This is a genomic window from Nocardioides sp. GCM10030259 (genome assembly GCF_042666375.1).
GTDB lineage: Bacteria > Actinomycetota > Actinomycetes > Propionibacteriales > Nocardioidaceae > Nocardioides.
In genome coordinates, this window is sequence record NZ_JBHTDF010000006.1 from 169,251 (window position 1) to 225,732 (window position 56,482).

Annotated in this window: 49 protein-coding genes (2 of these 49 only partly in view); 20 read left to right on the plus strand and 29 right to left on the minus strand. The window is 72.2% G+C overall.

Annotated features, from left to right (window positions below):
- The 3 genes in view from ACFQQI_RS07645 to ACFQQI_RS07655 are tightly spaced (at most 9 nt apart) and all read right to left on the minus strand, a layout consistent with a single transcriptional unit that may run on beyond the window.
- A protein-coding gene (locus ACFQQI_RS07645) for an aldehyde dehydrogenase family protein (protein ID WP_378560349.1) crosses the window boundary here: on the minus strand, nucleotides 1-42 show its start. It extends 1,323 nt beyond the left edge of the window; the window shows 42 of its 1,365 coding nt (coding positions 1-42); the start codon lies at nucleotides 40-42; the stop codon falls past the left edge of the window.
- Entirely contained in the window at nucleotides 42-1,412 is a 1,371-nt protein-coding gene (locus ACFQQI_RS07650; protein ID WP_378560352.1) for a glutamine synthetase family protein, read from the minus strand. The genes ACFQQI_RS07645 and ACFQQI_RS07650 overlap by 1 nt, the downstream gene beginning before the upstream one ends.
- 9 nt (nucleotides 1,413-1,421) lie before the next feature.
- Entirely contained in the window at nucleotides 1,422-2,156 is a 735-nt protein-coding gene (locus tag ACFQQI_RS07655) for a FadR/GntR family transcriptional regulator (protein WP_378560355.1), read from the minus strand.
- A gap of 145 nt (nucleotides 2,157-2,301) precedes the next feature.
- Between ACFQQI_RS07655 and ACFQQI_RS07660 the strand changes: the two genes are divergently transcribed.
- The 5 genes from ACFQQI_RS07660 (at nucleotide 2,302) to ACFQQI_RS07680 (ending at nucleotide 9,063) form a co-directional block, all read left to right on the plus strand.
- Nucleotides 2,302-3,927: an amino acid permease gene (locus ACFQQI_RS07660; protein ID WP_378560358.1), complete on the plus strand. Its 1,626-nt coding sequence runs from the start codon at nucleotides 2,302-2,304 to the stop codon at nucleotides 3,925-3,927.
- A gap of 3 nt (nucleotides 3,928-3,930) precedes the next feature.
- Complete coding sequence (locus tag ACFQQI_RS07665; protein WP_378560361.1) at nucleotides 3,931-4,836, plus strand: LPS biosynthesis choline kinase; 906 nt, start codon at nucleotides 3,931-3,933, stop codon at nucleotides 4,834-4,836.
- Entirely contained in the window at nucleotides 4,833-7,238 is a 2,406-nt protein-coding gene (locus ACFQQI_RS07670) for an FAD-dependent oxidoreductase (protein WP_378560364.1), read from the plus strand. Before ACFQQI_RS07665 ends, ACFQQI_RS07670 begins: the two co-directional genes overlap by 4 nt.
- Before the next feature lie 120 nt (nucleotides 7,239-7,358).
- Entirely contained in the window at nucleotides 7,359-8,453 is a 1,095-nt protein-coding gene (locus tag ACFQQI_RS07675) for a hypothetical protein (RefSeq protein ID WP_378560368.1), read from the plus strand.
- A complete protein-coding gene (locus ACFQQI_RS07680) occupies nucleotides 8,446-9,063 on the plus strand; it encodes a class F sortase (RefSeq protein ID WP_378560371.1) in 618 nt (205 codons plus the stop codon). Before ACFQQI_RS07675 ends, ACFQQI_RS07680 begins: the two co-directional genes overlap by 8 nt.
- A 4-nt stretch (nucleotides 9,064-9,067) precedes the next feature.
- Here ACFQQI_RS07680 and ACFQQI_RS07685 read toward each other — a convergent pair whose 3' ends face one another.
- The 5 genes from ACFQQI_RS07685 to ACFQQI_RS07705 form a co-directional block, all read right to left on the minus strand.
- Nucleotides 9,068-10,051 (minus strand): carbohydrate ABC transporter permease, encoded by a 984-nt coding sequence (locus ACFQQI_RS07685; protein ID WP_378560374.1) that lies wholly within the window; start codon nucleotides 10,049-10,051, stop codon nucleotides 9,068-9,070.
- The gene (locus ACFQQI_RS07690; protein WP_378560377.1) at nucleotides 10,048-10,938 is read right to left on the minus strand and encodes a carbohydrate ABC transporter permease; all 891 of its coding nucleotides are present in this window, start codon (nucleotides 10,936-10,938) and stop codon (nucleotides 10,048-10,050) included. Before ACFQQI_RS07690 ends, ACFQQI_RS07685 begins: the two co-directional genes overlap by 4 nt.
- An 83-nt stretch (nucleotides 10,939-11,021) precedes the next feature.
- On the minus strand, nucleotides 11,022-12,395 hold the full coding sequence (locus ACFQQI_RS07695) for an ABC transporter substrate-binding protein (RefSeq protein ID WP_378560380.1): 1,374 nt from the start codon (nucleotides 12,393-12,395) through the stop codon (nucleotides 11,022-11,024).
- 76 nt (nucleotides 12,396-12,471) lie between these two features.
- On the minus strand, nucleotides 12,472-14,130 hold the full coding sequence (locus ACFQQI_RS07700) for a glycoside hydrolase family 13 protein (protein ID WP_378560383.1): 1,659 nt from the start codon (nucleotides 14,128-14,130) through the stop codon (nucleotides 12,472-12,474).
- A gap of 139 nt (nucleotides 14,131-14,269) precedes the next feature.
- A complete protein-coding gene (locus ACFQQI_RS07705; protein ID WP_378560386.1) occupies nucleotides 14,270-15,307 on the minus strand; it encodes a LacI family DNA-binding transcriptional regulator in 1,038 nt (345 codons plus the stop codon).
- Between the two features lie 279 nt (nucleotides 15,308-15,586).
- On the opposite strand from ACFQQI_RS07705, the gene ACFQQI_RS07710 reads away from it, so the two are divergent.
- The 3 genes from ACFQQI_RS07710 to ACFQQI_RS07720 are packed head-to-tail and all read left to right on the plus strand — an operon-like array spanning nucleotide 15,587 to nucleotide 19,775.
- Nucleotides 15,587-15,871, plus strand: coding sequence for a DUF4242 domain-containing protein (locus ACFQQI_RS07710; protein WP_378560389.1), 285 nt, complete (start codon nucleotides 15,587-15,589; stop codon nucleotides 15,869-15,871).
- Between the two features lie 44 nt (nucleotides 15,872-15,915).
- On the plus strand, nucleotides 15,916-18,633 hold the full coding sequence (locus ACFQQI_RS07715; RefSeq protein ID WP_378560392.1) for a LuxR C-terminal-related transcriptional regulator: 2,718 nt from the start codon (nucleotides 15,916-15,918) through the stop codon (nucleotides 18,631-18,633).
- A gap of 38 nt (nucleotides 18,634-18,671) precedes the next feature.
- Entirely contained in the window at nucleotides 18,672-19,775 is a 1,104-nt protein-coding gene (locus ACFQQI_RS07720; protein WP_378560394.1) for a PP2C family protein-serine/threonine phosphatase, read from the plus strand.
- An 18-nt stretch (nucleotides 19,776-19,793) separates the two neighbouring features.
- Here the strand turns inward: ACFQQI_RS07720 and ACFQQI_RS07725 are convergent, their stop codons facing one another.
- Nucleotides 19,794-20,540 carry a hypothetical protein gene (locus tag ACFQQI_RS07725; protein ID WP_378560397.1) on the minus strand — a complete coding sequence of 249 codons (747 nt, stop codon included), beginning with the start codon at nucleotides 20,538-20,540 and terminating at the stop codon, nucleotides 19,794-19,796.
- A gap of 181 nt (nucleotides 20,541-20,721) precedes the next feature.
- Here ACFQQI_RS07725 and ACFQQI_RS07730 point away from each other — a divergent pair, with 181 nt between their 5' ends.
- Nucleotides 20,722-21,894: an LLM class flavin-dependent oxidoreductase gene (locus ACFQQI_RS07730; protein WP_378560400.1), complete on the plus strand. Its 1,173-nt coding sequence runs from the start codon at nucleotides 20,722-20,724 to the stop codon at nucleotides 21,892-21,894.
- Nucleotides 21,891-22,505: an FMN reductase gene (locus ACFQQI_RS07735; RefSeq protein WP_378560403.1), complete on the plus strand. Its 615-nt coding sequence runs from the start codon at nucleotides 21,891-21,893 to the stop codon at nucleotides 22,503-22,505. The genes ACFQQI_RS07730 and ACFQQI_RS07735 overlap by 4 nt, the downstream gene beginning before the upstream one ends.
- 127 nt (nucleotides 22,506-22,632) lie before the next feature.
- On the opposite strand, the gene ACFQQI_RS07740 is transcribed toward ACFQQI_RS07735, so the two are convergent.
- On the minus strand, nucleotides 22,633-23,160 hold the full coding sequence (locus ACFQQI_RS07740) for a YbhB/YbcL family Raf kinase inhibitor-like protein (protein ID WP_378560406.1): 528 nt from the start codon (nucleotides 23,158-23,160) through the stop codon (nucleotides 22,633-22,635).
- Nucleotides 23,161-23,255: 95 nt separating this feature from the next.
- On the opposite strand from ACFQQI_RS07740, the gene cobA reads away from it, so the two are divergent.
- Both cobA and ACFQQI_RS07750 read left to right on the plus strand, forming a co-directional pair.
- Nucleotides 23,256-24,479, plus strand: coding sequence for a uroporphyrinogen-III C-methyltransferase (cobA, locus tag ACFQQI_RS07745; protein WP_378560409.1), 1,224 nt, complete (start codon nucleotides 23,256-23,258; stop codon nucleotides 24,477-24,479).
- Entirely contained in the window at nucleotides 24,479-25,282 is an 804-nt protein-coding gene (locus ACFQQI_RS07750; protein ID WP_378560412.1) for a TrmH family RNA methyltransferase, read from the plus strand. The genes cobA and ACFQQI_RS07750 overlap by 1 nt, the downstream gene beginning before the upstream one ends.
- A 6-nt stretch (nucleotides 25,283-25,288) precedes the next feature.
- On the opposite strand, the gene ACFQQI_RS07755 is transcribed toward ACFQQI_RS07750, so the two are convergent.
- On the minus strand, nucleotides 25,289-26,428 hold the full coding sequence (locus tag ACFQQI_RS07755; RefSeq protein ID WP_378560415.1) for a magnesium and cobalt transport protein CorA: 1,140 nt from the start codon (nucleotides 26,426-26,428) through the stop codon (nucleotides 25,289-25,291).
- 108 nt (nucleotides 26,429-26,536) lie between these two features.
- A complete protein-coding gene (def, locus tag ACFQQI_RS07760; protein ID WP_378560418.1) occupies nucleotides 26,537-27,133 on the minus strand; it encodes a peptide deformylase in 597 nt (198 codons plus the stop codon).
- 81 nt (nucleotides 27,134-27,214) lie between these two features.
- Here def and ACFQQI_RS07765 point away from each other — a divergent pair, with 81 nt between their 5' ends.
- Together ACFQQI_RS07765 and ACFQQI_RS07770 are read left to right on the plus strand one after the other, a co-directional pair.
- Nucleotides 27,215-28,591: an acyl-CoA dehydrogenase family protein gene (locus tag ACFQQI_RS07765; RefSeq protein WP_378560421.1), complete on the plus strand. Its 1,377-nt coding sequence runs from the start codon at nucleotides 27,215-27,217 to the stop codon at nucleotides 28,589-28,591.
- Between the two features lie 76 nt (nucleotides 28,592-28,667).
- A complete protein-coding gene (locus ACFQQI_RS07770) occupies nucleotides 28,668-29,882 on the plus strand; it encodes an acyl-CoA dehydrogenase family protein (RefSeq protein ID WP_378560424.1) in 1,215 nt (404 codons plus the stop codon).
- Nucleotides 29,883-29,886: 4 nt separating this feature from the next.
- Here ACFQQI_RS07770 and ACFQQI_RS07775 read toward each other — a convergent pair whose 3' ends face one another.
- The 3 genes from ACFQQI_RS07775 to galK all read right to left on the minus strand — a co-directional run bounded on the left by ACFQQI_RS07775 (nucleotide 29,887) and on the right by galK (nucleotide 33,249).
- Entirely contained in the window at nucleotides 29,887-31,281 is a 1,395-nt protein-coding gene (locus ACFQQI_RS07775; RefSeq protein WP_378560426.1) for an LLM class flavin-dependent oxidoreductase, read from the minus strand.
- 35 nt (nucleotides 31,282-31,316) lie between these two features.
- Nucleotides 31,317-31,988 (minus strand): hypothetical protein, encoded by a 672-nt coding sequence (locus ACFQQI_RS07780; protein ID WP_378560429.1) that lies wholly within the window; start codon nucleotides 31,986-31,988, stop codon nucleotides 31,317-31,319.
- 79 nt (nucleotides 31,989-32,067) lie between these two features.
- Nucleotides 32,068-33,249: a galactokinase gene (gene galK, locus ACFQQI_RS07785; RefSeq protein ID WP_378560432.1), complete on the minus strand. Its 1,182-nt coding sequence runs from the start codon at nucleotides 33,247-33,249 to the stop codon at nucleotides 32,068-32,070.
- A gap of 36 nt (nucleotides 33,250-33,285) precedes the next feature.
- Between galK and ACFQQI_RS07790 the strand changes: the two genes are divergently transcribed.
- Nucleotides 33,286-34,722: a GuaB1 family IMP dehydrogenase-related protein gene (locus ACFQQI_RS07790; protein WP_378560435.1), complete on the plus strand. Its 1,437-nt coding sequence runs from the start codon at nucleotides 33,286-33,288 to the stop codon at nucleotides 34,720-34,722.
- 88 nt (nucleotides 34,723-34,810) lie between these two features.
- On the opposite strand, the gene ACFQQI_RS07795 is transcribed toward ACFQQI_RS07790, so the two are convergent.
- The 6 genes from ACFQQI_RS07795 to ACFQQI_RS07820 form a co-directional block, all read right to left on the minus strand.
- Nucleotides 34,811-36,583 carry a BCCT family transporter gene (locus ACFQQI_RS07795; RefSeq protein WP_378560437.1) on the minus strand — a complete coding sequence of 591 codons (1,773 nt, stop codon included), beginning with the start codon at nucleotides 36,581-36,583 and terminating at the stop codon, nucleotides 34,811-34,813.
- Between the two features lie 85 nt (nucleotides 36,584-36,668).
- Nucleotides 36,669-37,262: a LysR substrate-binding domain-containing protein gene (locus tag ACFQQI_RS07800; RefSeq protein WP_378560440.1), complete on the minus strand. Its 594-nt coding sequence runs from the start codon at nucleotides 37,260-37,262 to the stop codon at nucleotides 36,669-36,671.
- Between the two features lie 7 nt (nucleotides 37,263-37,269).
- Entirely contained in the window at nucleotides 37,270-37,533 is a 264-nt protein-coding gene (locus ACFQQI_RS07805; RefSeq protein ID WP_378560443.1) for a GlsB/YeaQ/YmgE family stress response membrane protein, read from the minus strand.
- A 35-nt stretch (nucleotides 37,534-37,568) separates the two neighbouring features.
- Complete coding sequence (locus tag ACFQQI_RS07810) at nucleotides 37,569-38,264, minus strand: FAD-binding oxidoreductase (RefSeq protein WP_378560445.1); 696 nt, start codon at nucleotides 38,262-38,264, stop codon at nucleotides 37,569-37,571.
- Complete coding sequence (locus tag ACFQQI_RS07815) at nucleotides 38,261-38,872, minus strand: sulfite oxidase-like oxidoreductase (protein ID WP_378560447.1); 612 nt, start codon at nucleotides 38,870-38,872, stop codon at nucleotides 38,261-38,263. Before ACFQQI_RS07815 ends, ACFQQI_RS07810 begins: the two co-directional genes overlap by 4 nt.
- Nucleotides 38,873-38,882: 10 nt before the next feature.
- Complete coding sequence (locus tag ACFQQI_RS07820) at nucleotides 38,883-40,106, minus strand: hypothetical protein (RefSeq protein ID WP_378560450.1); 1,224 nt, start codon at nucleotides 40,104-40,106, stop codon at nucleotides 38,883-38,885.
- 99 nt (nucleotides 40,107-40,205) lie between these two features.
- Here ACFQQI_RS07820 and fadD1 point away from each other — a divergent pair, with 99 nt between their 5' ends.
- Nucleotides 40,206-41,795, plus strand: a complete 1,590-nt coding sequence (gene fadD1 / locus ACFQQI_RS07825) for a fatty-acid--CoA ligase FadD1 (protein ID WP_378560453.1) — start codon at nucleotides 40,206-40,208, stop codon at nucleotides 41,793-41,795.
- Between the two features lie 96 nt (nucleotides 41,796-41,891).
- Nucleotides 41,892-43,388, plus strand: a complete 1,497-nt coding sequence (locus tag ACFQQI_RS07830) for an LCP family protein (protein WP_378560456.1) — start codon at nucleotides 41,892-41,894, stop codon at nucleotides 43,386-43,388.
- Between the two features lie 102 nt (nucleotides 43,389-43,490).
- Here ACFQQI_RS07830 and ACFQQI_RS07835 read toward each other — a convergent pair whose 3' ends face one another.
- On the minus strand, nucleotides 43,491-45,215 hold the full coding sequence (locus tag ACFQQI_RS07835; RefSeq protein WP_378560459.1) for a CHAP domain-containing protein: 1,725 nt from the start codon (nucleotides 45,213-45,215) through the stop codon (nucleotides 43,491-43,493).
- 143 nt (nucleotides 45,216-45,358) lie between these two features.
- Complete coding sequence (locus tag ACFQQI_RS07840; protein ID WP_378560462.1) at nucleotides 45,359-45,895, minus strand: hypothetical protein; 537 nt, start codon at nucleotides 45,893-45,895, stop codon at nucleotides 45,359-45,361.
- A gap of 109 nt (nucleotides 45,896-46,004) precedes the next feature.
- On the opposite strand from ACFQQI_RS07840, the gene ACFQQI_RS07845 reads away from it, so the two are divergent.
- Nucleotides 46,005-46,598 carry a hypothetical protein gene (locus tag ACFQQI_RS07845; RefSeq protein ID WP_378560465.1) on the plus strand — a complete coding sequence of 198 codons (594 nt, stop codon included), beginning with the start codon at nucleotides 46,005-46,007 and terminating at the stop codon, nucleotides 46,596-46,598.
- A 7-nt stretch (nucleotides 46,599-46,605) separates the two neighbouring features.
- Here the strand turns inward: ACFQQI_RS07845 and ACFQQI_RS07850 are convergent, their stop codons facing one another.
- On the minus strand, nucleotides 46,606-48,117 hold the full coding sequence (locus ACFQQI_RS07850) for an MFS transporter (protein WP_378560468.1): 1,512 nt from the start codon (nucleotides 48,115-48,117) through the stop codon (nucleotides 46,606-46,608).
- A 135-nt stretch (nucleotides 48,118-48,252) separates the two neighbouring features.
- Here ACFQQI_RS07850 and ACFQQI_RS07855 point away from each other — a divergent pair, with 135 nt between their 5' ends.
- The gene (locus ACFQQI_RS07855) at nucleotides 48,253-50,931 is read left to right on the plus strand and encodes a LuxR C-terminal-related transcriptional regulator (protein ID WP_378560471.1); all 2,679 of its coding nucleotides are present in this window, start codon (nucleotides 48,253-48,255) and stop codon (nucleotides 50,929-50,931) included.
- Here the strand turns inward: ACFQQI_RS07855 and ACFQQI_RS07860 are convergent.
- The 5 genes from ACFQQI_RS07860 to ACFQQI_RS07880 all read right to left on the minus strand — a co-directional run bounded on the left by ACFQQI_RS07860 (nucleotide 50,904) and on the right by ACFQQI_RS07880 (nucleotide 56,063).
- Nucleotides 50,904-51,488, minus strand: coding sequence for a hypothetical protein (locus tag ACFQQI_RS07860; protein ID WP_378560474.1), 585 nt, complete (start codon nucleotides 51,486-51,488; stop codon nucleotides 50,904-50,906). The two genes, ACFQQI_RS07855 and ACFQQI_RS07860, sit on opposite strands and share 28 nt — an antisense overlap.
- 103 nt (nucleotides 51,489-51,591) lie before the next feature.
- A complete protein-coding gene (locus tag ACFQQI_RS07865; RefSeq protein WP_378560476.1) occupies nucleotides 51,592-52,092 on the minus strand; it encodes a hypothetical protein in 501 nt (166 codons plus the stop codon).
- The gene (locus ACFQQI_RS07870; RefSeq protein WP_378560479.1) at nucleotides 52,085-52,573 is read right to left on the minus strand and encodes a DUF1269 domain-containing protein; all 489 of its coding nucleotides are present in this window, start codon (nucleotides 52,571-52,573) and stop codon (nucleotides 52,085-52,087) included. The genes ACFQQI_RS07865 and ACFQQI_RS07870 overlap by 8 nt, the downstream gene beginning before the upstream one ends.
- Before the next feature lie 2 nt (nucleotides 52,574-52,575).
- Nucleotides 52,576-53,340: a hypothetical protein gene (locus tag ACFQQI_RS07875; protein ID WP_378560482.1), complete on the minus strand. Its 765-nt coding sequence runs from the start codon at nucleotides 53,338-53,340 to the stop codon at nucleotides 52,576-52,578.
- Complete coding sequence (locus ACFQQI_RS07880; RefSeq protein ID WP_378560485.1) at nucleotides 53,337-56,063, minus strand: cation-translocating P-type ATPase; 2,727 nt, start codon at nucleotides 56,061-56,063, stop codon at nucleotides 53,337-53,339. Before ACFQQI_RS07880 ends, ACFQQI_RS07875 begins: the two co-directional genes overlap by 4 nt.
- 155 nt (nucleotides 56,064-56,218) lie before the next feature.
- Here ACFQQI_RS07880 and ACFQQI_RS07885 point away from each other — a divergent pair, with 155 nt between their 5' ends.
- Nucleotides 56,219-56,482 carry the 5' portion of a DUF6325 family protein gene (locus ACFQQI_RS07885; protein WP_378560488.1) on the plus strand. Its footprint extends 177 nt past the window's final position, so only the first 264 of its 441 coding nucleotides appear in the window; the start codon lies at nucleotides 56,219-56,221; its stop codon lies beyond the right edge, outside the window.

The following is a 56,482-nucleotide window of genomic DNA, read 5'->3' on the forward strand; positions in this document are numbered from 1 at the left end:
GGTCGCCGGGTTGATGACGGTGTAGGTGTCGGGGGTGGTCACTACAGCCTCTCGAATCCGCGGAAGAGCTCCCAGTCGGTCACGGCCGCGTTGTACGCCGCGAGCTCCACGTCGGCCATGTTGACGTAGTGGTCGACGACGTCGTCGCCCAGGGCCTTCCGGGCGACCGTCGACGACGCGAACGCCTCGCGCGCCTCGCCCATCGTGTGCGGCACCCTCGGGCGCCCGGACGTGTAGGCGTTGCCCTCGAGGGCCGGCTCGAGCTCGAGCTCGCTCTCGATGCCGTGCAGGCCGCCGGCGAGCATCGCGGCCAGCGCCAGGTAGGGGTTCACGTCGGCGCCCGGGATGCGGTTCTCCATCCGCGCGCCGGCGCCGTGACCCACCAGCCGGACCGCGCAGGTGCGGTTGTCGAGGCCCCAGGCGATCGTGGTCGGCGCGAACGACCCGTCGGCGAAGCGCTTGTAGGAGTTGATGTTCGGCGCGTACAGCAGCGTGAAGTCCGCGACGGTCGCGAGCACGCCCGCGACGAAGTGGTCGTAGAGCGCGGTCCGCTCTCCGCGCTCGGCGTCCCAGAAGACCAGCGACCCGTCCCGGCCGCGCAGCGACAGGTGGATGTGGCAGGAGCTGCCCTCACGCTCGTTGTACTTCGCCATGAACGTGATCGCCTTGCCCTGCTGGGCTGCGACCTCCTTGGCGACGGTCTTGTAGACGACGTGGTTGTCCGCGGTCGTGAGCGCGTCGGCGTACAGGAACCCGATCTCGTGCTGCCCGAGGTTGCACTCGCCCTTGGCGCCCTCGACGTCGAGCCCGGCGGCGTACATGGTGTTGCGGATCGTCCGCAGCAGCGGCTCGATGCGGCTGGTGCCCAGGATCGAGTAGTCGACGTTGTACTGGTTGGCCGGCGTGAGGTCGTGGTAGCGCGCCGCGTGGGCGGCTTCGTACGTCGTGTCGAACACGATCAGCTCGAGCTCCGTGCCGGCCAGCGCCTGCCAGCCACGCTCGGCCACGCGGTCGAGCTGGCGCCGCAGGATCCCGCGCGGCGACTGGGTCACCGTCGCGTGGTCGGGCCACACGAGGTCGCACTGCACCATCGCGGTGGACGGCAGGTGTGTGAGGAGGCGGATCGTCTGCTCGTCGAGGACGAACTCCATGTCGCCGTACCCCCGCTCCCAGGAGGAGATGGCGTAGCCGTCGACGGTGTTCATGTCGACGTCGACGGCGAGCAGGTAGTTGCAGCCCTCGGTGCCGTGCCCGGCGACGACGTCGGCGAAGTAGCGGCCGTGCAGGCGCTTGCCCTGGAGGCGTCCCTGCATGTCGGTGAAGGCCACGACGACCGTGTCGATCGAGCCCGCCTCGATCAGCGACAGCAGGTGCTCCATCGAGAGGTGCCGGTCGTTGCGAAGTTCGGTCACCGGGGTCTCCTATCCCACGAGGCCGCGCAGCAGCGCGGCCGTGTCGTCGCAGTGCTCCTCCATCACCCGGCGCGCCCGCTCCGGCTTGCCGCCGACGATCGCCCGGACCAGTGCGGCGTGCTGCACGTCGGAGTGCGCGATGTTGGCGCTGAGCACCGGGATCGCCAGCAGCATCTCGTGGAGCGTGGCCTGCACCGAGGTGACCGCCTCGATCGCCCGGTCCGAGCCGGCGAGCGCGGCGACCGTCAGGTGGAAGCGCGAGTCGGCCTGCCGGTGCGCGGCCGGCCGGCGCGCGCCGGCCACCTCGGCGTGCGCCCGCTCGAGTCGCTCCCGGCGTACGCCGTCCGGCCGGTTGCGCGCGGCCAGGTACGCCGCCCCGGGCTCGACGATGCGCCGGTACTCGAGGGCGTCGAGCCAGTCCCTGCGCCGCTCGGGCGAGATCCGTGCGGCCGCCCGGGCCGACGGCGTGCGCGGCTTGAGGGTCACGACGGTCCCGCCCCCGCGGCCGCGCCGGGTCTCCACCAGCCCCGCCTCCCGCAGCGCGGCGATCGCCTCCCGCAGGGTCGCTCGCGAGACGTGGAGCATCGCCGCGAGGTCGCGCTCCGGGGGGAGCGTCGTGCCGAGCGGGTAGACGCCGAGCCGGATCGCCGTCGCCACCTGCTCGACGCACGACTCGAAGGCGTGGTGCCCGCGCACCGGCCGCAGCACCGCACCCGGCAGGTGCGGGTCCGGGGAAGCGGTCACGTCCACATCCTTCGTGCTGTGAATCGGTCGCGTCAATGACGAGAATGGTCTGAGTTCATACCATTTTTGCGTCAACGTCTTTACACCCCGTTCCGCCCGGGTCTAGCGTCCGATTCACGTCGCACGAACTCCTGAGGGGTGCCCGATGCCCGAAGCACACGAGCCCATCCCGACTCACCACGTCCCCGAGCTCAGCGAGGACGAGAAGCACCTGGCACGTCTCGGGTACAAGCAGGACCTGAACCGGTCCTGGTCGGGCTTCTCGAACTTCGCGATCTCGTTCTCGATCATCTCGATCCTGGCCGGTTGCTTCACGAACTTCGGCGCCGGCTTCAACAACGGCGGACCGATCTCGATCTCGTGGTCGTGGCCGATCCTCGGCGTCTTCATCCTGATCATCGGGTTCACGATGTCCGAGCTGGTCTCGGCGTACCCGACGTCGGGCGGCATCTACTGGTGGGCCTCGAAGCTGGGTGGCCCGGCAGCAGGCTTCTTCACCGGGTGGCTCAACCTGATCGGCCTCGTCGCCGTGACCGCCGGTGTCTCCTACGGCTGCGCGACGTTCATCGACCTCACGATCAGCACGTACTCCGAGTCGTTCGCCGAGGACTACTCGCTCACGCGGGTCTTCATCATCTTCGCGATCGTGCTGCTACTGGTGTCGGTGCTGAACATCTTCAGCGGGCACCTGATGGCGATCATGAACAACGTCTCCGTCTGGTGGCACGTCGTCGGCGCGAGCGCGATCGTCCTGGTGCTGCTCTTCGTGCCCGACCAGCACCAGAGCTTCAGCTACGTGTTCACCGAGCGCTTCAACAACTCGGGGTACGTCGACGGCAGCACCACCAGCCTGGCGTTCTGGTTCGCGATCGTGCCCTTCGGCTTCCTGCTCACGCAGTACACGATCACCGGCTTCGACGCCTGCGCCCACCTGTCCGAGGAGACCGCCTCGGCCTCGACGGGCGCCGCGAAGGGCATCTGGCGGTCGATCTTCTACTCCGTCCTCGGCGGCTACATCCTGCTGCTCTGCGTGGTCTTCGCGATCCCGGACAACGCGGAGGGCGCCCCGGACAACGCCGGTGTCGGCGGCGGCGGCGTCGCCTACATCTTCGTGAACTCGCTCGGCACCAACTGGGCGACCCTGGTGCTCTTCATCTCGGCCTCGGCCCAGTTCTTCTGCGCCACGTCGTGCATGACGTCGGCGTCCCGGATGACCTTCGCCTTCAGCCGCGACGGCGCGATCCCGGGATCGCCCGTGCTGCAGCGGCTGACCGCCGCCCGGGTCCCCGCCAACGCCGTCTGCTTCGTCGCCGTCTTCGCCGCCATCGTCACGCTCCCCGCACTGATCGAGGTCAACATCGGCACGCCCGAGGCGCCGCTGATCATCCCGGTCGCCTTCTACGCGGTCACCTCGATCGCGGTGATCGGCCTCTACCTCTCCTTCGCGATCCCGATCTGGCTGCGCTGGAAGCTGGGCGACAAGTTCGAGGTCGGCACTTGGAACAACGGCTCGAAGTACAAGTGGATGAACCTCATCGCGGTCGCCGAGATCGTGATCGTGACGCTGTTCCTGATGATGCCGTCGCTGCCCGGCGGCAACCCGTTCAGCGACGCCGCGGACTTCGAGTGGAAGTACGTGAACTACGCCCCGATCGTCACGCTGGGCACGCTCCTCCTGCTCACGATCTGGTGGCACGCCTCGGCGAAGCACTGGTTCAAGGGCCCGAAGCACACGATCGACGAGGCTGTCATCGAGGCGTTCTCCGACTGAGCGGTGGGTGACGCTGCACCGGCGCTGGATCGCCTCGCCTGCCTGGCGGGGCGGTCCTGGCGTGTCTCGGACCTGCCCGGCGGACTGACCAACCGCAACCTGCACGTCGTCACCGACGACGGCGACCTCGACCTCGTCGTGCGCTGGTCGCTCGGCGACGCGACCCTGCTCGGCATCGACCGCGACGCGGAGGCGGCCAACACGGCGTCGGCGGCCGAGGCCGGCGCCGGGCCGCGGGTGGTCGAGTACCGGCCCGAGCTGTCGCTGCTGGTCATCGAGTTCCTGCCCGGGCATTCCCTCGAGGACCCCGACTTCGACGACCCCGAGGTGCTGCGGCGGGCTGCAGAAGCCAACCGGCGGCTGCACGCCGGGCCGAGGTTCGCGGGCGGCTTCGACATGTTCGCGCGGCAGGCGACTTACCTGCGCACCCTGCGCGAGCAGGGCTACTGGCTGCCGCCGGAGTACGACGACCACGCGCCCGCGTGGTCCGACGTACGACGCGCGCTGACGTCCACCCACCCGCCGACGGTGCCCTGCAACAACGACCTGCTCGCGGCCAACTTCATCGACGACGGCACGCAGGTGTGGCTGATCGACTACGAGTACTCCGGCAACAACGACCCGTGCTTCGAGCTCGGCAACACCGCCACCGAGTGCAACTTCTCGGCCGACCAGGTCGAGGCGTACGCCGCGGCGTACTTCGGAACCCTCACACGAGCGGACCTGGCGCGGGTCCGCCTCCAGATGCTGTGCAGCGAGTACGGCTGGGCCCTGTGGGGCTTCATCCAGGCCGCGGCCAGCCCGATCGACTTCGACTTCCGGCAGTGGGGCCTGGATCGCTTCGAGAAGGCCGCCGCCACCTTCGGGTCGCCCGCGCTCAAGCAGCTCCTGGAGGACGTCGCGACGTGACCGACCTTCCCTCCCGCGCCCGCGTCGTGGTCGTCGGCGGCGGCGTGATCGGCTGCTCCGTCGCCTATCACCTGACGAAGCACGGCTGGACCGACGTGCTGCTGCTGGAGCAGGGCACGCTGTCGTGCGGCACGACCTGGCACGCCGCCGGCCTGGTCGGGCCGCTGCGCGCATCGGAGAGCGGCACTCGGCTGGTGCAGTACTCCGCCGAGCTCTACGCCTCGCTGGAGGGCGAGACCGGGCTGGCCACGGGCTACCGCAACGTCGGTGGCGTGATCGTGGCGCGCACCGAGGACCGGATGGTGCAGCTGCGACGTACCGCCGCGAACGCCGCCGCCTACGACCTGCCCTGCGAGCTCATCACGCCCGAGCGCGCCGCGGAGCTGTGGCCCCCGATGCAGGTCGACGACCTGCTCGGCGCGATCTGGCTGCCGGGCGACGGCAAGGTCAACCCGTCCGACGTCACGCAGTCGCTGGCGAAGGGCGCGCGGCAGGGCGGCGCGCGGATCGTGGAGCGGGTGCGGGTGACCGGCTTCCCCGTGTCCGACGGACCGACGGGTCGGCGCGTGACCGGCGTACGCACCGACCTCGGCGACGTCGAGGCAGAGGTGGTCGTCAACTGCGCCGGCCAGTGGGCGAAGGCGCTCGGTGACCTGGTCGGCGTCACGGTGCCGCTGCACTCGGCCGAGCACTTCTACGTCGTGACCGAGGCCGTGCCGGGCACGCATCCCGACCTGCCGATCATGCGCGACCCCGACGGCTGGACCTACTTCAAGGAGGAGACCGGCGGGCTGGTCGTGGGCGGCTTCGAGCCCGAGGCGAAGCCGTGGCGCTCGCCCGACGACCTGCCCCACCCCTTCGAGTTCCAGCTGCTCGACGAGGACTGGGACCACTTCTCCGTGCTGATGGACGAGGCGCTGGTGCGCGTGCCGGCGCTCGAGACGACCGGGATCCGGAAGTTCTACAACGGGCCGGAGTCGTTCACGCCCGACAACCAGTTCCTGCTCGGCGAGGCGCCGGAGCTGCGCGGGTTCTTCGTCGGGGCGGGCTTCAACTCGGTCGGCATCGCGTCCGCCGGTGGTGCCGGCCGGGCGCTGGCGGAGTGGATCGTGGCGGGGGAGCCGCAGGACGACCTGGTCGCGGTCGACGTACGCCGCTTCGCGCCGTTCCAGGCAGACAACGACTGGCTGCGCTCCCGGGTCTCGGAGGTGCTCGGGCTGCACTACGCCGTGCCGTGGCCCAACCGCGAGCTCGAGTCCGGGCGCCCGCAGCGCACCTCGCCGCTGCACTCCCGGCTGGCGGCGGCAGGTGCGGCGTTCGGCACCCGGATGGGGTGGGAGCGGGCGAACGTCTTCGCGCCCGCACTCGAGTACACCTGGGGCAAGCCGACCTGGCTCGACGCCTGCGCTGCCGAGCAGCGGGCGACGCGGACCGACGTCGCCGTCTTCGACCAGACGTCGTTCTCCAAGTACGCCGTCAGCGGGCCGGACGCGCTCGCCGGCCTGCAGTGGGTGTGCGCGGCTGACGTCGACGTGCCGGTGGGGAGCTGCGTCTACACCCCGTTCCTCAACGAGCGCGGGACCTACGAGGCCGACCTGACCGTGACCCGCACCGGCCCGGACTCCTTCCTGCTCGTGTCGAGCTCCGCGACGACGGTCCGCGACCTCGACTGGCTGGCGCGCCACGGCGTAGCCGCCGAGGACGTCACCGAGGCGTACGCCGTGCTGGGCGTGATGGGTCCGCGCTCGCGCGCGTTGCTCTCGGGGCTGTCCTCGGACGACTGGTCGGAGGAGGGCTTCCCCTTCGCGTCGAGCCGTGAGGTCACCGTCGCCGGCGCGACCGTGCGGGCGACCCGGATGACCTATGTGGGCGAGCTGGGCTGGGAGCTGCTGGTGCCGGTCGGCGACGCGTGCCTCGTCTACGACGCGGTGCGGGCGGCCGGCGCGAGCGACGCCGGCTACTACGCGATCGAGTCGCTGCGGCTCGAGAAGGGCTACCGCGCCTTCGGCCGCGAGCTGACGCCCGACTTCGGCCCGGTCGAGGCAGGGCTGGTGTTCGCCACTGCGCTCAGGGGAGCGAAGGCCTTCCTGGGCCGCGCAGCTCTCGAGGCCCACCGCGCCGCGCTCGCCGCCGGCGGACCGCGCCGACGCTTCGTGTCGCTGGTCGTCGAGTCACCGGAGCCGATGCTGTGGGGCGGCGAGCTGCTGCTGCACGACGGCGCCCCCGCCGGTCAGGTCACCAGCGCCGCCTGGGGCGAGACCGTCGGTGCCTGCGTCGGCCTCGGCTACCTGCGCCACGACGGCCCCGTCACGGGCGACTGGCTCGCCTCCGGTGACTTCGAGGTCGACGTCGCGGGGGAGCGGTACGTCGTACGCCCCTCGCTGAAGGCGCCGCTCGCCTGACCTCCCGTCAGGGACGCGAAATCGCACACACAATCGGAACCGACCCGTAACCATCGGCGCCGGATCAGGTTGACGCGTTGGTTCCGGGCCGTGCGTGCGGCCCCCGACGTCGGAGGTGCGATGAACTTCTCTCGGAGCAAGCATGGCCTGGCGCTCGCCAGCGCGGCGGTCGTGGCCAGCCTGTCCTGCGGCCCGCTCGCGGGTGCCGCGGTGGCCGTCCCCACCGACCCGCCGGCCGATGCCCCGGCCGGCCCCGCCGGGACGAACCCGCAGGCGAGCACGACGGCTCAGCAGGCCCACGCCGAGAACGAGGCCAGGCAGGAGATCCGGCAGCAGGAGAAGGACGCCCGGAGCGACGCGAAGCAGGACGCCGCAGCCGTCGACGAGGACCAGGCCGACACCCAGTCCCCGGGCAAGGCGAAGGGCAGGGACCGGGACAAGGGCCAGGGGAAGGCCAACGGCCCGGCGAAGGACGCACCGGCCGCCGATGGCGCCCCCGCGAAGGCCGATCCGCCGGGCAACAACGGCACCGTGAAGATCGCCGCGCCGTCCGACGCCGTCGGGCACCCGAGCAACAACCCGCACCCCGGCTGCAGCCTGGTCGTCGAGTGGTTCGGCTACGACGCGGGCGCGGACGTGCTCTCGACGGTCACGTTCGCCCCCCAGGCTCCCACCGGGGAAGTCAGCATCGGTGGCGCGGACCCGAGCCAGGTGTTCGTCGGTGGCGACCAGGCGGGCGGAGGCACCGACCTCGACGGCCGCCAGGCCTACCAGCTCACCTTCAGCGGCGGCGCCCCCCACGCCCAGCAGGGCTACCACGTCAAGGTGACCGTGGCGACGCCGTACTCCTTGGGCAACGACACGAAGACCAAGGTCTTCTGGGTGGAGCCCTGCACCGCGACGGCCGCAGCCCCCGCGGAGGCGCCTCCGAGCAGCACGGAGACGCTGACCCCGACGCGTGACGTCGGTGGCTCCAGTCAGTCGGCGAGCCGGACCCCGGACACGAACACCCCGGACACGAACACCCCGGCCGCGGACACGCCGGGCGGGGGTGCCGGCGAGCCGGAGGAGCCCGCGATCCCCACGGTCATCGACGCCGGCGAGGTCGCGGACGCCCTGCCCGAGTGGGCGCGCTCGCCGCTCCCGCTGGCGCTGCTCGGTGCAGGAGTCGTGCTGGTCGGAGGTGCGGCGGCCGTACGACGGTCGCGTGCCTGACCGACTCCGGGCCGTCGTCGCGGTCATCGGTCTCGCGCTGGTGGCCGCCGGCGGCGTCTGGTGGACGGGAGCCGACCAGCCGGGCACCCGGGCGGCGCCCGGAGCCGGGGAGGTCGCCGGCCCCGCCCGGCCGCAGACCGGCACCACGGCCAGGCCGGTCATCGCGCGCCCGACGCCCGGCGCACCCCGGCGCCTCGTGATCCCTGTGCTGGGTGTCGACGCACCGGTGGTCCCGGTGCGCGCGCCGGGGCGCACGCTGGTCCCGCCGCAGGACCCGGGCCGCCTGGGCTGGTGGGCCGACGGCGCCCGTCCGGGCGCGGCCGAGGGCAGCGCACTCGTCGCCGGGCACTCGGTGCACGACGGTGGGGGCGCCCTGGACGATCTCGAGCACCTGGGTCGTGGCGACGCGGTCGTCGTCAGGACCGACCGTGGCCGGATCGGCTACGAGGTGCGCCGCGTCCGGGTCTACAGCAAGGGCCGCGTGGCCGAGGACGCCGCCCGGCTCTTCAGCCAGGACGTCCCGGGTCGCCTGGTGCTGGTGACCTGCGAGGACTGGGACGGCGCGCGATTCCTGAGCAACGTCGTCGTGGTCGCGACGCCCCGCCGCTGACCGTTCAGCCCTTCACGGCGCCTTCCAGCCCACCGCGCAGGAACAGCCGCTGGAACACCAGGAAGAAGGCGATCGGCAGCGCACACGAGATCAGCAGGGCGGCGAGGACGACGTCGAGCTCGGTGACGGCGGCGAGGCGGGGGAGCCGGACGGAGAGCGGCTGCTTGGCCGGGTCGGGCAGCACCACCAGCGGCCAGACGAAGTCCTTCCACGCCGCCAGGACGGCGAAGACGGACACCACGCCGAGGACCGGCCGCGACATCGGCAGGACGATGCTGAAGAACAGCCGGAAGTCACCGCACCCGTCGACCCGCGCCGCGTCGATGATCTCGCGGGGCAGGTTGTCGAAGAAGCGCTTCACCAGGGCGACGTTGAAGGCCGAGGCACCCGCCGGCAGGAACGCGCCCCAGAACGTGTTGACGAGGTTCCAGTGGGTGAAGGGCATGTCGAGCACGGTCAGGTAGAGCGGCACCAGCAGCACCACCGCCGGCACGAACATCGTCGACAGCACGAGCCCGTAGATCACCTTCGATCCCCACGGGCGCAGGACCGACAGCACGTAGCCGCCCGTCACCGCGACGACCATCTGCGTCGCCCAGGAGCCGAGCGCGATGACGACGGTGTTCCAGAAGTACAGCTTGAGGTCGATGTCGACCCAGGCGGTGCGCAGGTTCGCCCAGTCGACACCGTTCGGCCACAGCGACAGCGGGTCGCGCAGGGTGTCCTGGGTCGGCGTGATCGCCGACTTGGCGAGCCACAGGATCGGGCCGAGGCAGACGATCAGCAGGAAGACCAGCAGCCCGCCGTTGATCACGGCGCGCGTCAGTCGCGTGGCCGGCCGCCGGCGCTCGAACGCGGACGTGATCGTGCGCGTCTCGCCCTCCGGCGTCGTACGGCGACGGCGCCGGCCGGCGCGCGGGGGTTGTCCGGCCAGGTCGGGCTCAGGCTCCGGCTCGACATCGGGCGTGTGCTGGACGAGGGTGCTCACTCCGACCACCTCCGGGTCAGGCGGAAGTAGACGACCGACATGACCGCGAGGGCCCCGGCGAGCATCAGGCTCAGTGCGGTGGCCTTGCCGTAGTCGCCGCCGGTCGTGTTGGCGAACGCGTAGTCGTAGACGAGCAGCAGCACCGTCAACGTGGCGTTGTCGGGCCCGCCGTCGGTGAAGAGGTAGGGCTCGAGGAAGACCTGCGAGGTGCCGATGATCTGCAGGATCAGGGTGATCAGCATGATGCCCCGCATGTGCGGCAGGGTGACGTGCCAGACCTTGGCGACGATCCCGGCGCCGTCGACCTCGGCGGCGTCGTACAGCTCGGGCGGCACGGAGACGAGTGCGGCCAGGTAGATGATCACGGTGCCGCCGGCGGCCGCCCAGGTGGCCTCGAGGACGAGCGACGGCATCGCCCACGACGGGTCCTCGAGCCAGGGCACCGGCCCGAGCCCGAACCACCCGAGGATCGTGTTGAAGACGCCGGTCGGCTCGGCGTCGTAGAAGAACCGCCAGAGCAGCACGGCGACCGCGGGCGGGACCACCACCGGCAGGTAGGCCAGCATCGAGTAGAGGCCCCGTGCGCGCCGGATGTCGCTCATCACGACCGCGAGGAGCAGCGGCACCGGGTAGCCGATGACCAGCGCCAGGAGCGCGAACCACAGCGTGTTCTGGACGGCGGTCCCGAGCAGCGGGTCGTCGAGGACGGCGCGGAAGTTGTCCAGCCCGACGAACTCGGCGGGCGTCACGAGGTTGGTCTGCTGCAGGCTCATCACGAACGACCGGGCGATAGGCCACCACGAGAACAGGCCGAACACCAGCAGCATCGGCAGCAGGAACACGAGCGTGGCGACCGAGCCACGGGCGCGTGCCAGGAGCGAGGACATGAGCACCTTTCGCGAGTGGATGCGAATGGAGTCCGGGCCGACCGGTGTCGTCGAGGAGAGCCACCGGCCGGCCCGGAGATCGGTCAGCCGAGCAGGGCCTGCGCCTTCTCGTCGGCCTCGGCCAGCAGCGCGTCGATGTCGGCGCCCTCGTCGGTCAGCACCTTCTGCACGACCGAGTCGAGGATCGCGTAGACCTCCTGCGTGTGGGCCGCCGGCTCGGGCACGAGCGCCTGGTCGAACACGCCCTCGGTGAACGACGTCATCTGGTCGCGCGGCACGTTGACGTACTCCGCCTTGGCGTCCTCGACGGTCTGCCACGTCTCCTCGTCGAAGATCGGCAGGGTCGGGGTGCCGATCGGCTGGTCGCTCTCGGCGAGGACCTTCGCGTCGGCGACCGCGGCCTCGGGGTCGTAGTTCTTGCGCTCCCGGTAGAAGTCGTTCCACTTCACCGCGGCCTCCTGCTCCTCCGCCGTGGCCTTCGCGCTCACGGCCGCGACCGAGCCGCCGCCGAGGATGCCGGCTTCGGAGCTGTCGCCGAGCGGCAGCGCCGCGAGGCCGTACGACGCGGAGTCGACCTGGTTGGTGGTCACCAGGGCGTTGTAGACGTCCGATCCGGACATGTACATGCCGACCTTGCCGGCGGCAAACGCCTCGTTGATCGTGCCCCACTCGAAGTTGGTGTTCTTGCCCATCGAGTCGTCGTCCCACCGCATCGACTGCAGCAGCTCGAGGCCCTCGCGGGTCGCGTCGTTGTCGATCGAGGCCTCGGTGCCGTCCTCGGACTCGATCCGGCCACCGAGTGCGTAGGTGAGCGTCGTCAGCATCCAGCCGCCGGTGTTGTTGGTGGACATCTGGACGTAGCCGGCCTTGCCGGTGGCGTCAGCGATCGCGTCGGCGGCCTCGCGGACCTCGTCCCAGGTGGTCGGCGGCGAGTCGGGGTCGAGGCCTGCCTGCTCGAACAGGTCGCGGTTGTAGTGCAGGCCGACGCCGTACACGTCGGTCGGCAGGCCGTAGATCTTGCCGTCGGTGCCCTGCGCGGCCGCGAGGACGCTGGGGTTGAAGTCCTCGGCGTACGGCAGCTCGTTGACGTACTCGGTGACGTCGGCGATCTGCTGCCGCTCGGCGAGGCCCTTGGTGTCGGTGAAGGGCACCCGGAACGACGTCGGCAGCTGGTTGCCGGCGAGCTGGGTGGCGAACGTCTCGGCGTTCCACTCCCACTCCACCGGCTCCACGACGATGTCGGGGTTGTCCTTCATGAACGCCTCGGCCTGCTTCTCGACCGCGTCGATCGTGCCCTGCTCGTCGCCGGGCCGCCAGCCCTCGACGGTGATGTGCACCTTGCCGTCGCTCTCCTGTTCCTGGTCGTCGCTGCCGCAGGCGGCGGCGAGCACGGACACGGTGGCGAGGGAGGCGATGGTCGCCAGCGCGGTGAGGCCGCGCCGTCGGTGGTTCCTCATGGGTGACTCCTTGGTGGACGACCCGGGTCTCCGGGCCGAGCGGGGTGGATGTGGTGATGCGGGTGGTGCGGGCTGGTCAGCCGAGGTCCAGCCAGGCCGTGGCGTCGGCCGGGAGCCGTCCTCCTTCCAGCGGTGCGCTGCTCAGCAGGACCTGCGCATGGCGCGGCAGGTCGACCGGGCCGCCCGAGAACGCGGTGACGGAGACGAAGCGCTCGCCGCGGCCGAACGCGATCACGTCCGGGCCGAGGTCGAGCCAGGCGAACCGACCGCCGCCGTCGCCCGAGCCGAGCTCGGGCCGGTCCCGGCGCAGCCGCAGGGCGGCCCGGTAGAGCGCCAGCATCGAGCCGAGGTCGCCGGCCTGGGCTGCCGCGGTCCGGTTGCCCCAGCCGGCGGGCTGGGGCAACCAGGTGCCGACGAGCCGCGGGCTGAAGCCGTACGGCGGCTCCGTGCCCGACCACGGGAACGGCACGCGACAGCCGTCCCGGCCGGGGTCGACGCCTCCCGAGCGCGCGTGCATCGGGTCCTCGACGCGGTCGGGCGGGATGTCGGCCTCGGGGAGGCCGAGCTCCTCGCCCTGGTACAGGTAGAACGCCCCGGGCAGCGCCATCGCGAGCAGCGCGGCCGCACGGGCCCGCCGGGTGCCGAGCTCGAGGTCGGTCGGCGTGCCGAACCGCTTGGTCTCGAAGGCGAACGCGGTGTCCTCGCGGCCGTACCGCGTCACCGGCCGCGTGACGTCGTGGTTCGAGAGCACCCAGGTGGCCGGGGCGCCCACGCGGTCGTGGACGTCGAGCGTCTGCTCGATGGAGACGCGCAGCGCCTTGGCGTCCCAGGGCGAGGCCATGAAGTCGAAGTTGAACGCCGAGTGCAGGACGTCCGGGCGCAGGTAGCGGGCGAACCGCTCGGCGTCGGGCAGCCAGATCTCGCCGATCAGCACCCGGTCGGGGCCGTAGGTCTCCGCGATGCGGCGCCAGGACCGGTAGATGCCCTGGAGGTCCTCGCGGTCGACGTACGGGTGCTCGCCGTGGTGCGGGGTGCCGGGCACCTCGGGGAGCCGCTCGTCCTTGGCGACCAGGGCGGCGGAGTCGATGCGGATGCCGGCGACGCCTCGGTCGAACCAGAAGCGCAGGATCTCCTCGTGCTCGATGACGACGTCCGGGTGGCCCCAGTTGAGGTCCGGCTGACCGGGCGCGAACAGGTGGAGGTACCACTGCTCGGGTACGCCGTCGGCCCTGACGACCCGCGACCACGCGGGGCCGCCGAACTCCGAGGTCCAGCCGTTGGGCGGCAGCTCCCCGTGCTCGCCGCGTCCGTCGCGGAACCAGAACCTCTCGCGCTCCGGCGCTCCCGGCCCGGCGTCGAGCGCGGCGCGGAACCACGTGTGCTGGTCGGAGACGTGGTTGGGGACGACGTCGATGATCGTGCGGATGCCGACGGCGGCGGCGTCGCTGATCAGGGCCTCCGCCTCGGCGAGGTCGCCGAAGAGCGGGTCGATGGCGCGGTAGTCGGCGACGTCGTACCCGCCGTCGGCCATCGGGGACGGGTACCACGGGGTGAACCAGAGGGCGTCGACGCCGAGACCGGCCAGGTAGGAGAGCCGGGTCCGGACGCCCGCGAGGTCACCGGTCCCGTCGCCGTTCGCGTCGGCGAAGCTGCGGGGATAGACCTGGTAGATGGCGGCTCCGCGCCACCAGTCGCGGCCGGCGGCGTCGGGGTCGGTCAGGTCGGGGGTGGTCACGCGCAGCGGCCTCGGCTTTCCCGGTCGGTGCACCACGGCACCGGCGGGTCCGGCCGGCTGTGGCGGTCGTCACGGACGGGACGACGGCCGGAACGCTAGGAGGGCTTGCAGGTCGCTGCAAGAACTCGACAGGACGTAATTACCTTCCAGATCCTGCAAGCGACGACGCCGCGCTTGCGGGCCGGGTGGACCTCCGCACCACCAGCTCCGGCTCGAACAGCAGCTCGTCGCCGGTGGGCTCCTCGCCGCGGAGCTGCGCCAGCAGCGCGGTCACGGCCGCGCGGCCCATCGCCTCGATCGGCTGCCGGACGGTGGTCAGCGGCGGCTCGACGGCCGACATGAAGGCCGAGTCGTCGTACCCGATGACGGACACGTCCTCGGGGACCCGGAGGCCGGCCCGCCGCACGGCCTTGATCGCGCCGAGGGCGAGCGGGTCGCTGGCGCAGACGAGCGCGGTAGCGCCGCGGCCGATCAGCCTCGTGGCCGCGGCCTGACCGCTCTGGAGCGCGAACTGGGTGTGGGCGACCAGGTCGTCGGCGAGCGGTGCGCCGTCGGCCGCGAGGGCTGCGCGGGCCGCCTCGAGCTTGCGGACCGAGGGCTGGTGGTCGCGCGGACCGAGGACGAACCCGATGCGCTCATGACCGAGCGAGCGCAGGTGCTCGAGGGCCTGCTCCACCGCGCTCGCGTCGTCGCACACGATGCGCGGGAAGGGGATGTCGTCGATGCCGGCGTTGAGCAGGACGACCGGCAGCTTGCGCCGCGCCAGGCGGCGGTAGTGCTCGTGGTCGGCCTCGGCCTGGCTGTAGAGCCCGCCCGCGAAGATGATGCCGGCGACCTGCTGCTGGTCGAGCAGCATGTCGACGTACGCCGCCTCCGCGCCCGCCTCGTTGATCTGGGTGCAGAGCACCGGCGTCAGGCCGTGCTGGGCGAGCAGCGACCCGACCACCTCCGCCAGCGCGGGGAAGATCGGGTTTTGCAGCTCGGGCAGCACCAGGCCGACGAGCCGGGCGCGCTCGCCGCGGAGCTTGGTCGGGCGCTCGTAGCCGAGCACGTCGAGCGCCGTGAGGACCGTCTCCCGGGTCGCGTCGGAGACCCCGGGCTTGCTGTTGAGGACCCGGCTCACGGTCGCCTCGCTGACGCCGGCGCGCGCCGCCACCTCGGCCAGTCGTCTCGTCATGCCGCCGACGGTAGCCGCTTTCGGCTGCAAGTGCGGGCTGGACGCTGCAAGAACTGGACAGCCATCTGCTGGAAGCGTCGCAAGATCCCGCACGACCTCGCGGCGCCCGTTATCGAAATGTGTCCTCCCGCCGGGCACCGGGCCAGACCGGCCACCGTGACCGGGGGAGCGAATGGGGGAGCGAATGGGGCAGATGCCCGCTGTGGGTGGCCCCGCCCGTACCGAACCCTGAACGGGCCGTCGGCACGAGGCCGGCGGCTCACACCAGGAGGAAGTGCCATGCAGAGGTTCCTGATCGAGCGGGAGATCCCGGGCGCCGGCGCGCTCAGCCCCGCCGAGCTGGCCGACATCGCCCAGGCGTCGAACGAGGTCGTCGAGTCGCTCGGGGTGCCCTACACGTGGGTCACCAGCTACGTCGCGGGGGACAAGATCTACTGCCTCCACGAGGCGGACGACGCCGAGGCCGTCCTCGAGCACGCCCGACGCGGAGGCTTCCCGGCCAACACGGTGTCGGTGGTCGCCAACGAGTTCGGCCCACACTCAGCCGCTCGCGAAGGGGTCTGATCGGGCCAGAGCCAGCGCGTCCGCGCCGTGTCACAATCCACGCCATGGGCGCGGACGCGCTGGAGCTGGCCGCCCTGCCGAGCGCTCTCACACCGTTCATCGGCAGGTCCTCCGAGCGCGCCGCACTCGCCGAGGTGGTCCGTGCGCACCGTCTCGTGACCGCTACCGGGCCCGGCGGCGTCGGCAAGACCCGCCTGTGCCTGGCGGTCGCCGAGGACCTGGCGGTCGAGCTCAGTGAGGGCGTCGCCTTCGTGGACCTGGTGACGGTGACCGACGGCGACATGGTGGTCGCCGCGATCGCCGACGCCGTCGGGGTGCCCGAGCGCGCCCGCGCCACGCGTCTGGAGGTGCTGACGGCGACGCTCCGGCACCGACGGGTGCTCATCGTCCTCGACAACTGCGAGCACCTGCTCGGCGGCGTGCGGACCGCGGTCACCGACCTGCTCGGCGCGTGTCCGGAGCTGCGGATCCTCGCCACGAGCAGGATCCGGCTGCTCCTGGCCGGCGAGACGGTGTTCGCCGTACCCGGGATGTCCGTCGACGACGGCGACGCCGTGGCCCTCTTCGAGGCGCGGATGGCGGCCAGCGGGGGCACCGGGTCGCTGACCGGCGAGGACGTCGAGACCGTGCGCACCATCTGCCGGCTGCTCGACGGGATGGCGCTCGCGATCGAGCTCGCCGCGGCGCGCGCGCCCAGCTTCGGGCTCGACGGTCTCGGTCTTGCCCTGCGCCGGGGCCACGACGTCCTCAGCTACGGGCACCCGACCGACGACCGGCACGGATCCCTGCGGGCCGCGGTCGACTGGAGCTACCACCTGCTCGACGAGGACGAGCAGGCGGTCCTCCGTGCGACGGCGGTGTTCGCGGCGCCGTTCGACCTGGCCGCCGCGGAGCGCGTGGCCGGCCGATCCGCGGCCGGACTGCTCGACGTGCTCGCCCTGCTCGTCGACTGGAACCTGCTGAGCCTGCGGCCGAGGTACCCGACGAGGTACCGGATGCTCGAGACCATCCGCCAGTACGCCGTCGAGCGGTCGGCCGAGCTCGGCGAGGTCGACGCGATCCGTGCCCGGCACCTCGACTGGTGCCGGGCGCGGCTGCGCGACCTGGTGGGCCGCATCCCCGGCGACGCCACGTGGTGCGCGGAGCTGGACCTCGTCGTCGACGACGCCCGCGCGGCCCTGGGATGGGCGGCGTCGCCGGAGATCGCCGACCTGCTGGCGACCGCGGTCTTCGAACGCGGTCGCCCCGGAGAGGCCCAGCAGCGCTTCGTCCAGGTCGCCGAGCTCACCGACTCGCCCGCCCAGCGGCACGAGGCACTCTTCCGGGCGGCGCGGGCCGCGCTCGCCAGGTACGTGGGCAGTGAGGCCGTCGAGCTGTGCGAGCGCGCGGCAACTGCGGCCGTGGAGGGCGGTGACGACGTCGCCGCCGGGCTGTACCTCTGTCACGTCGCGACGTGGTGGCACCGACACGAAGGCACGATGAACCGGCCGGCGGACGGTCTCGAGACCGACGCCCTGCTCGCCCGGGCGCGGGAGCTCGGCGCCGGCGCCCCGGACGTGGAGGCGGCGATCGTCGTGGCCGAGGCCGCGCGCGGCGACCGGCCCCGCGTCGTTGCCGACTCCCTGCACGCCGTCGACGTGGCGCGCTCCGTGGACGACCCGTTGCTGCTGGACAACGCCCTCGACCAGCTCTGCGCGGCGCACCTCGAGGCCGGTGACCTCGAACCGGCGTACGACGCGGTCGTCACCCGCTTCGCCGGGCTCGCGAGCGTGCCGGTCGACGCGGTCAGCGGCATGGACCATGCGGACGCCAGCCTCATGGGGGCGCACGTCTGCCTGGCGTCCGGGCTGCTCCGCGAGGGGCTCGCGCACGCCGACAACCTCGCCGCCCTGCCGTTCCTCCGCGAGGAGCCGCAGATCGGCCTGGCCCGGAAGCTCGAGCTCAAGGCGCTGGCGGGCCGGTTCGAGGACGTGCTGGTCGACGCCGTGGCGTTCCGCACCACCTGGGAGCGTGCGGGCCGACCGGTCGTGAACAACTTCGCGCCGTCGGCGTACGCCATCGCGATGGTGCTCGGCGTGCTCGGCGACGACGCCGGGCGCGAGGAGTGGGTGGCGCTGACGCGCGAGCTGTCGCGGGACCCGCGCGCCTGCGACGACCCCGACCTCGTCTGGCCGGCGGTCCTCGATGCCGTCCACCTGCTGCACCGCGGCCGGCCCGATCACGCCCTGGCCCGCCTGACCTTCCCACCCGACGTCCTGCCGCCCGGGCAGTGCTGGCACCAGCACCTCTGGCTGGCGTGGTACGCCGCCCTGTGGGCCGAGGCCGGCGTCCTGACGGACGCACCCGACCTCGAGGACCGGCTGGCTCGGGCCACTCGCGCCGCCCGCGGCAACGGGATCGCGGAGCTGATGATCGGCCGGGCCGCCGCGCTGGCGCGTGGTGTGACGGACGGCTTCGCGTCGATCGCCGAACGGTTCGAGGCGCTCGGCTGCCCCTTCCAGGCCGATCGCACGCGTGCCCTCGCCGGACCATCGGCCGCCGAGGCGGACGTGCCCGCGGTTCTCGCCGCCCTCAGCGCCCGGGAGCGCGAGGTGCTGGCCCTGGTCGCCGCCGGTCGCAGCAACCCCGAGATCGCCGCGGCGCTCTTCATCAGCCGCAAGACCGCCGAGCACCACGTGTCGAGCATCCTCACCAAGCTCGATGTGACCAACCGGGCGGAGGCGGCGGCGCTGGCCGGGCGGGTCGGAATCGGCGGCGCGTGAGCGTCCCGCAGGCAGCTCGCTGCGGATAGGTTCACCTCGTGGCCACGACCCCGACGACTGATCGGTCGAAGGGACGCGCCGGGTTCGTGACCGGCCGGGTCGCCGCGTGGCGCGCCGGGAGCTCCGGCGGCCAGGCGTGGGCGCTCGGCGCGCTGCTCGTCGGGGTCGGCCTCTCCCTCGTGGTCTCGCTGAGCCGCTACGAGCTGATGCCGCTCACGGCCTACTTCGTGTGGCTGCTGCTCGGCGCGATCCTGCTGCGCTTCCGGCAGCTGCTGGTGCTCTGCGTCGTGACCCTCGCCGCCGCACTCGTCGCCGTGGTCGAGGCGGGGCCCGTCACCGGGGTGCGAACCAGCGCCGCGATCTCGTTGGTGCTGGGCGTGCTGCTGCTCCTCTACCAGTCGAGCAGGAAGCGCAGCGGGCTGCCCGGCGGGCTCGGCGAGGCGATGCTGGCCGACCTCCGGGACCGGCTCCAGGCACAGGGCAAGGTGCCGCCCCTGCCGCCCGGCTGGGAGTCGCAGTCGGCGATGCTCGCCGCTCACGGCGCGGGGTACGCCGGGGACTTCCTCGTCGCCGACCTCGACGACCACGGTCGGCACCTCGAGATGATCCTCGTCGACGTCTGCGGCAAGGGCGTGGATGCCGCCACCCAGGCACTGCAGTTCGCCGGCGCACTCGGCGGCCTGATCGGGGCGCTGCCGCCGCAGGCGCTCCTCGAGGCGGCCAACGGGTTCCTGCTGCGGCAGCTCTCGGACGAGTCGATCGCCACCGCGGTGCACGTGATCGTCGACCTCGAGACCGGCGCCTACTCGATCACCAGCGCGGGACACCCGCCCGCCCTTCGGTGGTCGCACGGGACGCGGGAGTGGGAGGTGGACAACTCCCGGGGCACCGCGCTCGGCGTCACCCGCCGCCCGGAGATGCACAGCTCCACGGGCGTGCTGGACCCCGGCGACGCGCTGCTGTTCTACACGGACGGCGTCGTCGAGTCGCGGACCACCGCGCTCGACGACGGCATCGAGTGGCTGCGCGCCGCCGCGCGGGACGCCGTCGCCGCGGGCTTCGGGGGAGCGGCCCGGCGGATCGTGCGGCAGGTCCCGCGCGGCGACGACGACCGGGCGGTGCTGATCCTCACGCGCCAGTGACGGTCAACCACTGGAAGCTCAGGGGAGGGCGTGGCGCTGCTCGTCGGTGAGCTCGATCCAGACGGCGCGGGCGCTCGCCACGATCCGGCCGCGGTCGTCGAGCAGCGCGCTCGCCGTGTGGTGGGAGCGGCGCCCCGTGCGCCGGGTCCACCCGACCGCGACGTACCTCGCGTCGATCCGCACGTCGTCGATCCGGTGCACCGACAGCCAGCCGAGCAGCGCCATCCGGGAGGTCCCCTGCAGCGCCGACGGGTAGGACACGCAGTCGAGGGCGCCCCAGACCTGCGGGGCGGTCGCCAGCCCGTGCTCGGCGCCGTGCTCGGCGACCGGGAGGTACGGCGCCGCGAACACCGCCGGGTGGTTGTCGAGGGGACCGGGCGTCACGCCGAGGCCGTCGCGACGCTCGGGTCCGCAGACCACGCAGTCGGACAGCGCGTGCCGCACGTGCCGCCACGGGTGCCGCTCGCGGGCGCGGACGGCCTCGCCGTACGACGGGCGCAGCGGCGGCTCCTCGACGAACCTCTCGCCCGGCGCCACCGTCGCTACCACGGCGTCGCCGTGCCGCACGACGACCGAGCCGTCCGCATCGGGGAGGGCTTCGAGCGGCGTGTCGAGGGGGACCAGGCTGCGCAGGGAGACGACCGCGGGGCCGGACAGCAGGCCGGCGAGGACGCCGGCCGAGAAGCCGCCGTTGCCGAAGCCCACGGGTCCGTTCCAGCGGCCGTCGACGGTGACGTGGACGGGGACTGCAGGTGCGGATGTCATGGCACGAGTCCACCGCTCCGAGTGAGGTGTCCACATCGCCGCTCCCGGCCAGATACTGATGGCCCGATGCGGCCACGGTCCCGACCCCGGAGCCGGCCGGCGAGGCGGAATAGTCGGACCCGATCATCAGTTAGGGCGGGTGATTCGGATTTCAACAACCAGATCAGGGAGATGAGTGGCCATGCAGTTCGGCATCTTCACCGTCGGAGACGTGACGGCGGACCCCACGACGGGGCGGACGCCGACGGAGCACGAGCGGATCAAGGCCACGATCGAGATCGCGAAGAAGGCCGAGGACATCGGCCTCGACGTGTTCGCGACCGGTGAGCACCACAACCCGCCGTTCATCGCGTCCAACCCGACCGCGACGCTCGCCTACATCGGCGCCAAGACCGAGAACATCATCCTCTCGACCGCGACTACGCTGATCACCACCACCGACCCGGTGCTGATCGCGGAGGACTACGCGAAGATCCAGCACCTGACGGACGGCCGCGTCGACCTGATGATGGGCCGCGGCAACACCGGCCCGGTCTACCCGTGGTTCGGCAAGGACATCCGGCAGGGCATCAACCTCGCGATCGAGAACTACGCGCTGCTGCGCCGGCTCTGGAGCGAGGACGTCGTCAACTGGGAGGGCCGCTTCCGCACGCCGCTCCAGGGCTACACCTCGACTCCGCGGCCGCTCGACGGCGTCGCGCCGTTCGTGTGGCACGGCTCGATCCGCAGCCCCGAGATCGCCGAGCAGGCGGCGTACTACGGCGACGGCTTCTTCCACAACCACATCTTCTGGCCGGCCGGCCACACCCAGCAGATGGTCGACCTCTACCGCCGCCGGTTCGAGCACTACGGCCACGGCGCGTACGACGAGGCGATCGTCGGCCTGGGTGGGCAGTTCTTCATGCGGAAGGACAGCCAGGACGCGGTGAACGAGTTCCGCCCGTACTTCGACAACGCCCCGGTCTACGGGCACGGCCCGTCGCTGGAGGACTTCACGGAGGCCACGCCGCTGACCGTCGGCTCGCCCCAGCAGGTGCTGGAGCGCACGCTCGGCTTCCGCGACTACGTCGGCCACTACCAGCGCCAGCTCTTCCTGGTCGACCACGCCGGCCTGCCGCTCAAGACGGTCCTCGAGCAGCTCGACCTGCTCGGCGAGATCCTCCCCGAGCTGCGCAAGGGCATGGCGGAGGGCCGCCCGGCCAACGTGCCGGACGCCCCGACCCACGCCTCGCTCGTCGCCGCCGCTGGCGGTGCCAAGGACTCGACGGTGTACGCCGAGGCGGACAGCGCGACCGGCCACCGGGCCGAGGACGCCCCGGACATCACGGAGCAGGCTGAGGAGGTGACGGCATGACGTCGCTCGTCGTCGTCTCTGCGGGGCTCTCGAACCCGTCGTCGACCAAGCTGCTCGCCGACCGGCTCACCGCCGCGACGGTGGACGCGCTCGAGGACGTCGAGGTCACCCACGTCGAGCTGCGCGACCTGGCCCACCAGCTGACCGACCAGCTCCTGACGGGCTTCCCTGCCCCGGAGCTGGCGGCGGCCGAGGCGGCGGTCGCCGCGGCCGACGGGATCATCGTCGTGACGCCCGTCTTCTCCGCGTCGTACTCCGGCCTCTTCAAGACGTTCTTCGACGTCCTGGAGGCCGGGTCGCTCGACGGCACGCCGGTCCTGGTCGCGGCCACGGCCGGAACCGCCCGGCACTCGCTGGTGCTCGAGCACGCGCTGCGCCCGCTCTTCGCCTACCTGCACGCGATCGTCGTGCCGACCGGCGTCTTCGCAGCGACCGACGACTTCGCCGGCACCGACCTCGACGCGCGCATCAACCGGGCCGCCGGTGAGCTCGCCACGCTGATGGGCAAGGTCAAGCGGGTCGACGCCGCGACGAAGCGGCGCACGGTCGATGACGAGCTCGCCGAGCCCACGCCGTTCGAGGAGCTGCTGCGGAGGGCGTCGCAGGGCTGACGTGGTCGAGGACCCCACCGGGTCTCGACACGCGGGTCGCGACTTCGCAAGCTCAGTCGCGCCGCTTGCTCCTGCGTTGAGCCTGTCGAAACGACCACCAACAGCGAGTCCGCTGGCGCGTCCTCGCTCAATGCCGGTACGTCCCGTGGACGATCGCGCGGGCGGCGGTCTTGAACGCCAGGTTGAAGGAGACGACCGCGGGCGAGGCGTCGGAGTCGACGCCGAGCGAGTCCTCCTTCACGGCGTGCACCACGAAGAAGTACCGGTGCACCTGGTCGCCCTGCGGCGGCGCCGCGCCCATGAAGCCCTTCGCGCCGCCGTCGTTGCGGCACATGAACGCGTTGCCCGGCAGGTCGGCGCCCTCGGCGCCCGCGCCGACGTCCAGCGACGTGACGTCGGCGGGGAGGTCGACGAGCACCCAGTGCCAGAAGCCGCTCGGGGTCGGGGCGTCGGGATCGAAGCAGGTGACGGTGTAGCTCTTCGTGTCCGCCGGAGCGCCCTCCCACGACAGCTGCGGGGAGGTGTTGCCCTCGGCGGCCACCTGGTCGTCCTTCAGCGGCTGGCCGTCGGTGACGTCGGCGCTGGTCACCGTGAAGGACGGTACGGCGGGGAGCAGGTCGTACGGGTTCGGGCTCACCGGGCGGTCGAGGCTCATGGTGCTCCTATCGCATCGAGGCTGTCGGACCGAACCTAGTCCGGTCGGCGAACCCGTGCCCAGTGCCGGCCGGGCCCACACGGGATGATGTGCGGGTGGACGACTTCGCGACGTACCCCTCCGGCCTGCGCCTCGCCGACCGACGCGTCGTCGTGGCGGGCGGCGGCCACGTGGCCCAGCGGCGGGTGCCGGCGCTGATCGCTGCCGGGGCCGACGTGCACGTGGTGTCGCCGGAGGTCACCCCGGCGATCGAGGGCCTCGCCGGCGGCGGCGAGGTGACCTGGCACGCACGCGGGTTCGAGGCCACGGACCTCGACGACACGTGGTACTGCATCGCGGCCACCGACGACCACGACGTGAACGAGGCCGTCTCGGCGGCGGCGGAGGAGCGACGGGTGTTCTGCGTGCGCTCCGACGACGGCACCCGCGCGACGGCGTGGACCCCGGCCACCGGACGGCACGACGGCGTCACGGTCGCCGTGCTCTCCAACCGCGAGCCGCAGCGCTCGGCGCGGATCCGCGACGAGGTCGTCGAGCAGATGCGGGAGGGGACGATCGCGGCCCGCAAGCAGCGGGAGCGTACGCCGGGCGTCGTGCTCGTCGGAGGCGGCCCGGGTGACCCGGAGCTGATCAGCATCGCCGGCCGCAAGGCGCTGATGGACGCCGACGTCGTCGTCGCGGACCGGCTCGCGCCCCGCGAGCTGCTCGGTGACCTGTCCGCCGATGTCGAGCTGATCGACGTGGCGAAACTGCCGCGCGGCCGCAGCGCGCAGCAGGAGGAGATCAACCGGGTCATCGTCGAGCACGCTCTCGCCGGCAAGCGCGTCGTGCGCTTCAAGGGTGGCGACAACTTCGTCTTCGGCCGCGGCTACGAGGAGGTCATCGCCTGCCGCGAGGCGGGCGTGCCGGTCACCGTGATCCCCGGGCTGACCAGCCCGGTCGCCGTACCTGCCGTCGCGGGCATCCCGGTGACGCACCGGGGCGTCGCCCACGAGTTCACGGTGATCTCGGGCCACCTGCCGCCCGGCCACCCCGAGTCGCTCACGGACTGGCCCTCCGTCGCGTCCATGAGCGGCACCGTCGTGCTGATGATGGCGGTCGAGAACGCGCCCGCGATCGCCGCCGCCCTGGTGTCCGGTGGTCGCCCCTCGGAGACCCCGGTCGGGGTCGTCTGTGACGGCACGATGCCGGGGGAGCGGACCGTGCTCGCGACGCTCGGCACCCTGGCGTCCGTGCTCGAGGCCGAAGGCGTGCGGCCCCCGGCGATCATCGTCGTCGGCGCCGTCGTGGCACTGGCCCACCCGGAGGCCTTCGCCTGATGGCGACCCTGGTCGAGATCGCCGACCCGGCCGACCCCCGGCTCGCCGACTACCGCGACCTGCGCGACGTGTCGCTGCGCAAGCACGTCGAGGCCGAGCACGGGCTCTTCCTGGCCGAGGGGGAGAAGGTCGTACGCCGCGCGGTCCAGGCCGGCTTCCGGCCCCGGTCGTTCCTGATGGCGCCGCGGTGGGTCGACGGCCTCGCGCCCGAGCTGTCGTCCTCGGACGCACCCTGCTACGTCATGTCCGAGGCACTGATCGAGTCCGTGACGGGCTTCCACGTCCACCGCGGCGCCCTGGCGTCGCTCGAGCGGCTGCCGCTGCCGCCGGTCGCATCGGTGCTGGACGGCGCGCGGTCCGTGCTGGTGCTCGAGGACATCGTCGACCACACCAACGTGGGTGCGATCTTCCGCTCCGGCGCCGCGCTCGGCTTCGACGCGGTGCTGCTCGCGCCGCGCTGCGCCGACCCGCTCTACCGCCGCTCGATCAAGGTGGGGATGGGCGCGGTCTTCTCGACCCCGTGGACCCGCCTGCCCGACTGGCACGACGCGCTGCCGTCGCTGTCTGCCCTCGGCTTCACCACGGTCGCACTGACGCTCGCGCCCGACGTCGTACCCATCGAGGACGCCGTCGCCGGCCTCGACAAGGTCGCCCTGGTCCTCGGCTCGGAGGGGCACGGCCTCTCGCCCCGCTGGGAGCAGTCCGCCGACCGGCGGGCGATCATCCCCATGGCGGCCGGCATCGACTCGCTCAACGTCGCCGCCGCCACGGCCGTCGCCTGCTACGTGACAGCGCGGCGATGAGACCGGTCAGATCCACCGACGGAGCTTGAACACGGCCCACAGCGTCACGCTGACGACCACCATCAGCACCAGCGCGAAGGGGTAGCCCAGGCCCCAGTGCAGCTCCGGCATGTCGTCGAAGTTCATGCCGTAGACCGTGCCGACCAGGGTCGGGGCGAAGAGGATCGCGGCCCAGGCGGAGATCCGCTTCACGTCGTCGTTCTGCTCGATGCTCGCCTCCGACAGCGCGCGCATCTCCTCGTTCTGCCGCTGCGCGACCAGCGTCGCGTTCACGGTGAGGATGTCGCGGAGCAGCTGCCGGAAGCCGTCGACCTGCTCGGTGACCCGCGTGAGGTGGTCCTCGACGTCGCGCAGGTAGCGCTGGAGCTCCTCGTCGGTCTCGTACTTGTCGAAGCCGGCGGCGAGGCTCTCCAGCACGACCTCGAGGGGTCGGGTCGCGCGCTGGAACTCGATGACCTCGCGCGACAGCTCGTAGATGCGCCGCGACACCTGCGGGTCGCTGCCGAACACCTCGGTCTCGATCTCGTCGATGTCGTTCTCGAGGCCCGCCACCACCGGCAGGTAGCCGTCGACGACCCGGTCGACGATCGCATACAGGATCGCCTCCGGGCCGAGCGCGAGCAGGTCGGGGTTGCTCTCCAGCCGGCGGCGTACGGCGGCGAGGTCCGGCGACTCGCTGTGCCGGACGCTGATCACGAAGTCGGGTCCGACGAAGAGGTGCACCTCGCCGAAGTGCACCTCCTCGCGCGCGTCGTCGTAGTGCGCCGGGCGGAGCACGACGAAGAGCGTGTCGTCGTAGCGCTCCAGCTTCGGCCGCTGGTGGGCCTTGATCGCGTCCTCGACCGCGAGCTCGTGCAGGTCGAACTCGGCCGCCAGCGAGCCGAGCTCGTGCTGGTCGGGCCGGTAGAGGCCGATCCAGGCGACGGCGCCGTCGTGGTCGCGCAGGGACCGGTAGGTGTCGGCCAGCGACGTCGGGGAGTCGACCCGGTCGCCGCCGACGTAGATCGCGCTGTCGACGACGCTGACGCGGTTGCCGATGCGCTCGATGGCGAGCGAGGCACCCGGCGGCGCGGACGGCCGGCGGGCGCCGGGGCGGCGGACCCGGCCGGTCAGCGAGCGGATCGGCTTGAAGCTGCGATCGGACATGGGACGACCTCGGGGAGTGCGTGAACGGGACGGAGCGCGTGGTGACTGTCGCCTTGCACGGCTCTCACCTCCGTCCGGTCCGGGCCTCGTCCGACGACGAGAAGGCTACTACTGCGCCGGCCACTCGGGCGGGTAGTCGTCGGCGGTCTTGTCGTGCGCCTTCTGGAGCTTCTTGCGCAGCTTGGTCGGCAGCCGGTCGCCGAAGACGGTGCCCAGCGTGTGGTCGGTCTCGTGCTGGAGGCAACGGGCGAGCAGGCCGTCGCCGGAGAAGGTGACGGGCTCGCCGTCGAGATCGGTGCCGGTCACGGTCGCGAAGTCCGGCCGCGCGCACTCGACGAACGCTCCCGGGAGGGACAGGCAGCCCTCCTCGGCCTCGTCGAGGTGGCGGTCCCTGCCCTCGGGCAGCGTCAGCACCGGGTTGCACACCACGCCGATCGTGCGGCGACCGCTCTCGTCGGGGCAGTCGAAGACGAACATCGCCACGTCCTCGCCGATCTGGCACGCCGCGAGACCGACGCCGTCCGCGGCGTACATCGTGGCGACCATGTCGGCCGCGAGGCTGCGCAGCGTGTCGTCGTACGCCGTGACCGGCTGCTGGGGCCGGTGCATCACCGGCGTTCCCCACCGGGTCATGGGTCGGACGCTGCCGCCCTCGGGCAGGGGACCGTGGGGGGCGAGCGGCTCGTCGGACGCGGCGGTGGACATGGGGAGGAGCGTAGCCAGCGTGTGACCGGCTCCACGGTGCGGACCGTAGCGCCGCGTGTAACTCAGAGTTACATTTGCGTCATGTCCGCAATCACCTCCCTGGGCAAGAGCCTCAGGCCCGGCGGCAAGCACGGCCTCCCGACCACCGAGTCGCGGGACCCGATCGGGTACGCCGTCGCCGCCCTCACCCGGCTCGCCCAGAGCGACGTCCTCGACCGGCTCGGCATGCGCAAGCAGGCCGAGCACGCGGTGTTCACCGCGACGCGCGGTGGGTTCCGGACCCTGACCCGAGCCAGCCGCTCCTTCGACCGGAGCGGCAACAAGGACGCCCCCGGTGCGCGGCCGGCCGACGCCCCGCGCACCGGGGTCTTCGACCTCACCCCGTCCGAGGACGAGCAGATGCTCGTCGACGTCGTCACCGAGCTCGCCGCCGACGTGCTGCGGCCCGCCGCCGCGGACGCCGACGAGGCGTGTGCCGCCCCCGACGACGTGCTCAAGGCGGGCCTCGAGGTCGGGCTCCCGATCCTCGGCCTCCCCGAGTCGCTCGGCGGCATCGCGGAGGAGCGCTCCGCGGTCGCGGGCACCCTCGTCGCCGAGGCGCTCGCCCAGGGCGACCTCGGGCTCGCCGTCGCGTCCCTCGCCCCCGGAGCGGTGGCCACCGCGATCGGACTCTGGGGGACCGACGCCCAGCAGCAGACCTACCTGCCGGCGTTCACCGCTGACGGCGTGCCCGCGGCGGCCCTCGCGCTGACCGAGCCGACCGTGCTCTTCGACGCGCTGCGCCCGGCGACCACGGCCACCCGCACCGCCGACGGCTTCGTGCTCGACGGCGTGAAGTCGGCGGTCCCTCGTGGCGCCGACGCCGAGCTCTTCGTGGTCGGCGCGTCCCTCGACGGCCGGCCGGTCCTCTTCCTCGTCGAGGGCGGCGCCGCCGGCCTCGAGGTCGAGGCCGACCCCTCCATGGGCGTCCGGGCCGCCGGCCTGTGCAGGCTGCACCTGCGTGGCGTGACCGTGCCCGCGGACGCCGTGCTCGGCACGGCCGACGGCACGACGTACGCCGAGTGCGTGCGGCTCTCCCGCCTCGCCTGGTGCGCGCTCTCCGTGGGCGTCGGGCAGGCCGTGCTCGACTACGTCACGCCGTACGTCAAGGAGCGCGAGGCCTTCGGGGAGCCCGTAGCCCACCGCCAGTCGGTGGCCTTCATGGTCGCGAACATCGCGATCGAGCTCCAGGCGATGCGGCTGCTCACCTGGAAGGCGGCCTCCCGGGCCGCGGCCGGCAAGGACGTCGCCCGCGAGGTGGCCCTGGCCCGCAAGCTCTGCGCCGACAAGGGCATGCAGATCGGCCTCGACGGCGTGCAGCTGCTGGGCGGGCACGGGTTCGTGAAGGAGCACCCGGTCGAGCGGTGGTACCGCGACCTCCGGGCCATCGGCGTCATGGAAGGCGGTGTCCTGGTATGAGCGAGCGAAGCGAGCTCATCATCCAACACAGCGCGCGATGTGCCTCATGCGCGCACGGAGCGAAGCGAGTACGCGCATGAGCATCAACCTGGACAGTCCGAGGAAGTTCAAGCCGCTCGTCGGCCAGGCCCACCAGGTCGCGATGAACATGCTGCGGCCGATCTCGCGCAAGTACGACAAGGCGGAGCACGAGTACCCCAAGGAGCTCGACATGCTCGCCGCCATGATCGACGGGCTCTCCGAGTCCGGGGCGGGCGAAGGGGCGGGCGCGGCGGGCGTGAAGCGCTCGTCGGACGCCGACGACGGCTCGGTCAGGAACGGCGCCAACCTGGCCTCGGTGATGTCGATCGCCGAGATGTGCTGGGGCGACGTCGGCCTGCTGCTGTCGATGCCCCGCCAGGGCCTCGGCAACTCCGCGATCGCGTCGGTCGCCGACGAGGAGCAGCACGAGCGCTTCGACGGACTCTGGGCCTCGATGGCAATCACCGAGCCCGGGACCGGCTCGGACTCGGCCAACATCCGTACGACGGCCGTGCTCGACGGCGACGAGTACGTCATCAACGGCGAGAAGATCTTCGTCACCTCCGGCGAGCGCTCCGACGCCGTCGTGGTGTGGGCGACCCTCGACAAGGAGCTCGGCCGCGCGGCGATCAAGTCGTTCGTGGTGCCGAAGGGCACGCCGGGGATGGAGGTCGAGCGCCTCGAGCACAAGCTCGGCATCAAGGCCTCCGACACCGCGACGATCCGCTTCGAGAACTGCCGGGTGCCGGCCGCGAACCTCCTCGGCTCGCCCGAGATCGACGTCAAGCAGGGCTTCGCGGGCGCGATGGCGACCTTCGACAACACCCGCCCCCTGGTCGCGGCGATGGCGGTCGGGTGCGCCCGGGCGGCCCTCGACCTGACCCGGGAGCTGCTCGGCCAGGCGGGTGTCGAGGTCGACTACGACCGGCCGGCGATCACGCAGTCCGCGGCCGCGGCGAAGCTGCTCCAGATGGAGGCGGACTGGGAGGCGTCGTACCTCCTCATGCTCCAGGCCGCCTGGATGGCCGACAACCGGCAGCCGAACTCCCTCGAGGCGTCGATGGCCAAGGCGAAGGCCGGCCGCGTCGGCTCCGACATCACGCTGTCCTGCGTGGAGCTCGCCGGCTCGGTCGGCTACAGCGAGGCCGAGCTGCTCGAGAAGTGGTCGCGCGACAGCAAGATCCTGGACATCTTCGAGGGGACCCAGCAGATCCAGCAGCTCATCGTCGCCCGGCGGGTGCTGGGCCTGACGAGCGCGGAGCTGAAGTAGCCGCTCAGACCACCAGGGGAGCGATCCGCTCCAGGTCGTCGGGCCCGTCGAGGTCACCGACGGCCAGGAAGACGGTGTCGACGCCCCGGTCGGCCAGCGCACCGTAGCGCTCGCGCTGCTCGGCCGGGGTGCCGGCGTGCGTGCGCTGGGCGTACGCCGATGCCTTCGTGTTGCCGCGGAGGCGTTCGACGCGCGCCCAGGTGTCGTCGCGATCGCGCCCGACGACGGGCAGGTCGAGAACGCTGACCGTGGTGTCGGTGCCCTCGACGGCGGCGAGCGCCCGGTCGACGAGGTCGGTGCGCACGTTGACGGCGTCGGCCATCCGGGCCCCGATCCTCAACGTGCGCGCACCCGAGCCGCCGACGACGATCGGGATGTCGTGGACGGGCCTCGGGTACGACGTGGTCTCCGGGAGGCTGACCCGGTCGCCGGCGTACTCCTTGGTGCCGCTCGACCAGAGCGCGCGCATCGTCTCGATCGCCCGTTCCAGGCCGTCGAGGCGCTCGGCGGGCCCGGGGAACGGGACGTCGTACGCCGCGTGCTCGCGTGCCCACCAGCCCGCGCCGAGCCCGACGAACGCGCGGCCGCCCGACAGCGCGTCCAGCGTCGCGGCCGCCTTGGCGATGATCCCGGCGGGGCGGAACGTCACGGGCGTGACGAGGGTGCCGAGCTCGAGCCTCGTGTCGAGGCCGGCCAGCAGGCCGAGCGTCACCCACGGCTCGGGGATCGGGTCCCAGGCGCGGCCGACCTGCGGGACCTGGATGAGGTGGTCCATCAGCGCCAGCCCGGCGAACCCGGCGTCGTCGGCCGCGCGCGCGACGTCGCTCAGCCAGTGCGCCGGGTCCTCGCCCCACGGGAACCGGCTCACCTGCAGGACGAACCGCAGGCCCTGGGAGCTGCGGCGGTCGTCGGAGGAGGGGGTCGTGTGCCCCGGCACGCGCTGGGGCGCGTCGTCGGGCACACGACCCGTCTCGCGGTGCACGACGTCCCAGCCCTCGAGGTCGAGCGCCGTGCCGATCGCGGCGGCCTTGCGCAGCTGCCCGGTGATGACCTGCGCGGGCACGGGTCGGTCCCGGCCGCGGTTGCGGGCCCGACAGGTGTCGGCCGCGGTGTCGAGCAGCACCGCGACGGCCGGCATCCCGGCGGCCCGGGCGGCCGCGAGCCACGCCGTACGACGTGCGTCGTCGAGGCCCAGCGTGTCGACGACCGTGGTCAGGCCGCGGCCGAGGCGGGCGGCGACGATCCGCTCGAGCAGGTCGAACGCGTCGGCCGACGCATCGAGGTCGTGCTGCCCGCTGCCGACGACGCCGCGCAGGTCGTCGGAGGAGACGATCTCGGCGCGCCGGAAGCGGGCGGCCGCCCAGGTGGACTTCCCGGACCCCGACGCGCCGACCAGCACGACCAGCGCCGGGTCCGGCAGCCGCGGGCCCGTCGTCAGCCCTTCTCGGGATCGGCCGCCCGAGCGCCGGTCCGTGCCTCGCTGGCGACGGCCTTGGTCGTGGCCGGGTCCATCAGCGGTGCGGTGCCGGGCTGCTGGAGGTCGGTGTCGGTCGTGTTCGGGTTGGTCGCGACGTCGGCACCGGTGGTGCCGACCGGCGTGGTCACCGAGGTGTCCTCGACGACCTCGGCGGCGGTCTTCGTGGCAGGAGCCTCCTTCGCCGGGGCCTTCTTGGCGGGCGCCTTCTTGGCCGCTGTCTTCTTGACCGGTGGCGCCTTCTTCTCGGCGGCCTTCTCGGCGGCCTTCTTGGCGGGCAGCTTGGCGCTGGGGGTTGCCTTCTTGGCGGGCGCCTTCTTGGGGGGCGCCTTCTTGGCCGGCGGCTTCGGCTTCATCTCGACGACCTTGGCCACGTCGGCCGGCGTCGGTGCCTCCGGGCGCCCCGACGGGGCGACCGGTCGGCTCGGCGCCGACGGCGGAGGCGCCGCGTCGTGGCTCAGTCGCTCGGCGACGGTCTGGGCCACCTGGCCGACGACGGTCAACCCGAGCGACACCAGGCCGCGGACCTGCCCGGCGGCCTTGCCGGCGGCGCTCGCCGGATCGGCGGCCACGCCGCGGACGACCCCGGCGACGGTCTCCTGGAGCTTCTCGAACGGCGACTTCTCTGGCACGCGGACCTCCTGATGTCGGGCGGTCATGTCCTGCTGGCGATTCAAGCATGCCGCCGGTACTCGCAGCGGCGTCGTCCGCTCAGCCGACGACGGCCGCAGCCCCGGACGGCTCGGCGCGGAGGTGCTGGGGCGCGCGGAACCCGGCGGCGGCGAAGGCGGTGTCGATCGCGTCGACGACCTCGTCGACCCGGTCGACCGGCACCAGTGCGACGGACGAGCCGCCGAACCCGCCGCCCGTCATCCGCGCGCCGACCGCGCCGGCCCGGACCGCCGCCGCGACGGCGAGGTCGAGCTCGGGGCAGGAGATCTCGAAGTCGTCGCGCATCGAGACGTGCGAGACCGCGAAGAGCCGGCCGACCTCGTGCCAGTTGCCCTCCGCGACCGCGGCGACGGTCGCCGACACCCGCTCGATCTCCGTGACGACGTGGCTGGCGCGCCGCCGGACCCGGTCGTCGGCCAGGCCCGACACCGCGGCCGGGTCGGCCTGCCGCAGCGACGCCACTCCGAGCGCGGCCGCCGCGGCCTCGCAGTCGGCCCGGCGCTCGGCGTACCCGCCGTCGACCAGCGCGTGCTGCACCCGCGTGTCGGTGACCAGCAGGGAGAGCCCGGCCGACGCGAGCGGCAGGGGTACGTCGCGGGTCGCGTCCGTCGCCGCGTCGAAGTCGATGAGCAGCGCGCTCCCGGGAGTCGCCAGCAGCGACACGGTCTGGTCCATCCCACCCGTCGGCGCGCCCGCGACGTCGATCTCCGCGCGCATGCACGCCGCGATCAGCCGCTGGCGCAGGTCCGGCGTGTCGGCCACCCCCGCGACCGCGCAGGCCGCCAGTGCCACCGAGCACTCCAGTGCCGCCGAGCTCGAGAGGCCGGCTCCCAGCGGCACGGTCCCGTGCACCAGGACATCGACGCCCGGAACGTCGATCCCGTCCTCGCGCAGCGCCCACAGCACGCCCCCGACGTACGCCGCCCAGCCGTCCACGGCGCCGGGTCCGAGGTCGTCGACCCGGCCCGCGAACGGCTCGCCCGAGTCGCCGGTCGCGATGTGGACGACCCCGTCGGTGCGCGGCGCGACGGCGGCGTACGTCGCGTGGGGGAGGGCGACCGGCAGCACCAGGCCCCGGTTGTAGTCGGTGTGCTCGCCGATCAGGTTCACCCGGCCGGGCGCGCGAGCGACCACGGCCGCGGTCGCGTCGTACCTCTCCTCGAAGCGCGCGCCGACCTCCGCGGCCAGCTCCGACGGGTCACCCGGATCGACGTACGCCATGGGCCACACCTTAGAGAGCGACCTAGTCTGTTCGGCGTGCAGTTCCTCGACGTGACACACCCGGCGCACGACCTCACCTACGACGACGTCTTCATGGTCCCGCGGCACTCGGCCGTCGCGAGCCGGTACGACGTCGACCTGGCCACCGCCGACGGCACGGGCGCGACCGTGCCGCTCGTCGTGGCGAACATGACGGCGATCTCTGGCAAGCGGATGGCCGAGACCATCTCCCGCCGGGGCGGCCTCGCCGTGATCCCCCAGGACATCCCGACGTCGGTCGTCGCGGACGTCGTGGAGTTCGTGAAGGCGCGGCACCTCGTCTTCGACACCCCGATCGAGCTGGCGCCGCACCAGACCGTGGCGGAGGCCCTCGCCCTGATCCCGAAGCGTGCGCACCGCGCGGCGGTCGTCGTCGACGCCGGCAAGCCCGTGGGCATCGTCTCCGAGGCCGACTGCAGCGAGGTCGACCGCTTCGCCCAGGTCGGCCACGTGATGCGACCCGTCGAGGTGCTGCTCGACGCGGACGCCGACCCGCGTGCCGCGTTCGATGCCCTCGACTCGGCCCACGCCGACCTCGCCGTGGCGGTCGACGACGACGGCGGGCTCGTCGGCGTGCTGACCCGCACCGGCGCGCTGCGCGCCACGCTCTACAAGCCCGCGGTCGACGCCACGGGTGGGCTGCGGATCGCCGCGGCCGTCGGCGTGAGCGGTGACGTCGCGTTGCAGGCGAAGGCGCTGCTCGACGCGGGCGTCGACTGCCTCGTCGTCGACACCGCCCACGGCCATCAGGAGCGGATGCTCGACGCCCTGCGCGCCGTCCGCGCGCTCGACCCGCAGGTGCCGGTGGCCGCCGGCAACGTGGTCGCCGCCGACGGCACCCGCGCGCTCATCGAGGCCGGCGCCGACATCGTCAAGGTCGGCGTCGGGCCGGGCGCGATGTGCACGACCCGGATGATGACCGGCGTCGGTCGGCCACAGTTCTCAGCGGTGCTCGAGTGCGCCGCGGCGGCGCGCGAGCTCGGCAAGCACGTCTGGGCCGACGGCGGCGTACGCCACCCGCGCGACGTCGCACTCGCGCTGGCCGCCGGCGCGTCGTCGGTGATGATCGGCTCCTGGTTCGCCGGCACCCACGAGTCGCCGGGCGACCTCATGCACGACGCCGACGGCCGGGCGTTCAAGGTGTCCTTCGGCATGGCCTCCGCCCGCGCCGTCGCCACCCGCACGGTCGGCGAGTCGGCGTACGACCGCGCCCGCAAGGGCCTCTACGAGGAGGGCATCTCGTCGTCGCGGATGTACCTCGACCCGGTCCGACCGGGCGTCGAGGACCTCGTCGACCAGATCTGCTCCGGCGTCCGCTCCGCGTGCACGTACGCCGGCGCCGCCTCGCTCGCGGAGCTCCACGAGCGGGCGGTCGTCGGCGTTCAGAGCACGGCTGGCTTCACCGAGGGGCGTCCGCTGTCGACGAGTTGGTAGCGAGGACGCGCCAGCGGACTCGCTGATGGTGGTCGAGCAAGCGGCGCGACTGAGCTTGCGAAGTCGCGACCCGCGTGTCGAGACCGGATCAGCCGGACTTCGGGGATGGCTGCCCAACAGTCGACGTGTCCGCCGCTGGTGTGGTCGTCGGTGCCGCCGACCAGTCGGCCGAGTTCTCCGGGTCGTTGTCGACCGCGATCACGAAGTCGTCGCCGTGGGCGGTGATGCCCGTGACGACGGCCTGCGCGACCGCCTCCTCGGCGTACTTGCGCCGGACCACCAGCGGGTCGGAGCGGAGGTCCTTCACCAACGAGAACGCCAGGCCGATCATCACCACGACGAACGGCAGGGCCGCCACGATCGTGATGTTCTGCAGCCCGGTCAGCGCATCGTCGCCTCCGACCAGCAGCATCACCGCGGCGACGGCGCCGGTAGCGACACCCCAGAAGATCACCGTGGGTCGGCTGGGGTGCTGCGTGCCACGCTCGGAGAGCGTGCCCATGACGATCGAGGCGGCATCGGCGCCGGAGACGAAGAAGATGCCGACCAGGACCATCACGAGGATGCTCGTGAGGGTGGACAGCGGGAACGACTCCAGCGTGGTGAAGAGCTGCGACTCGACGGCGCCGCCGCCGGCGCCCGCGATGTCCGTGCCGGCCTTCTGCAGGTCGATCGCCGCGCCGCCGAACACGCAGAACCAGACGAGGCTCACGAGGCTCGGGACGAGCAGCACGCCGGACACGAACTGGCGCACGGTGCGGCCGCGGGAGATGCGGGCGATGAACATGCCGACGAAGGGCGTCCACGAGATCCACCAGGCCCAGTAGAAGACGGTCCAGCCCTCGAGCCAGGTGCTGGTCTCGCCACCCTCGGCACCGGTGCGCGCGGCCATCATCGGCAGGTCGCCGATGAAGCTGCCGATCGAGGTCGGGACCAGGTTCAGCATGAAGACGGTCGGGCCGACCACGAACAGGAACAGGGCCAGCACGATCGCCAGCACCATGTTGATGTTGGACAGCCACTGGATGCCCTTCGCGACACCCGACACCGCCGAGAGGATGAACGCGACGGTGAGGACGGCGATGATGCCCACGAGCAGGCCGTTGCCGACCTCGCCGATGCCGCCGACGATCTCGAGCCCGCTGCTGATCTGCAGTGCACCGAGACCCAGGGAGGCGGCAGAGCCGAACAGCGTGGCGAAGATCGCCAGCATGTCGATGAGCTTGCCCCAGCCACCCTTGGTGCGGTCGCCGAGGATCGGCTCGAACGCGGCCGAGATCAGCTGCAGGCGGCCCTTGCGGTAGACGCCGTACGCGATCGCGAGGCCGACGACGGCGTAGATCGCCCAGGGGTGCAGCGTCCAGTGGAAGAGCGTGGTCGCCATGGCGTGCTGGACGGCTTCGGGGTTGCTCGCCTCACCGGTGCCCGGCGGCGGGGTCACGAAGTGGCTGATCGGCTCGCTGACGCCGTAGAACATCAGGCCGATGCCCATCCCGGCGCTGAACATCATGGCGATCCACGAGACGGTCCGGAACTCGGGCTCCTCGTCGTCTCGACCCAGCGGGATGTTGCCGAACCTGCTGGCCGCGAGCCAGATGACGAAGACGACGAAGGCGCTGGCCGTGGTGACGAAGAGCCAGCCCATGTCGTCCATGACCCAGGAGAGGGCCTTGCCGGACGCGTCGCCGAGACTGCTCGTGCTGATGAAGCCCCAGGCGAGGAAGGCGACGGCGATGACCGCGGTGACGCCGAAGACGATCCAGTCGACTCCGGGCCGGTCGGGTCTGGCCTCCTCGATGGGCCGGTCGAGCGCTGGATGGGGGACGACGTCGGCCGCAGGGGACTTCACTGCGTCGGCCATCCTTCTGGACGTTCGATCCTGCTGAGTAGTCACTAGAGGCCCCTACCCGGGGCCGGCGAAGCCCGAAACATCCGTGTGCGACCGGTCACCCGCGCGAGCTGCGCTCCGTCCGGCCGCGCACGATGCCGATGAAGCGCTGCACCCAGGGGTCCTCGTTGTCCACCAGCCAGGCGAGGCCGACCTTGGTGGGAGGCAGGTCGGCGACCACGCGGTAGGTGACGTCCTTGCGATGGTGGAGCCGCGCGACGGACATCGGCACGATCACGATGCCGGTGCCCGACGCGACGACCTCGACGGCGTCCTTGACCGACATCGGCGGCCAGGCGAGCTGCTCGGCGTCCGGCGTCCATCCCGAGCGGTGGCGGAGCACCAGCTGCTCCTCGGCGAGGTCGGCGAGGGTGACCTCGTCGGCCAGGGTCAGCAGGTGCTCCGCGCCCAGCACCGCGACCGGCAGCTCGTCGTACAGCGGGATGCAGTGCAGGCCGTCGCGGTCGATCGGCAGCCGCACCAGCGCCATGTCGAGCGTGCCCTCGCGGACCCGCACCTCCTGCTCCTCCTCGGCGACCGGCTCCAGCTCCAGGGGGTCGCGGGCGTAGCGCGACCGCCACGTGCGCGCCCACTTGTCCGGCGTCGCGCCGGTGACGAAGCCGACGCGGAAGTGTCCGAACGCCTCGCTCAAGCCGTGCTCACGCCGTCTTCGAGCGAGCCGCGAACCAGCGCCACAGGGCGGTCACGATCAACGCACCGGCGAGGGAGCCGATGATGCCGCTCGCCCGGAGCTCGATGCCGTCGCCGGCCAGCAGGCTGATGAGCAGACCACCGACGAAGGAGCCGACCAGCCCGGCCACGATCGCCATCGTCCAGTCGACACTGCCCCCCTCGCGGCCGAGGATGAGCTGCGCGCCGGCACCGATAAGCATGCCGAACAGGATGAGACCAAGGATGAGCATGGGTCGATCCTAGGAGTTGGCACCGCCGTCCACCCTCACCCGGTTTCACCGAACTGCTCGACCCGGATCGTGTCGGTGCGGACGCCGGACTCCTCGAGCAGCCGGGTCGCGTACGACGCAAAGCCGACCGATCCGCACACGTACGCGCGCTCGGTGCCGTCGACGTACGCCGCGAGCTCGTCGTGGTACGGCGGCGCCGCGACCCGGTCGCCCAGGTTCTCGCGGGTGAGCGCGATGAACGCGCCGTACTTCTCCAGCTCGGCGGCGTACGGCAGCTCCTCCCAGGTGCGGGCGACGACGACCACCCTCAGCCGGTCCTGGAGCCCGAGCCGCCGCGCGTAGCGGGTCATCGCGACGATGGGCACCACGCCCGAGCCGCCGGCGACGCAGACCGCGGGCACGTCGCCCTCCCAGACGAACCAGCCGCCGATCGGCCCCCGCAGCTCCAGCACGTCGCCGACCTCGGCGACGTCGTGCAGGTGGCCCGACACCTCGCCGCCGGGGAGGCACTCCACCATCAGCTCGAGCAGCGGGTCGTCGGGGTCGGACGCCACGGAGTAGGACCGCTGCGCGGTGTAGTCATCGGGCGCGCGCAGCCGGACGACGTAGTGCTGCCCGGCCAGGTGGTCGACCCGGTCCTCGACGTGCAGGCGCAGCCGGACGAGACGGTCGGTGGGGTGGTCGAGCTCGATGATCGTGCCGGTCGTCCAGTCACCGGCCGGAGCGGTCACGGGTCGCCCTGGTAGCGCTGCTCGAGCCACGGGTCGCCCCGGTCGTGGTAGCCGTTCTGCTCCCAGAAGCCCGGGCGGTCGCGCTCCATCAGCTCGAGGCGGGTGACCCACTTCGCCGACTTCCAGAAGTAGAGGTGCGGCACCAGCAGTCGCACCGGGCCGCCGTGGCCGCGGGGGAGCGGCTTGCCGTCGACCTCCCAGACGACCCACGCCTTGCCACCGGTGACGTCCTCGAGCGGGAGGTTGGTCGTGTAGCCGGTCGTCGAGTGCGCCATCACGAAGCGCGCCTCCGGCCTCGGCCGCGCGACCTCGAGCAGCGTGTCGACGCTGACCCCGGCGAACGTCATGTCGAACTTCGACCAGGTCGTGACGCAGTGGATGTCGCCGAAGTACGTCGAGCCTGGCAGCGCGTGGATCTCCCGCCACGACCAGCTGTGAGGGTTGTCGACGAGGCCGTCGACCGTCATCTGCCAGCGCTCGACGTCGAGATCGGGGGTGGCCTCCGCCGTCAGCGTGGGCCAGGAGCTGCCCGTGTCGTACTGGCCCGGTGGCAGGCGGTCGGGACGCTCGGGACGCTTCTTGCCGAAGAAGCCGCGGGTGACCGGCACGCCCTGATCCTTACACGGGCGTGATGGGGATCGACCGTCGCGGCTCGAACTCGAACGACGACCCGGTGCTGAAGCGGGTCACCGCGACCTCGCCGGCCTCGGGCGCCGGCTCGTCGCGACGTACGACGGTGCCGGTCCAGGCGGCGGCGTCGCCGTCGACCTCGACGTCGAGGTGCGGGTCGACCGCGCGGACGATGGCCTGCAGCGCCCCGGTGCGACCGGGGCCGCACAGGTCGATCCAGGCCCCGTCCTCGTGGGCCGCGGACGGACGCACGGTGACCCGGTCGCCCGCAAGCGACGCGTCGACGTACGCCGCCGGGTTGAGCAGCGGGTGGAGCTCGAGCACGCGGAGGGCTCCCTCGGCCGTCGCGGGCAGTTCGAGTGCACGCCGGATCCGCTCGGCCGCGATGCCGGCGACGCCGACCAGCTGCTTGGTCGCGATCTCGATGGCCTGGTCGTCGCCGGAGGAGCGCTGCCGCACGGCGTGCACGAAGGACAGGTTGAGCAGGTGCATCTGCAGGCAGACCTCGTCGGCGATGCGCACCAGCGACGAGTGCGAGAACGCCGCGAAGTCGACGTCGCTCACCAGCGGGCCGGCGTAGTCGGACGCACCCACGTCGGTGGTGTCGATCGGGTCGAGCTCGACCGTGGCGGCCCTGGTCTTCTCGATGACGAAGTACGGCGGGAGCGGGCTCACCGGCGGGTGCGACTCGTCGATGACCACCGTCCAGGCGCAGTGCGGGTGCCGGTCGGCCGGGGTGCGGGGCGGCCGGTGGACCGGGCGCACCTGCGCCTTCGGGTTGGTGGCCACGGCGGTCGCGTCGAACGTGGGGTCCTCGATGTCGTGGCACATCGACCGGACGTAGGCCTCGCCCATCGGCTCGACGTCCATCAGCGCGCCGCAGTGGTCGAGGTGGAAGGTGCCGTGCCACGGGTCCTGCACGTCGTAGCGGAAGTCCATGAACTGCGGGGGAGCGCCGATGTCGAGCTGGAGGCCCTTGAAGATCGTGACGACGTCGGTGCCCTCGTAGCGCAGCGCCCGCTGCATCCGCCGCGTGTAGATCGGGCTCGATCCCGCCCACTCCTCGATGGCGACCTGGGCCATCTCCTCGCGCCCCCAGGCCGAGATGCACCACGCCATCCCGGAGCGGTCGATGAGCTGTCCGATGAGCAGCAGCTCGGGGACCAGGGTGGCGAGCTCGTCCCGGTCGAGGCTCGCGTAGCGACTCGGCATCGGCGTTCTCCAGTTCGTGATCGGGGTCACTAGAACGTGTTGCAGATTAGCTCGGGGTCGCCTAGTTTGACACGCGTCAACACCGGGAGGGGAGCGAGCATGCCCGAGACGATCCAGCAGCTGCTGCGCGAGCGCGCCGAGGACGACGGCGTCGCGGTGCGGTGGGGCGACGAGAGCTGGACCTGGCGCGAGCACGTGGCGGAGTCGTCGGCGGTCGCCGCCGCCCTGCTCGGCATCGCCGACCGGGAACGACCCCTGCACGTCGGCACGCTCCTGGGCAACACCCCCGACATGCTGCGCGCGATGGCGGCCGCCGCACTGGGCGGGTACACGCTCTGCGGGATCAACAACACCCGCCGCGGCGAGGGGCTGCTCAAGGACGTGCGCCGGGCCGAGTGCCAGGTGCTGGTCACCGACGTCGAGCACCGGCCGCTCCTCGAGGGGCTCGACCTCGACGGCGTACGCGTGCTCGACACGTCGACGCAGGAGTGGGCCGACCTCGTCGCCGCGGCCGGGCCGCTCACGGCGTACCGCGAGGTCGAGGCCATGGACACGTTCATGATGATCTTCACCTCCGGCACCAGCGGCGACCCGAAGGCCGTGCAGGTCAGCCATCTCATGGTGCTCTTCTCGGGGCTCAACCTGCAGGGCCGCTTCGAGCTCGGCGCCGACGACGTCTGCTACGTCGCCATGCCGCTCTTCCACTCCAACGCCGTCGTCGCGGGGTGGAGCCCGGCGGTGTGCGCGGGGGCGACGATCGTGCCGGCGAGGTTCAGCGCGTCCGGCTTCCTCGACGACGTGCGGCGGTACGGCGTGACGTACATGAACTACGTCGGCAAGCCCCTCGCCTACGTGCTCGCCACCCCGGAGCAGCCAGACGACGCCGACAACACCCTGCGGGTGGCATTCGGCAACGAGGCCAGCGACCGCGACATCGACGAGTTCAGCCGCCGCTTCGACTGCGCCGTGTGGGACGGCTTCGGGTCCACCGAGCTCGCGGTCATCATCACGCGCGAGCCGGGCACGCCGGCTGGCTCGATCGGCAAGGGGTTCGAGGGCGTGGCGATCTACGACGCCGAGACCGTGACCGAGTGCGCGGTCGCGGAGTTCGACGGCGACGGCAAGCTGGTCAACGCCGACGCGGCCGTCGGCGAGCTGGTGAACACCACCGGTGGCGGCTACTTCAGCGGCTACTACAACGACCAGGCCGCCAACGACGACCGGATGCGGCACGGCATGTACTGGTCGGGCGACCTCGCCTACCGGGACGCCGACGGCTGGATCTACCTCGCCGGGCGCACCGCCGACTGGATGCGCGTCGACGGCGAGAACCTCGCGGCCGCCCCGATCGAGCGGGTGCTGCAGCGGCTGGAGGCGGTCAACCGGGTCGCGGTGTACGCCGTACCGGACGAGCAGGTCGGCGACCAGGTGATGGCCGCCCTCGTCCTCCAGGACGACGCGTCCCTCACCCCCGCCGAGCTGGAGGCCTTCCTCGCCGTCCAGCCGGACCTGTCCGCGAAGGCGTGGCCGCGGTACGTCCGGATCGCCCCCGACCTGCCCAGCACGGCCACCAACAAGGTGCTCAAGCGGGAGCTCGCGGCCGAGGGTCCGACTGCCGGCGACGGGGTGCTCTGGGTGCGCGCGGCGCGCGGCACGGCGTACGCGGCGGCAGACTCCGTGCCCGCCTGAACCGGCACCCAAACACGAGCCGCATCGCCGATGCGGGTGAACCTGCTCACTCATTGATACCTTTCTCCCCGAGAATTCCGGGTGGGAGGGTGCGTCATGACATTGACCGTCGACCCCTCCGCACCCCCGGAGGAGCCGGCGCGACCGGGCGCGGGGCCGGGCCGGCACCGGGCCCCGGGTCGGCATCGCGCCCCGAAGACGCGCGGGTTCCGGCGCGCCAGGACGCTGGCCGGCGCCCTCGGGATCACGCTGTTCGGCGCGGTGCTCCCGGGCGCCGGCTACCTGTGGTCGCGACGCCGCCTCGGGTACGCCGTGCTGGTGCCGTTCCTCGTCGGGCTGGCCGCCGCGGCGTACTACGTCGGTGACCTCGACCGCGCCGTCGACCTCGCGTTCGACCCGACCCGGCTGCGGACGGCCCGGTTCCTGCTCGGCGGCCTGCTGGCGATCTGGGTGTTCGTCGTCGCGACGACGTACCTCATGGTGCGGCCGCTCGGGCTGAAGCGCATCGAGCAGGGGCTCGGCGTCCTCGTCGTGACCCTGCTCTGCATCCTCGGCGCCATCCCGGCGGTGCAGGCAGTCCGGATCGCCGACAGCCAGGCCGACCTCGTCGCCACCGTCTTCGACAACGAGCAGACCGCGACCGCGCCGGAGGACGTGACCGAGGAGGACCCGTGGGCCGGACGCGACCGGGTCAACGTGCTGCTGCTCGGCGGTGACGGGGGAGTCGGGCGCACGGGCATCCGCACCGACTCCGTGATCCTGCTCAGCATGGACACCCACAGCGGCAAGTCCGTGATGTTCAGCCTGCCGCGCAACATGATGAACGCGCAGTTCCCCGAGGACAGCCCCCTCCACGACGTCTTCCCCGACGGCTTCCGCGGCGAGGGCGACCCGGGGAGCTGGATGCTCAACGCCGTCTACGGCCAGGTGCCGGCGCTCTACCCGGGCATCCTCGGGAAGTCGGAGAACGAGGGTGCGGACGCGATCAAGCAGGCGGTCGCCGGCAGCCTCGGCACCCACGTCGACTACTACGTCCTGATCAACCTGCTCGGCTTCCAGCAGCTCGTCGACGCCATCGGCGGCGTCACGGTCAACATCAACGAGCCGATCGCGATCAACGGCAACACCGATGCCGGCATCCCGCCGACCGGCTACCTCGAGCCCGGCCCCGACCAGCACCTCGACGGCTTCCACGCGCTGTGGTACTCCCGCGGCCGCTGGGGCTCCGACGACTACGAGCGGATGCTCCGTCAGCGGTGCATGGTCAGCGCGATCGTCGACGCCGCCGACCCCCTCAACGTGCTGCGCCGCTACCAGGACCTCGCGAAGGCCGGCAAGGAGATCCTCCGCACCGACGTGCCGCGCGACCTGATGCCGGCGTTCGTCGACCTCGCCCTGAAGGTCAAGGACAAGAAGATGCGGTCCTTCCCCTTCGTCTCGTCCGACGAGTTCTACTCCGGCGACCCCGACTACGACTGGATGCGCTCGGTCGTCGACAAGGCGCTCGGTCCCAAGGACCACAACGGCGACAGGGACGACCCGCGCAAGGCGGTCAAGACCGACGACGCGTGCGGCTACCACCCCGAGGGGTGACGGCTGGTCGGGGCCGCGGCGATCTGGCGGTGGGCGATCCACCGATTGCGGCACAGAGAGGGTGGCGTACTCACCGCCATCCCGGGCGAGCCCGGCCGACGGTCAGCGCTTCGGCGCCGGCATCCGGATCGCGGCCTTGCGGACCGACTTCCAGACGGTCGGACCGCCGGTGTAGCCGACCCGGGCGGGGTGGACACCCTGCTTCAGGCCGGTCACCACGACGCGCGCGACGCCGTACTTGTTGAGCGCGACCTTCTCGCGGAAGCCGCCCTGCACCCGCACGGCGACGTTGCCCTGGACCACCGGGACGTAGCGGGCGACGACCCGGATGATCAGGCGGACGCCGTGGCGCAGCTGGACCCGCTCGACCTTGATGCGGGGGAGCACCTTCACCGGAACGGTCGCCGGCGTGGTGACGGTCGTGACGTCGTACCCGGCACGGCTCGCGCTCACGGTGGCCGAGATCTTGGCGCCGAGGTCCGCCTCGGTGACGGGGTACGTCGTGGCGGTGGCGCCCGCGATCGGCTGGCCGTCGCGCAGCCACTGCACGCCGGGGGTCGCGTCGGCGGGGCGGTACGCGCCCGTGTCGACGCTCAGCGTGTGGCCGGGGCGCGCCTCGCCCGACAGCGTCGGCTGCTTGCGCACGCGGATCGTGCCGGGCGCGACGGACATCGCCGCGGTCTGGGCCGAGGCGTTGGAGTAGCCGGTCCGGCCCGCGACCACCGCAGCGGAGATCGCGCGGCCGGCGAGGTCGGGGGTGAGCGCCAGGCTGGTGCCGGTGGCACCGGCGATCGGCTGCCCGTCGGCGTACCAGGTGTAGGCGTACGACGACGGCGCCGGTGCCCACGAGCCGTTGTCGAGCGTCAGCTTGCCCTCGACCTTGGCGTTGCCGCTGATCGTCGGCGCCGCGGTGTTGCCGAGGAGACCCGGCTGCACCGGTGCGGACGCTGCCGAGGCGGCCGCCTGGTCGTTGTAGCCGCTGCGGCTGGCCGTGGTCTGCACGCTGATCACCTGGCCGACCCGGCCCTTGCCGAGGGCGAGCGTCGACTTCTTCGCGCCCTTGATCGGCTGGCCGTTGGCGAACCACTGGAACTTCACCGCCTCGGCAGCAGGGGTCCAGGTGCCCGGCGTCGCCGTGAGGCTCGTGCCGACCCGCATGTCACCGCTGATCACCGGCGCGGCGGTGTTCTGCACGGTCAGGTCGGTGAAGTGGATGAAGCCACTCGGCCAGTTGCCGCTGGACCGCGTCACCCGCGCCCACGAGAAGTCACCGCCCCAGCTGTCCTGGGAGATGATGATCTCGTCGGCCGAGACCACCTGCTCGACGTATGCCACGTGGCCCGCCGAGCCGGCCGGGCCCTTGTTCGCCTTCCACCAGGCGACCGCGCCGACGCTCGGGGTGCCGTCGGTCAGCTGGGGGACCGAGGTGCCCCAGTACGTCGCGTTGCCGCCGCCGCTCCATGGACGCGAGTTCGCCATGCCGTTCTGCACCATCCGGTAGGCGACGTAGTTGGTGCAGTTGTGACCGGCGTACATCCGCCAGTACATCTTCTTGCTCGCGGCCGCGTAGCCGGCGTTGCCCATGCCCGCGTTGGCGCAGCCCTGGTATCCGGAGCAGAGGTACGAGCTCTTCCGGAGCGTCGCCTTGGACCGGGTGAGGCCGTCCTTGGCGGCGGCGAGCTCGCGCTCGAGCAGCGAGGCCTTCGTGTCCCGGTCGTCCTTGCGGTCGTCCGCTGACGCGGCCGGAGCGTACGTCGGAAGCACGCTGATGACGGCTGCCAGGACGGCGGCGACCAGCGGCGTACGCAGGCGGGAACGGGGAGACACGGGTGGGAGTCTAGGGACAAAAGTTCCTTCGTGTGAATGTTGTGAAGAAACTTGTCAAGCGACACGCCCGGGCGCCCAGGTTAAATTACAACCGTGTGATTTGCCGATTCTGCGGGGTCGCCACCCATCAGATCGGCACCGGGTCACCCTTCCTGATCGGTCGCGACGGCGAGCGGTCGCGCGTCCCGCTTGGCCTGGCGACGGGCCCCCGCGGCGCGGGTGTCGGCGTCCCGCTTGAGGCCGCCGGTGGTCTTCTTCACCCCACGCGGCCGCGCCGTCGCCGCGGACTGCGACGCAGGAGCGTGGCCGGCGGCGGACCTCCCCGGACCGGCTCCCCGCGCGCGGGCCGCGGCGAGCCGCGAGGCCTTCAGCTCGGCGGCGGCGCGCGCCGCGTGTGCGCCGACCTCCTTGCTCACCCGGGACAGTGCGGCCTCGAACACCTCCGCCTTGTCCCGGTCGCGCTGGTTCTTCGGGTAGCTGAACCCGCGCCCGCCGCGCTTCACGACTGAGCCGGCCGCGTTGCGGCGGTACATGGTCACGTACTTGGCCCGTGCCCGCCTGAGCCGCGCGTGCAGCGCCAGCAGCTCCTCCTCGTCGAGGTCGCGCAGGGCGTCGCGGGTCGTCTCGGCGACGAGTCGTCGCTCGGCCGCGGTCATCGAGTAGAGCAGGGCCTGGTTCATGGCAGTCCTCCAACCGGGCACCGGGACCGGCGGCCCTCGCCGACATCTTGCTGGACGACGCGGCACCGAGGCCACACACTCGACTGCATCAGCTCGACGGGGGAACGACATGCTCCGCACCACGACGACAGCCCTGATCGCCACGACCGCGCTCGGCCTCGGCCTCCTCGCGATGCCGCCGGCCCACGCCGCGGATCCGACGGTGGAGGCGCTCGATGCCACGGGAGACGTCCGCATCCTCCATCCCCGCGATGACACGATCACGACGGCCGGGCGTCGCAGCATCGACATCCGCGAGGTCACCATCACCCCGCGCGGTGACCGGACGGTCCGGGTCTCGGTGGCGATCAAGGAGGCGCTGCCCGGGGCGGACTTCGACCAGATGGTCTTCCTGGACATCGAGCCGGTGGTGTCCTCGACCGAGGGGTGGGTCTCCGCAGCCATCGGCTGGTCGCCCCAGCGGCCACGGAAGTGGGGCTACGCGTCGCTCGAGCTCGACGGGGAGGACTACCGGAACTGCACGCCGGAGCGGATCCGGACCGACGTCGACGCCGACACCCTCGCTGCCGACATCCCGTACCGCTGTGTGCCGAGCGGGCCGGCGCGGATCCGGGTGTCGACGCTCACCGGCTCGTTCCGCAGCGACGCGGACGTGCACTCCCGCGACGTCCTGCGGATCCGCGGCCCGCACTCCCTGAGGTAGCCGCTGGTCACGTGTCCACGAGCTCGGCCCCGGGGGTGGCCGACGTCGGGAGGGTGTGGCTCGACGAGGCGGCCGCGGCCGCGGAGTCGGCGAGGGTGCCCCGAGCCGTGCGGTGCCGACCCATGACGACCGCCATCACCACGCCGGCGAGGCTGAGCGCCGCCATCACCCACGCGGTCGTGCCCAGGCCGGCCGCGAGCGCGGTCGCCGCGTCCTCGCCGTCGGCGACGCGGTTGGCGGTGACCGTGCTGTAGAGCGTCGCGGCGAGCGCCGTTGCGACCGCCGCGCCGACGTACCGCGCCATGTTGGAGACGCCGGACGCCTCGCCCACCTGGTTCGCCGGCACGGACGAGGTGGCCGCGGCGGAGGAGGGGCCGTTGGAGAGGCCCATGCCGACGGCGGCCGCGACGAGCGGGATGAAGAACGCGCCGTACTGCCAGGACGCGTCGACGAGGCCGATCCAGGCGAAGCCGATCGCCGTCACCAGGAAGCCGATGCCGACGACCTCGCGGCCGCCGATCTTGGCGGCGAGCCGCGGGACGAGCGGCGCCGAGATCACCAGGCCTACCGTGGCCGGCAGCGTCGCGAGGCCGGCCTCGAGCGGGCTGAAGTCCAGCGTGCTCGGGTCCTGGAAGTAGAGGCTGAGGACGTACATGAGCGCGTTGATCGTGCCCGCGCCGATGAGGATCGCGATCGTGGAGCCCACGAGCACCCGGTTGCGCAGCAGCTTCAGGTCCAGCAGGGGGAGCGCCACGCGGCGCTCGACCTGGACGAATCCGAAGCCCGCCGCGAGCGCCACGACCACGCAGCCGATGGTGGCGACCGAGATCCAGCCCCAGTCGCCGCCCTTGCTGAGCGCGAGGATCAGCGGGCCGAGGGTGAGGGCGACCAGCACGGTGCCCACATAGTCCACGGAGCGTGGCCGGTTCGCGTCCCGCGACTCGGCGACGGTGAAGAAGGTGAGCACCATGCAGCCGGCGGCGATCGCGGCGTCGATCCAGAAGAGGCCCTGCCACCCGGTCGTGTCGACCAGGACGCCACCGACGAGCGGCCCGGCCGCGGCCCCCACCGCGGCCGCGGCGCCCCACAGCGTGACGGCGCGCACCTGCTCCTGGCCGCTGTACGCGACCGTCAGCAGGCTCATGCCGCAGGCCAGGATCGTCGCGCCCGACGCACCCTGGATCATCCGGCCGGCGATGACCATCTCGCCCGACTCGGCGAGCGCGATGAGGACGCACGAGGCGACGAAGAGCAGCAGGCCGGCCTGGAAGACCTTCTTGCGGCCGAACACGTCGCCGAGCGAGCCGGACGTGATGATCACGGCGGCACCCACGAGCGAGTAGCCGGTCACCGCCCACTGCAGCGTGTTCACCGACATGCCCGTGTCGTCGCTGATCGCCGGCAGCAGGATGGCGACTGCGGAGGTGTTCGCGTTGACGACCAGCGTGGAGATGCAGGTGGCGAGCAACACGCCGGCCTGACGCCCGCCGGTCACCGCGGGGCCGCGCTCTCGGCGCAAGGGGGCCGCCTAGCCATGAAGCGGAACGTAGCGACCTGCGCGGGCGGGGGGCACCACCCGTATCGGGGGATGAACGCGCCGTCGCGCACTGCCACGCTGGGCATCCGGAAGCCGCTCGGGAGGGGGTGGTCGTCCTTGCCTGGGGACGACGAGCGCGCCCTGCGCCAGCCCGACGGGCTCGGCCTGCTGGCCGCCCAGTCGCGGTCGGCGCGCACCGCCATCTTCCCGTCGAAGCTCCGGCCCGCGGCCAACCCGGCGTACCTCCTGACCCGACCGCGCCTGCACGCGCTGATGGACGAGTCCGTCCGCGCTCCGCTGACGCTCGTGGTGGCTCCGGCCGGGTCGGGCAAGACCTCGCTGCTGCGCAGCTGGGCCGCCCACACGTCGCTGCCGCTGGCCTGGCTGTCCCTGGACGAGGACGACCGCGACGCCGTACAGCTGTGGCGCGGGGTCCTCGCCGCGCTGGAGGGCGTCGCTCCCGGGTGCGCGGCTGCCGCGGCGGACATGATCCGGCGCCCCGGACGCCTCCTCGGAGCGGTCGGAGTGCTCCTGGACGACCTCGAGGGCCGCGACGACGGTGACGCAGTGCTCGTGATCGACGACCTCCACCTCGTCGACGAGGAGGAGGCGGTCGCGGAGTCCCTCGCGCTCTTCGTGCAGCACCTGCCGCCCTGGCTGCACGTGGTCGTGGCCAGTCGCCGCGCACCCCGGCTGCCGGTGCACCGCCTGCGGGCCCGTGGCCAGGTCGGAGAGGTCCACTTCCCCGAGCTCAGGTTCTCGTTCGAGGAGGCATCGTCGATGCTGGGCCGGATCGCGCCGACCCTCGACTCCGACGTCGTGGCCGAGATCGCCGCCCGGGCCGGCGGGTGGGCGGCCAGCCTGCAGCTCGCGGCGCTTGCGGCCCGGTCGAGCCAGGCGCGTGGACTCCCACCCGGCGACGAGGACGACCGGCCGTACGTCGAGGACTACGTGTGGCGCGAGGTCCTGGCGAACGAGCCGGGGGAGCTCGTCCAGGCGCTGCTCGCGACCTCCATCGTGCGGCGGATCGATCCCGGCCTGGCCCAGGTGCTCACGGGCCGCTCGGACGCACCGGAGCTGCTCGCCCAGGCGGAGGAGCGCGGCCTCTTCCTCACGCGGATCGAGCCGTCGGGGACGTTCGAGATCCACACCCTGGTGCGGGAGGTCCTCCAGAGCATGCTCGCCCGGCAGTCGCCGGAGCGGCGCGACCAGCTCCACTCCTGGGCAGCGGGCTGGCACGAGGCGCACGGGCAGGTGGTGTCGGGCCTCGAGCACTGGATGCGCGCGAACCGGCCGCAACGGGCGCTCCGCCTCCTCGCTGCGCAGGCACAGGCCCTCTACGACGGCGGTCACGAGAACACGATCCTGCGGGTCGTGCGGTCGCTGCCGGAGGTCGGTCCGGCGGACGGCTTCGACGCCATGCTCGACTACGCCTGGTGCCACCTGCTGGTCGACCGGCGACGCTTCACCGGACTCGTCGACAGGCTCGCGCGGATGGTGCGCGGTGACGTCGACCTCGACCCGATCCGGGGGGCGCGCCTGGAGGTGCTCGAGTCGATCGCGGCCACGCTCCGTGGGCACTGGCAGGACGGTGCGTCGCTCGCTCGCTCGGCCCTCGAGACCTTCGGGGACTCGTGGTGGCTCGACCCACTGGGCCAGTTCGCGTGGAACATGATCGGTCGCGACGTGGCGCTCTCCGAGAGCTGGGACGACTCCGGCCAAGCGGCCCAGGGCGTCATCAGGGCGCTCAGCGTCGTACCCGAGCGGCGGACGGCGCTCGAGGGCACGCGGGCCCTCGCCGAGGCCTTGGCCGGCCACCCCGTGGATGCACTGCGGCTCGTGTCCGGGGCGCGTACGGCGTCCGAGGTGGGGAACATGACGATCCTGCGCACCGAGCTGCTCGCCGCCGAGGCCGTCGCGCACCGGGAGCTCGGCGACCACGACCTCGCGGTGCCGATGCTCGTCGAGCTCGTCGAGAGCCGCATCGAGCCGGCACCGCACTGTCAGCTGCTCGGGCTGCTCGAGCTCGCGCACGCACGGTTCGGCGAGACGGACCTGGACGCGGCGCAGCGCGCCTTCGGCGCAGCGGCGGAGCTCGTCGACACGGAGATGCCCGGGCCGGGCGCGCGGTCGTGGCTCGGGCGCACCGGCGCGACGCTCGCCATCGCGGCGGACGACATCGACACCGCGCACGGCTGGGCCGGGGAGGTGGTCGACGACTTCTGGTCCGCCGTCGTCACAGCGCGGGTCCACCTGGCGACCGGTGAGGACGGGCGCGCGACCGATGCGCTGAAGTCGGCCGTGCCGCGGTGCGTGCGCCACCGGGTGATCGCCGATCTCCTCCTCAGCCGCGCCGTCGCGTCACCCGAGGCAGCGGACCTCCACCTGATCGACGCCGTCCGGGTCGCCTCCGGACACGGCCTGGTGCAGACGGTCGCCGCCGAGGGACCGGACGTGCTGGACCGCATCGAGCGGTTGGCGTGGCACGCGCCTCCGGGCTGGCTCGACCGACTGCGCCGGGCCGGGCAGGTCGGCGGGGCGTCGGTCGAGCCGGCGATCGAGCTGGTCGAGGAGCTCACCGACCGGGAGCTCGAGGTGCTCCGGATGCTGGCGAGCCGCCTCACGCTCCGGGAGATCGCCGACGAGCTCTTCATCTCCATCAACACCCTGAAGTTCCACCTCAAGGTGATCTACCGCAAGCTCGGCTGCAGCTCCCGCGCCGAGGCGGCCGAGGTCGCGAGGGCGATGACGAGCCTGCGCCGGAAGGGTCAGCCCTCCAGCACCCGCCGCCGCTGAGCCTCGTACAGATCGAGGGAGAGCAGCCCGCGCTCCACGAGCTGGGCGAGCTGGCGCACCTGGGCCACCTGGTCCACCAGCGGCGTCGCGCCGGGACCGTGCACGATGAGGTCCGTGCTCCCTGCCTGTTCGAGGGAGGCCAGCACGCGGTCCCGAGCGATCCGCTCACCCCCGGTCAGTCGGGCGCCGCTCTCACGAGCGGCGTCCGACAGGACGCCCGCCCAACGGTCCTCGACCAGCAGCAGCAGTGCCGTCTCGTCGGGAGCCAGCGTGACCGAGGCGAGCTCGATGTCGTGCCGGCTGAGGAGCACGCCCCCCGCGGCGACCTCCGTGAGCTCCTCGAGCACGCCGTGCTCGGCAGGAGACGTCGAGCTGACCCGGGGCTGGCCGCGGTCCCGGACGAGGACGACGGCGTCGAGCAGCCGGATCGAACCGTCCTCCACCAGCTGCACCACGGCTCGCGCCACCGAGCGGAGGGCGTCGGCATCGCCCGCCGACACCAGCACGTACTCGAGCAGGTCGAGGTCCGGCTGGTCGCCGCGTCGCGTGTGCGGCATGGGCCACACCTCCCCAAGCATCGTCGTGGCGTGTGCGTGACCGGATCGTGTCAGCCGGGAGGGTGGCCCGAGACCACCCCGGAGCGGGTGACGCCCCGGTTCGTCAGTGCAGTCCCGCCTTGAGCAGCACGACGAGCACGCCGACCAGGGCACCGGCCGCGGCACTCGCGATCCGCCCCCCGGTGTCGAGGCCGCCGCGTGCGCCCGCGAGGTAGCTGTACAGCGTCAGCAGCGCGATGGTCGCGAACAGCGCGATCCAGGCGGCGGTACGGAGCTCGGCACCGAGCACGAAGGCGAGGAGCAGCACCCCCAGCGGTACGACGGACGCGCCGGCGATCGGGAGGGTCTCGCGGAAGGCGTGCTGCACCGCGGCGACCGGGTGGTGCCGGTGCGTCAGCGAGCTGCCGATCGTCACGGCGTGCAGGTGGGCGATCCAGTAGACCGCGACGGTGCCGAGGATGGCGAGGCTCAGCTGCCCGATCGTGTGGAGGTGACCAGCGGTGGCGGCGATGGCGGCGGCGCAGACGACGGTTCCCGTGATCGCACCTTCGCCGCCTTGCACCAGGCCGAGGACGTCACGGCGGGCAGCCTGCCCCTCAGCCACTGCCGAACGTCTCCAGCAGCGTCTCGCGCTCGGCCGGAGTGAGGTTGGTGGAGATCAGCTTGCTGTCGCGGCCGTGGAACCTCTCGCCCAGCCGGTCGAGGTCGGCTCCCTCGGTGACGAGGAAGAGCGCCGAGGTGCCGGGCGTGACCTCGGAGCGGATCCGCTCCATGTCGCCCTTCGTGATGCCGGTGCCGTCTGTGGCCTTGGCGAGAGCGCCGATCCCGGCGCCGACGGCCAACCCCGCGATCGGGATGGCGAACAGGGCCCCACCGAGGATCCCCCAGAGCGCACCCCAGGCGGCGCCGCGCTTGGGGTTGTCGTGCTCGTGACGCAGGGTCGGCTTGTCGGCGCCCTCCGGCCAGCTGACCACGGCGTGGTCGACGATCTTGACGAGACCCTCACCCGCGGCCGCCTTCAGTGCCTCCTCCGCCTCGTGTGCGCCGTCCGGCGCGTCGAACTTCCAGACAGTGAACGTCGTCATGCCTACTCCTTCTCGATCAGGGCCGCGAGCGCGGCGAGGGTGGTGCGGGTCTTCGCCTCCTGCGGCGCGCCGAGGTCGACGCCCTTGCCGGCCAGGAAGACCTTCGTCTCCGCGGCGGCCTGGAACGCCTCGGCGGGGCTGCACTTCGTCGAGAGCTCCAGCAGCCGGGAGCCGTCGGGCATGAACCACAGCTCGGCGACCATCCGCCGGGGGTACTCCTTGTGCGCGAACTTCGCCTTGAGCAGCGAGACCGGGCCGAGGACCCGGAGGTCCTCGAATGCCAGTCCCGCAGGCAGCCGCTCCCCGAGCAGGGCCCGCTGGTCGACCGTCAGCGCATCCGTCACCTCCATGGCGCCGGAGTAGACGCCGCGGACCCGCTTGTCCGGCACCTCGGCGGTCAGCGAGCAGGAGCACACATAGCCGGCCGGAGAGGCATCCAGCTCGACCTTGAACCCGGGGAGACCGCGCAGGCCCTCGGGCACGTCACCCGGCAGCATGGGGCGCAGCTTCACGGTCGCGTCGCCCGGCTTGCGCTGGGTCCGACGGAAGCGCACCACGAGGCCGGCCGCGGACAGCTGCAGGTCGGGAGTGTCCACGAACGCCACCTGCCGGACCACCGCGTCGAGCGGATCGATCGCGAGTCGCTGGAGCACCCCGGGTCGGTTCTCCTCCGAGACGGTCAGCTTCAGCTCGACGGCGTCGACGTCCGGGAGCACGGTGAGCAGGTCGCCGAGCATCTCGGCGTCGTACATCGGGACTGTGGTCATGCCGTCTCCTTCGTTGACCGGCGCACGAATACCTTGATGGCCTCCTCGACCACGACGAGCGAGGCGGCCAGGCCGATGCAGGTGGCCCACTGGCCGAGGTCGAGGCCCGTGGTGCCGAAGATGCGCTGGAGGAACTCGAGTCCCGTGATCGCGACGATCGCCAGCAGCGCCACGCCGTACCGACGCAGCTGGAGGACTCCCGGGACGGCGTCGCGGTCGAAGATCGTGTTCGTCTGGTCGCGGCAGAGCAGGGCCGCGGCGAGGTGGAAGAGCGACAGCGTCGTCAGCAGCATGGTCGCGGCGAGGACGGCGTCGCCCTGCTCATCGCCGATCTGGTACGCCGCGAGTGCCCCGATCGTCATCACCGCGCCCTGGGCGCACAGCCGGATCCAGTTGGCGCGCGAGAGCACCGGAGCTCCGACCGGCCGGGGTGGGCGGGACATCAGGCCGCGCGCCGGCTGGTCGAACCCGAGCGCGATCGCGAGCGGGATGTCGACGACCATGTTGAGCCACAGGATCTGGAGCGGGTTGAGCGGCGCGCCGTCGGCGATGCCGAGGATGCCCGCCCCGATGAAGATCGCGATGTAGGCCACCAGGGTGGACATCTGGAACCGCAGGTACTTCAGCAGGTTGTCGTAGAGCGTGCGCCCGTAGGAGACGGCTCCGACGATCGTGGCGAAGTTGTCGTCGGTCAGGATCATCACCGCGGCCTCCTTGGAGACCTCGGTGCCGGTGATGCCCATGGCGACGCCGATGTCGGCGTTCTTGAGGGCCGGGGCGTCGTTGACCCCGTCGCCGGTCATCGCGACGACGTTGTCCTTCTCCTTGAGCAGTCGGACCAGACGGACCTTGTCCTCGGGTGCGACCCGGGCCACGACGCCGATCTCGTCGATCTCGTCGAGGAGCTGCTCGTCGCTCATCGCAGCGAACGCCGTACCGGTGACGGCGCGGCCCTCGATGCCGAGCTCACCGGCGATGGCAGCGGCCGTCGTCGCGTGGTCACCGGTGATCATCCGGACCCGGATACCGGCCTCCTTGCACTCCGCGATCGCGGCCCTCGCCTCGGGGCGGGGCGGGTCGACGATGCCCACCATCGCGAGGAGCGTCAGCTCCTGCACCGAGTCCACGAGGTCGTCGCCGGGCTGGACCGTGCCGGGCTCGAAGTCGCGCTGGGCCACGATCATGACCCGTTCGCCGGCGTTCGCGATGGCGTCGTTCGCCTCGAGCGCCAGGTGCCTGTTGTCCTCGGTGATCGGCACGATCGTCCCGTCGGGGTGCCGGATCTTCGTCGAGCGCGAGATGAGCACGTCGGGCGCACCCTTGACGTAGCAGCGCACCACCGGTCGGCCGTCGTCGCCGGTCATCTCGTGGAACGTCGCCATGAACTTGTAGTCCGAGTCGAAGGGCACCTCGGCGACCCGGGGGAGCGCAGCGCGGGTCTCGGCGATGTTCAGGCCGCCCTTCGCGCCGAGCACGATGAGGGCGCCCTCGGTGGGGTCGCCGATGAGGCTCTCGCCGTCGAGCACAGCGTCGGCGCACAGCACCATCGGGAGCAGGTAGGGGTCGAGGTCGTGCCGCTCGCCGCCGACATGGCTGATCTCGCCGACCGTGCTGTATCCCTCGCCGGTGACGGTGTAGCGGTTGCGTCCCGGGATCACGAGCTGGCGCGCCGTCATCTTGTTGAGCGTCAGCGTGCCGGTCTTGTCGGAGCAGATCGCCGAGGTCGACCCGAGTGTCTCGACGGCAGGCAGCCGCTTGACGATCGCGTTGCGGCGGGCGATCTCACGGGTGCCCATCGACAGCAGCGCGGTGACGACCGCCGGGAGGCCGGTGGGGATCGCCGCGACGGCGAGCGCGACGCCCGTGATGAAGAGCGTGTCGAACGACTGCCCCTGGGCCAGCCCCAGCAGCACGACCACCACCAGGGCGACGCCCGCGATGCTGGCGATGATCTTCGACAGCGCGTCCAGCTGCTTCTGCAGCGGCGTCTTGCTGGTCTCCGTGTGGGCCAGCATGTCGGCGATGTGGCCGATCTCGGTGTCCATACCGGTCGCGGTCACGACCATCTCGCCGCGGCCCCGGGTGACGGAGGTGTTCATGTACGCCATGCAGATCCGGTCGCCGAGCGGTACGTCGGTGCCCTCGACCGGGTCTGCGGTCTTCCCGACCGGCAGGCTCTCGCCGGTGAGCGCGGCCTCCTCGATCTCGAGGGTCGCGGCCAGCAGGATGCGCCCGTCGGCTGGGACCAGGTTGCCGGCCTCGACCAGCACCACGTCGCCCGGCACCAGCTCCGAGGCGTCGATCTCGACGGCGCGGCCGTCGCGGCGTACCCGCGCGATCGTCTTCATCATCTGCGACAGCGCCGCGACGCTCTCCTCCGCCTTCGCCTCCTGGCGCAGGCCGATGACGGCGTTGAAGACGGTCAGGCCCGCGAGCACGACGGTGGTGCCCGCGTCGCCGGTGACCAGCTGGTTGACGACGGCGGCGCCCAGGAGCACGAGCTGCATGAAGTCCTCGTACTGCCGCAGGAACGCGCGCCAGCCGGGCTCCTTCGCACCGCCCGCCAGGGCGTTGGGGCCGTACGTCGTGAGACGTGCCCGCGCCTCGTCCGCGGAGAGCCCCCGTCCGGGCTCGACCTGCAGGCCGGCTGCCACCACCTCCGCAGGGGACGAGACGGGGTCTGCGTCCTGCGGTGCCGACGCGAGCCGGATGCCGTCGCTCATGTGTCCCTCCGCTCGCGAGGCGCGGGCTTGCCTCGTGCCGATCGTCGTGACGGCGCGGGTGGTTGGGCCTCACCCCTGCCGGGGTGGGGTCGAACCACCCACCTGCGTGTGAGCGTGAGGCCAACGACGACGGACTCGCCCGAGGAGGCTCCCCGATGACCCAGCTCGACGTAGGACCCATCGACTATCTCGCCGTGGAGCTCCCCGGCGCGAAGCTCCAGGGCCGCGGCCTGGCGGCCCTGATCGACCTGACCGACCGCGGGATCATCCGGATCCTGGACCTGGTGGTCGCCATGGTCGGGACGGACGGGAGCGTCTCCGCTCTCGCGCTGGCCGACATGGACGGGGACGGTGAGCTCGACCTCGCGGTCTTCGAGGGCGTCCGGTCGGGCCTGATCGACGACGACGACCTCGCCGAG

What these genes read in the sequence shown, in the direction of transcription:
- ACFQQI_RS07660 (WP_378560358.1), top strand. Translation starts at nt 2,302, where the DNA reads ATGCCCGAAGCACACGAGCCCATCCCGACTCACCACGTCCCCGAGCTC.
- ACFQQI_RS07675 (WP_378560368.1), top strand. Translation starts at nt 7,359, where the DNA reads ATGAACTTCTCTCGGAGCAAGCATGGCCTGGCGCTCGCCAGCGCGGCG.
- ACFQQI_RS07690 (WP_378560377.1), bottom strand. Translation starts at nt 10,938, where the DNA reads ATGTCCTCGCTCCTGGCACGCGCCCGTGGCTCGGTCGCCACGCTCGTG.
- ACFQQI_RS07695 (WP_378560380.1), bottom strand. Translation starts at nt 12,395, where the DNA reads ATGAGGAACCACCGACGGCGCGGCCTCACCGCGCTGGCGACCATCGCC.
- ACFQQI_RS07705 (WP_378560386.1), bottom strand. Translation starts at nt 15,307, where the DNA reads ATGACGAGACGACTGGCCGAGGTGGCGGCGCGCGCCGGCGTCAGCGAG.
- ACFQQI_RS07710 (WP_378560389.1), top strand. Translation starts at nt 15,587, where the DNA reads ATGCAGAGGTTCCTGATCGAGCGGGAGATCCCGGGCGCCGGCGCGCTC.
- ACFQQI_RS07715 (WP_378560392.1), top strand. Translation starts at nt 15,916, where the DNA reads ATGGGCGCGGACGCGCTGGAGCTGGCCGCCCTGCCGAGCGCTCTCACA.
- ACFQQI_RS07725 (WP_378560397.1), bottom strand. Translation starts at nt 20,540, where the DNA reads ATGACATCCGCACCTGCAGTCCCCGTCCACGTCACCGTCGACGGCCGC.
- ACFQQI_RS07730 (WP_378560400.1), top strand. Translation starts at nt 20,722, where the DNA reads ATGCAGTTCGGCATCTTCACCGTCGGAGACGTGACGGCGGACCCCACG.
- ACFQQI_RS07735 (WP_378560403.1), top strand. Translation starts at nt 21,891, where the DNA reads ATGACGTCGCTCGTCGTCGTCTCTGCGGGGCTCTCGAACCCGTCGTCG.
- ACFQQI_RS07740 (WP_378560406.1), bottom strand. Translation starts at nt 23,160, where the DNA reads ATGAGCCTCGACCGCCCGGTGAGCCCGAACCCGTACGACCTGCTCCCC.
- ACFQQI_RS07750 (WP_378560412.1), top strand. Translation starts at nt 24,479, where the DNA reads ATGGCGACCCTGGTCGAGATCGCCGACCCGGCCGACCCCCGGCTCGCC.
- ACFQQI_RS07755 (WP_378560415.1), bottom strand. Translation starts at nt 26,428, where the DNA reads ATGTCCGATCGCAGCTTCAAGCCGATCCGCTCGCTGACCGGCCGGGTC.
- def (WP_378560418.1), bottom strand. Translation starts at nt 27,133, where the DNA reads ATGTCCACCGCCGCGTCCGACGAGCCGCTCGCCCCCCACGGTCCCCTG.
- ACFQQI_RS07765 (WP_378560421.1), top strand. Translation starts at nt 27,215, where the DNA reads ATGTCCGCAATCACCTCCCTGGGCAAGAGCCTCAGGCCCGGCGGCAAG.
- ACFQQI_RS07770 (WP_378560424.1), top strand. Translation starts at nt 28,668, where the DNA reads ATGAGCATCAACCTGGACAGTCCGAGGAAGTTCAAGCCGCTCGTCGGC.
- galK (WP_378560432.1), bottom strand. Translation starts at nt 33,249, where the DNA reads ATGGCGTACGTCGATCCGGGTGACCCGTCGGAGCTGGCCGCGGAGGTC.
- ACFQQI_RS07795 (WP_378560437.1), bottom strand. Translation starts at nt 36,583, where the DNA reads ATGGCCGACGCAGTGAAGTCCCCTGCGGCCGACGTCGTCCCCCATCCA.
- ACFQQI_RS07805 (WP_378560443.1), bottom strand. Translation starts at nt 37,533, where the DNA reads ATGCTCATCCTTGGTCTCATCCTGTTCGGCATGCTTATCGGTGCCGGC.
- ACFQQI_RS07820 (WP_378560450.1), bottom strand. Translation starts at nt 40,106, where the DNA reads ATGCCGAGTCGCTACGCGAGCCTCGACCGGGACGAGCTCGCCACCCTG.
- fadD1 (WP_378560453.1), top strand. Translation starts at nt 40,206, where the DNA reads ATGCCCGAGACGATCCAGCAGCTGCTGCGCGAGCGCGCCGAGGACGAC.
- ACFQQI_RS07830 (WP_378560456.1), top strand. Translation starts at nt 41,892, where the DNA reads ATGACATTGACCGTCGACCCCTCCGCACCCCCGGAGGAGCCGGCGCGA.
- ACFQQI_RS07840 (WP_378560462.1), bottom strand. Translation starts at nt 45,895, where the DNA reads ATGAACCAGGCCCTGCTCTACTCGATGACCGCGGCCGAGCGACGACTC.
- ACFQQI_RS07845 (WP_378560465.1), top strand. Translation starts at nt 46,005, where the DNA reads ATGCTCCGCACCACGACGACAGCCCTGATCGCCACGACCGCGCTCGGC.
- ACFQQI_RS07860 (WP_378560474.1), bottom strand. Translation starts at nt 51,488, where the DNA reads ATGCCGCACACGCGACGCGGCGACCAGCCGGACCTCGACCTGCTCGAG.
- ACFQQI_RS07870 (WP_378560479.1), bottom strand. Translation starts at nt 52,573, where the DNA reads ATGACGACGTTCACTGTCTGGAAGTTCGACGCGCCGGACGGCGCACAC.
- ACFQQI_RS07875 (WP_378560482.1), bottom strand. Translation starts at nt 53,340, where the DNA reads ATGACCACAGTCCCGATGTACGACGCCGAGATGCTCGGCGACCTGCTC.
- ACFQQI_RS07880 (WP_378560485.1), bottom strand. Translation starts at nt 56,063, where the DNA reads ATGAGCGACGGCATCCGGCTCGCGTCGGCACCGCAGGACGCAGACCCC.